This is a genomic window from Aeropyrum camini SY1 = JCM 12091, assembly GCF_000591035.1.
GTDB lineage: Archaea > Thermoproteota > Thermoprotei_A > Sulfolobales > Acidilobaceae > Aeropyrum > Aeropyrum camini.
Genome location: NC_022521.1, coordinates 628,124 through 683,975, shown reverse-complemented (window position 1 = coordinate 683,975; position 55,852 = coordinate 628,124). Strand labels below are relative to the sequence as shown.

The window sequence follows — 55,852 nt, the reverse complement described above, 5'->3', positions numbered from 1 at the left end:
GGGGACTGTGAAGGGGGCTCTCAGGGCGTTCAGGAGCCCGGGGGCGCCGGGGCGGGGCGGCGTCTAGGCTGTGCACCCGGGTATCCTGAGCCTGGAAGCCCCTCCCCGGGACTCGACTACCCTCCTGTAGATCATCCAGTCCCTCCTAAGCCTCCACAGCTCCGCCCTAGGGTGCTCCACCAGCCTGTGCCAGGGCGGGGTGTAGTCGGCCGGCCACTCCCCCAGGCTCCAGTCTAGGCTGACCCCCGCCCTTCTAGCTGCGGCTCTGAAGCTTGAAGGGGTTTGACGGGGCATCCTGGCCCACTCAACAACAACCCTGGCCATCTCCCTCCCGCCCCGGGCGAGGGCGACCTGGACCTCGGCCCACCGGGGGTCGTAGCCCGATACCCGGGCGCCCGCCCTGCGTAGAGCCCTGGAGAGCCTGTTAATCCTCTCCTCCAGCAGCCTCCTGGGGGCCAGGCCTGCCCACTGCATACCCGTGACGGGCTTGGGCATAAACGGGTTTATCGAGACCTTCGCAACACCCCCCGCCTTCCTGACCCTCTCAACAACCCTTATGGCGAGGTCCTGGGTCTGGGCGAGGTCCTCCTCACCCTCCCCGGGGAAGCCTGTTATGAGGTAGAGCTTCACCCCCGGTATGCCCTGGGATAGAAGGTTCTCCACCGCCCAGAGGGTTATGTCCCCTCCTATCGGCTTGAGTATCGCCCTGGCTATGGTGCAGGAGCCGGTCTCCGGGGCTATGGTCACAGTCCTCTGCCCCCCGCGGGCTATGAGCCTGGCCCTCTCCTCGGTTAGGGTCTCGGCCCTCAGGCTCGGCACGCTAGCCTGGAGCCCGAGGTCCTCGACGGCGTGCCTAAGTATCTCGTCGCTGGCCCTGTTGTCGAAGAAGACTAGGCTGTAGAATATAGCCCTCCCGACCCTGTTAACCCTAACCCCCTCCCGGAGCAGGTGCTTGAGGACCTCGAGGCTCCTATCCCTCCTGGGCCTGAATACAGTGCCCTCCATGCAGAACCTGCAGCCCCTCCCGCACCCCCGGCTAGTCTCCAGTATGAAGCCACGGCCCCAAACCGGCTCCACACCCGGGGGGGCACGCTGGTCCAGGGGGTACCAGGCGGCGTCGAGGTCCTCAACATACACCCTCCTCACAGGCCAGTTCTCCAGAGAGGGGACAAGGACCCCGGGGAGGCGTGAGAGGGCCTCAAGCCTAGCCCCCCTACTGGGCTCCTGGAGGGCGTCCACAAGCCCCTCAGCCACAGGCTCCAGCTCCCCCACCAGCACGGCGTCAACCAGGTCCAGCAGGGGGGCGGGGTTAGCGGTCGCCGCAGGCCCCCCCGCGATGACCAGGGGGTCCCCGTCACCCCGGCCCTGGGCCCAGGGGTTGAGGCCCAGCTGCTCTAGCGCCCTCACCATGTCGGCGTACATGATCTCGTAGGGGAGGCTCACCAGCACAGCCCTCGTCTCCCGGGGGTCGAGGGGTTGTCCGGCCTCGAGGACGCCGTCCTCCAGGAAGGCTGTTTTAACCCCCACCCCCAGGCTGGAGAGGAGGCCCCGTATGAGGTGGAATGCGAGGCTGCTGTAGGCCACGCTCCTGGGGCCGGGGTATAGGAGGAGGACCGCGAACCCCCTAGCCACCTCCGCCACCCTCCTCCAGCTGGGAGGACCTCTCGTAAAGCACCGTGGCTATCGCCACCAGGGCGCTGGCGGCGGCGTAGTCCGTGGAGAGGGTTATCCCCGGGGCTATATCCACCACGAGGTCCGCGTACCTGTAGACGCCCAGGGGTATGCCCTCTCTGCTGCCGACGAGAACGTTAACCCTCCTCGACCCCCGGAATAGCTCCCACAGCCTGTCCGCAACCCTCGATATGTGCTCCCCCTCAGGCTCCATCACTATGATGGGCTCCCCCCTCCTATCCCTCACCAGCTGGTGGAGGTCCTGGAGGTAGACGGGCACCCTCCTGGCCCGCCTGTGGTAGCTCTTCCTCTGCACCTCAAACCTGCTCTCAACACCCTCGAACACCCCCTGGAGGAACTCGGCCAGCTGCCTAGCCTCCACCAGCCCCGTGGGGGCAACCACGAGCTCCCTCACCTCGAAGTTCTGCACCTCCCTCCCAATCCTCACCCCCATGTTCCTGCAGGCGTCCAGGGGGCCGAGGTAGGGCATCTGCACCACAGCAACCCTGGAGAGGAGGGGGAGGACGGGGTGCTTCCCCCTCATCTTCCTCCACTCCATGCTCCCGGGGTAGATGGAGATGAGGGCGAGGTCCTGGATAATCTCCACCGCCACAACCTTGTCGGGGCTCCCCAGGTTGACGCAGGCCCCCGTAGCCCTCCTCACAGCATCCCCCACGACGACGTTGACGTCTACGCTCGTGAACCCGTGCCTCCCCCTCCTGGTGGTCCTGACGGCGAAGCACTCTCCACCCCCAATCCTCCCCCGGGCAGCCTCCGCCGCGGCGGCCGCCATCTCCTCCAGGCTCGCCCTAGAGACAGCATGGACCACGAGAACCCTGTCCGCCTCCAAAACCCTATCCAGGATAATCCGGGCGTCGGCCTCGGGATCCCGGCAGCCGTAGACTAGGACGAGGCCCTTGAAGCCGCGGGGGGAGGGGGCTGCCCTGAGGTGGGGCGCCTCCTCCTCGATCCTAGCCGCCGCTATCCTCTCAAAACCCAGGCCAGTCTTAACGAGGAGGCAGGGGGCCTCCCCGCCAGCCGCCGCCGTCCCGGGGCACCCCCTCGGGGCGTTACGTGGCCCTCAGCTGGAGGGGGGAGACGACCACCGCCTTCTCCGGGCCGTTGGGGCCGGGGACCCAGAGTAGCTTGCTCTTCGCGATCTCAACCTTCCTAAGCGGGTATATCTTCCTCGCACTCTCGTCTATCAGGTAGGCCAGGCTCCCCTCGTGGTCGCTGAACACCATGAGCTGTATCAGCTCGTCCAGCGTGGACTCCCTGGCCTTCTGCTCCACAACCTCCTGCATCACCTTCCTAATAGCGCTCTTCTGGCTCGTCTTACAGCGCTGCCTCGTGAACGCCATAGCCGTCACCCTGAGGCCGTAGCCGTCCTTAGTCCACACGTTGAATATACCGGTGACCTTGCTGCTCTTCCTCCTCGTCAACCCCCTGATATAGTCCCTCAGCAGCTCGTGGCCCTTGAACCTGGTGTAGGCCGTGTCACCCTCGACCCTCACAACCTGGAAGTACATCTTCACGTGGACATAGCTGTAGTCGCCAGTGATGTCGAACAGTGTCGTCTCCATAACCCTCCCAATAAGCTTGTCCGGATCATCTGCCGGCGTGGTGCCAAGCACAGTCTCCCCGAACAGCGGAGGAGCCACAACCTTAAACCACTTCTTCAGCCTCCACGTATCCCTAATGCCACCCCTAACCAAGCCTAGCCATCCCCACCTCACAACATGCCCAAGCCGAGGCTATAAAAATATGCCACACAACCGAAACACACAGCACAGCTTGCAATTCTATCTCGAAGATTCCCCTGCCCCAGGTGTGGAGCAAAGATTCAGCGGATATACAGTCTTGCAATTCTATCTCGAAGATTCGGATAGCACAGGCACTAGACCCAACCAATGGCTACTTTAACGACCTTGCAATTCTATCTCGAAGATTCACAGATACAGTAGCACTAAAGTACGTGGAAGCTGTCAGCCGCATCTTGCAATTCTATCTCGAAGATTCCTGCACTTGTTTATGAAGGGTGCTTCCAGGCGCTGGGCTAGCCCTTGCAATTCTATCTCGAAGATTCTAGCTGGACAGCCAGGTTCAGGCGTCAAGCCCAGGCCATGCTTGCAATTCTATCTCGAAGATTCATGTAGTTCGATAACTCCCCGACTTTCATTTCCTCTTTAACAGTGTCTTGCAATTCTATCTCGAAGATTCGGTAACATGCTAGATCTAACTACAGTATTTAATATAATAAACTTGCAATTCTATCTCGAAGATTCGTTAGGAAGGCTGTCGAGGATGGTGAGAAGCCTCTCTCTGAGCTCTACACTTGCAATTCTATCTCGAAGATTCATAGCATAGTGTGTTTAGCAAATTTACGTTTACCCCATGAAACACTTGCAATTCTATCTCGAAGATTCGGAACTCTGCATGCTCACCCTCCACTCCAGCTAGTATAATCTTGATCTTGCAATTCTATCTCGAAGATTCCCGAAGCTAATCCATGCCCTCAACCTCTTGTAGATTTGCTCAAAGTAGCTTGCAATTCTATCTCGAAGATTCTTGACAGACTTTTCGCCGCTCGCGAGCGAGCTCAAAGTGTGCTTCTTGCAATTCTATCTCGAAGATTCCTAGCATATCTGTTATAGCATCCGCCGCGCCCTCCGCCGCTGATAACTTGCAATTCTATCTCGAAGATTCGGCTGTTGGTTCGACGGCGGCTAGATCGAGTGTTATATCGACTTGCAATTCTATCTCGAAGATTCGGCCAAGCTACACGCCGCATATTTCACCGCCCCCGGCTCCTTGCAATTCTATCTCGAAGATTCTGCACATGGTTTTGTTGGTGTGCGTTGTAGTGTCTACAGTCGATACTATATTCTATTTTCCACCCTGCCATCCCGGGGGGCGGGAGGCTAGTCAACTCTATCACATAGATAAACCCCCGGCCCCCGGGGGTTTATTGCACGGCCCCCAGCCCTAGCCCGGGGGCCTCGCCATATGGGGGGTCCACACGGAGCCTAATAACCCTTACCAACGAGATAAAAGTATATACTCCCCCCGCCGGAGGGGAAAACATTGAGATACAAAAACAACCACACACAAAAATATATACAAACAAGAAGGGGGGTCCAACCAAACCTAATAAACATAACCCCAATCTAAACGTATATACAGCCCTACGAAAGTGGGGATTTGTTAAATTTTTGTTTTAATGGTTAATTTAGTGTTTAACGTCTATGGGTATTGTCTCCCAGTGTGGTGTCTAGTTTTTATCTCTGTGTTTGTCCGCGGCTTCTAGGGAGTCGGCGGCTGCTCTGTAGCTTCTCAGCAGGTCGTCCAGGGTGTTCCTTAGGCTGAGTATCCTTCTGGGGCTGTCGCATCCCTCCACCTCCACCCTGCAGACCACAACTTCCCCGGGGGAGGTGCAGGAGACCTTGAGCCAGGGGGGTGTCTGGATGTTGTCGGGCTCGAGGCTCCCCGCTATCTCGGGGCCGCCGGGGATGGTTATCTCTGCAGTGCACTTGTGTCGAGCCATAGCCTGAGCCCCTCCAGCCTGCCCAGCCTCGACTCCACTATCCTCCTCACGCTCCCCACGCCGAGGGCATCCTCAGCCTGTGGTGCGCTGGCGACCGCACCCCCCTCACCATCCTCCACGGCTACAACGCTGTCCCTCTCCACCACCCCGGTTATCTGGAGGGCCCTCCAGAGCAGGTATAGGGGGGCCTCCCGGGCCTCCTGGCCTAGGAGGTATAGCCTGAGCCTGGGGTGGCTCTTCACCCTCCTGGGCTTCAGCCTCGAGAGGAGGTCCTCGAACCTCCGGGCCAGGTCCTCGAGGGCCGCCTCCGCTATCGGGTACTCCCTCTCCAGGTCCATCACAGTGGCCAGCAGCCCCTCCAGCCCCCCGAGCTCCATAGCCATGGTGAGGGCGTCGAGTGCCATCCTCGCGTCAGCAACGGGCGCTCCGGGTGCTGTGGATATGGGGTAGCCGCCCACATACTCCTCCACAAGCTCCTCCCCCTCCAGCCTCTGGGTGTAGCGGGATACGTGGGATAGTATGGTGGAGACGAGCCTGCCGAGCTCGTCCCTGTCGGTGACGCTGTAGAGGCTCCTTGAGGCCAGCCCCTCGAGCCCCTCCCCCCTGAGGACCTCGACACAGTACCCCGGGTCGCCCGTCATCTTGGGGTAGTAGGGGTTGACCGTCCTGGCTATCGCCTCGCAAACCCCGCCCTCCATGGGCTTATACGCCTTCAGGCTGGTGAGGACCTCGAGGCTGTACACCTCTATCCTCCCCAGCTCGTCGAGGAGCATCCTATCCAGCCCGTGGAACCTCCCGTTCCTCTCCACATACCTCCCCGCCATGCAGCCCGCGAGAGCCACCATCACGTCCCAGGAGCCACGGTAGCCGACCACCTCGGAAGAGGCTATGGCCGCCGCCGCGCTCACACTCCCCTCAGCCTCAACCATATGGACGTTCATAACCGGCGTCCCCCGCAGCTCACCCGAGGAGACTGCGAGCACCGGGTGCTCGACCTCCGTGGCCTTGTACTGGAGGCCGTCGTAGCCGAGGAGCACCGTGGGCGAGACAACGGGGGGAGGCTTCACACTCACACCCGCCACAGGCCTCAGCCCGAGGGCCAGGAGCCTCTTGAAGAGGTAGGCCCCCGCCAGCAGGGCGTCCCTAGAGGGGTAGGAGTATATCCTCACAACCCCCCCAGCACCCTCCGCAGCCTCCACCACCCGCCTGAACCCGCTGGACGCCGCCTCAAAACCCTTCTCAAACTCGCCGCCGGGAGAAAGCCTAACCTTAAACACCCCAGGCCCGCACCCAGGGGAAAGTTCTAGAGGTGCGCGGGGAAATAGGGGGGCGCCCCGCCCGGTCTGGAGGCTAGAACGAGGTCGCTCAGGAGGGTGGAAGCCGTAACCCCCAGCCCAGCCCCAGGCCCCTCGAGGTAGATGGTGGAGTCTTCGAGGGAGATGACGGCGGCGTTTAGGCTGCCGGGCAGGCTGTAGAGCCTGCTCCCCACACGGTGGAGGGTTAGGCCAACCACCGCCCTACAGGCCGCCACGTCCACCACTGCCGTGTACCTAACCGCCACTCCAACTCCCCGGAGCCCGGGGGCCCAGCCCGCGGCGTCCCAAACCGTGCCCCGAACCTCCACGTCACCCGGGGCCAGGGGGCAGCCTAGGGTCTGGGATATGATCGAGGCTTTGAGGGCGAGGTCCACTCCGCCAAGGTCGGCAGAGGGGTCGGGCTCAGCTATCCCCAGCCTGGCCGCCGAGTCCACGGCATCCTCCAGCGGCACCCCCTCCATGAGGAGGTTGAGTATATAGTTTGAGGTGCCGTTGAGCACCCCAACAACCCTCAACACCCTCCTCCCCGCCAGGCCAACCCTCAGCAGGTCTATCAGCGGCGTGCCCGCCATGACTGTGGCCTTGTAGAACAGCCCCTGGGGCGGCCCCCCGTGCTCCAGCAGGAGCATCGCCACCGGGGGCTTGTCGGCGGCCACCACCGCCCTCCCACCCTCCAGGGCGGCGCGGGCGTAGCCCAGCCCCGGCTCCCCTGTGGCGGGGCTGCTGGCGGTTGTGAGCACCAGGGCGTCATAATCCACCCCCTCCAGCACACCCGGGCCGCTGCCTGGGGCGCCGCAGGAAACCCCCGAGAGGCCTCCGCGGGGCGTCTTGAGAGCCTCCTCCACGCAGCCCGGGGTGTCGAAGATGGCGTGGCCCCGGGAGTCGAGGGCGGCGGCCAGGCTGAGGCCATAGGCCCCGCCCCTCTCTAGTAGGAGGCTCGCCAGCCTCCTCCCAACACTGCCGAACCCGGCTATGACGACCCTCACATCCACTCGCCCCTCCGCAGCCAAAGCTCCGCCGCCAGCAGGGCGGCCCCGGCGGCCCCCCTTACAAGGTTGTGGCCGAGAACCACCATCCTCAGCCACCCGCCCTCCTTCTCCTCAACCCTGCCCACAGAGACCGTCATACCCCCGCCTGCCATCCTGTCCAGGCGGGGCTGGGGCCTGTCCTCCCTCCTTAGCACCCTCACAGGCCTGGTGGGCGCTGTGGGGAGGCCCAGCTCCTGGGGGATGCCTCTGAACGACTCGAGGACCTCAACAGCCTCCTCAGCCCCCAGGTGGCGGCGGGTCTTGAGGTAGACCACCTCGAGGTGGCCCTCCAGCACCGGGACCCTGGTGGTGGTTGCGGCCACGCTGAAGCCGGCGGGCTCCAGCCTCCCGCCCCGGAGGCTGCCGAGTATCTTGCGGGACTCAGCCTCCACCTTCCCCTCCTCCCCGGGTATGTGGGGGACTATGTTGTCGACTATACCGTAGCCGGGCACCCCCCGCCTCCCGGCGCCGGATATGGCCTGCATCGTCGCCACGTGAACCTCCCTCAGGCCCGCCGCGTCCATGATGGGCTTCAGCGCCAGCGTCAGTATGGCTGTGGTGCAGTTGGGGTTCTTCACCACAACACCCCTCCAACCCCTCTCCCCCTGGGCCTCAGCCAGCGCCAGGTGGCCCGGGTTCACCTCCCCGTTGACCAGGGGGACGTCGGGGTAGAGCCTCATGTTGCTCGAGTTCGAGAAAACCTCCAGCCCCTCCCTGGCGAGAGCAGGCTCCAGCTCAGCGGCGGCCTGGGAGGGGAGGGCTGAGAAGACGAGCTCAACTCCCTCCCTCCTCAGCGCCCCCGGCTCGGGCCTAGACATACTCATCCCCTCCAGATAGCCCGGGGGCCCGCCGGGGAGGATCCAGTCTATGGCTTCAACAGCCTCCAACCCAGCCTTCCCCGGGCTGGAGGCCACCGCCGCCACCTCGAAGTAGGGGTGGCCCTCGAGGAGCCTGAGGAAGACCTGGCCGACCAGGCCTGAGGCCCCCAGTACCGCGGCCCTCACCCTGTCACCCAACTCTCAACCACCCTCCTATGGAGAAGCCTGGCTAGCTCACGGGAGGACCTCCCGGGGGCTAGTATGGAGATGCTGGGGCTCAGCTCCCCCGTGCTGAGCAGCCTGCCGCCCGTCTTCTCCGCGGCAGAGAGAGCCTCGGGTAGCGCCTCCGCGGCGCCCCAGCCCACGAGGCTCACTATCTCCAACCCCCTCTCAACCTCCAGCCTAACACCCGCCGCGCCAGAGCGGGCGCCGAGCTCCTCCACAGCGGCGGGGAGGTCCTCCTCGCCCACCACAACCTCAATAGCGGTCTCGGAGGGCGGCTGCCTTATGGCAAGTATGTTAACACCCCTACCCGCTAGAAGGCCTGCGAGCCTCGAGAGGAACCCCCTCTTCCCCGCCATGCTAGGCCCCCTGACCACGAGCCTGGCGACACCCCCGTTGAGGGAGACTACCTTAAGCGGCGGCCCACCCCTCCCCGGGCCTATCCTGGTGCTCCAGCCCATGAGGTCTGAGACCACCACCTCCACACCCAGCCCCCCGGCTATCAGGGGCTCGAAAGTCCGGGGGTGAAACTTCCTGAGGCCCAGCCTGGCCACCTCCCAGGCCTCCTCATAGCTCATATAACCCACCCGCCTCGGCCCCTCCACAACGCGGGGGTCGCCGCTGAGTATCCCGGGGACGTCTGTGTAGAGGACAACCCTCCCTGCCCCCAGGGCTGAGGCGAGGAGGGTTGCTGTGAGGTCGCTCCCACCCCTACCCAGCAGTGTGGCATCACCCCCCCTGGTGGCGCCGGTGAAGCCGGCGACCACGGGGACAACCCCCCCGTCCAGCAGGGGCTCGAGCCTCTCCCCGATAACTCCCTCCGTGTAGCCGTAGAGGGGGGTCGCGTCGCCGAACTCGCCATCCGTCACTATACCCGCCTCACCACCCCCTAGCCACCTAGCCTCCACACCCAGGCTCCTCAACAGCCCGGCCATGAGGCTGGCGCTCAGCCTCTCACCATAGGAGACCACGAGATCCCTAACCCTAGGCGTCCACTGGCCCAGGACCTCGGCCGCCCAGAGGAGCTTGGAGAGCTCCGCCGCACCGAGGCTGACCTCCCTCGAGGACTCAGCGGGGAGGCCGAGCTCCCTGGCTATCGAGAGATAGATCTTCCCTACAGCACCCCCAACACTCGGATCACGCCTCTCAAAGGAGGAGAGGAGGGCGTCGGTAACACCCTTGACAGCGGAGACAACGACCACAGGCTTGAGACTCGACTCCAGGAGCCCCTGGACGAGGCGGCCCGCAGCCCTATAGCCTGAGGGGCCCCTGAGTATGCTCCCCCCGAACTTGACGACTACCAGATCGTTTGGCGCACAACCCACCACCCACTGCTGAAGCCGGGAATACGAGGGGCTGAAGAGTTATTTAAGCGTTCCACTATCCCCCGGCCGATTACCCACTAAGGAACCCCCTTCACCAGCAGCTGCCTCCTCAACGGTCCCAACGGTTTTAGAGTATTTACGCCAGCGCTCCACAGTTGTTACTATCACATCCACAGGGATGAGTAGCTCCCTCGCCGCTCTCGAGGCTATCCTTGTTGAGAGGATCCTCCTCTCCACTCTACCCACGTTCCCCTTTACAACAACAAGTATATCGTAGTCGCTGTCCTCCCTAGCCTCGCCTCGCGCCCTAGAACCGAACAGCACAATCTCATCTATCTCCACACCCAGTTTCACCGCCTCTTCTAAAACTATCTGTCTGATAATCCGCAACACCGTCTTCTCCAGATCTCCCCTTGAATGCATCAAATCTCTCAATTCTTCCCCATCTACTAGTCTAGTGTTACAGCCTAGCTATGTTATAATTTTTAAAGCGGGAAACCTAGGTTGCAGGGCTCGAATAATAGTTTAGGAGCCAAGTGAAGGCCTGAAGCTGGTCCTGTTGAAACTGGGGCGGCCAGTGGGCTAGCTGTTTGTCCCTAGAGGGGTTAGGAAACCGCCTCCCACGCGTTAAATCCTCTTCCCGCCTGGGGTGTTGGGAGGTGGGTGGCTGTGGGCCGTGGCGGCGTGGAGCTGCTGGCTATGGAGGCCGCCTAGGGGTCATTAGTGGTTTTACGTTGATACCAGGAGTTTGGCCGCCTCGGGGTCGTACTTCCAGTCGGGGGGTAGTACTCCCCTCCTCTTGTAGTATTTGACTAGCCTCCTTATCTTAGACTCGAGGTCTATGAGCCCCTTCTTGGCGTGGTAGTCCTTAGGGTGCTCGTCCAGGTGGCGCCTCAGGTTGACGGCCTTCCTTATTAGCATTAGGAGGTCCTCGGGGAGGGGCGGGTGGAGGCCCTTCTCCCTGAGGACCTCGCTGACCCCCTTGCCCAGTATTGGCTTTACCAGGGGTATGCCATACTGGTCCCTCAGTATTACCCCTATCATGCTCGGCCCGTAGCCCTTCTTAGCCAGCTCGGCTATGAGCAGCTCTATCTCCTCGGGGGTGAACACGAGCCACTGGGGCGGCTGGGGGTGCGGGGGTCTGGTGGAGTGGGACTGGCCCTTCTCCCTCCTCTTGTTCACAGTCTACACACCTCACACTCTACAGACAGCGTCAGCCCGGGCTAGAATAGGGTTTAGCCGAGGGATTATAAAGGATCCCTCCGGGAGAGCCACTCCCCCAGCCTCCTGAAGGCCCTGGCACGGTGGCTTATCCTGTTCTTAACACCCGGCCCCAGCTCGGCGAAGGTCCTGGTGTAGCCTTCGGGGATGAATATCGGGTCGAACCCGAACCCCTGGGAGCCCCGGGGCTCCCTGGCTATGGAGCCGCAGACCTCCCCTGTGAAAACCCTCTCCACCAGGGGGGCTATGTAGGCCACAGCCGCCCTGAAGCACCCCCTCCTATCCGCCGCTCCCTCCAACAGCCTGAGGACGCCGGGTATGCCTATGGTCTTGTAGGCGTAGCTGCTGTAGGGGCCGGGGAACCCGTTTAGAGCGTTTATGAAGAGGCCGGCGTCCTCCACGGCGAGAGGCCTGCGGAGCTGGGCGTAGGCGATCCTGGCGGCCTGGAGCGCTATCTCCTCCAGGCTCTCCGACTGGACCTCCAGCTTCCAGGCCTGGGCCTGCTCAACCTCCACCCCGTACTCCCCGAGGACCTCCCTCGCCTCCTCCAGCTTACCCCTGTTCCCCGTGACGAGGAGGATCCTCCTAGCCAACGCCCCACACGCTCCTCCGCCTCTCCCTCACATACCTCCCCCTCAGCCTGATCTCCTCAGCCCTCCGCAGCACCTCCACACCCCCCTCCCCCACGGCCCTCAGGTAGCCGCGGGTGTAGAGGCTGTAAAGCTCTCCCGCCAGGGGGGCGTGGGTGCTCTCCACAGCCCTCCTGAAGAGGTGGAGGTCAACAGCCCTGTCCTCGACGCTGGAGCTGAACTCCGCCAGCCCGTAGTCTATCAACACGACCCCACCCCCCCTCACAATGTAGTTCGAGGTGGTGGGGTCGCCGTGCACCACGCCAGCCCTGTGGAGGAGGCCTAGGTTGTAGCCCGCCTCCTCCACAAGCCCCCCGGCCTCGAGTCCCCGCCGGTCAATAACCTCCTTGAGTAGGGGGCCCTCCACATGCTCCATCACTATCAACCCCATGCTGGGGAACACCGCCAGGAGGGCTGGGGCGCTGACCCCCGCGGCCCTCGCAGCAGCTATAACCCGGGCCTCCCTCCTGGTCCTCAGCCTGACAAGCCTCTCAGCCAGCCTGGGGTGCATGTAGGGCTTTCTAACCCTGAGCTTGAACACGGCCGGGAGGCCCATGAACTCTCCCAGCCTGATCTCAGCCTCAGCCCCCCTCTTCAGGAGGGGGAGGCCCTCTAGCCCGGCGGCGGGTCTCCAGGGAGCCAGGGGTACCATGGTATGTCCACCTCGTCTATCCTCCACCTCTGCCTTATATACGCCTCCCCCGGGTCTATGGTGACGCCGTGGAGGTAGGCGGCGAGGCCTGTGAGGGCTATCATAACTCCGTTGTCGCCGCTGAGCATAACGTCAACCGGCTTGTAGGCGGCGCCGTGGAGCCGGGCCATGAGGCCCATCTTCTCGTTGAGAAGCCTGTTGGCCGCCACACCCCCCGTCAGGGTGGCCTGCCTCTTGCCGGTGTGGGCGAGGCACCTCTCGGTGACCTCCACCACGCTGGAGAACGCAACCTCCCTGAGTGTGTAGCACACGTCCCGGAGCCTAGCCCCCCCGCGTAGGAGCCTGAGCGCGGCTGTGAGTATGCCGCTGAAGGAGACGTCCTGCCCCTTGACAACGTAGGGTATGCCCTCCACGAACCCGCCCCCCTCGGCGCACCTGTCTACAGCGTGAAGCCCCCCCACAACGTAGGGGGGCGCTATACCAGCCTCCCTGGCGAAGGTGTCGAGGAGGTTCCCCAGGGCTATGTCGAGGGTCTCCCCGAAAGTCCTGTACCTCCCAGCGACGAAGGAGACGACAGTGGTGTTACCGCCTGCAACATAGAGGGCCACGGGGTCGCGGAGGCCAGTGGAGAACCTAGCGGCCTCGACATGGGCGACGGCGTGGTTCACAGGCACCAGGGGCTTCCCGTACTTGGCGGAGAGGGCCCTCGCAACCGTAGCCCCAACCCTAAGCGCGGGCCCCATACCAGGCCCCAGAGCAACGGCCACCGCGTCGATATCACCGATGGAAACCCCAGCCTCCCCCAGGGCCTCCGCAACCGCCTCCCCAGCGTGGAGGCTGAAGAACTCGGCCACCTCCCTAGGGAGTATACCCCCCTCCCTAGGCGTCCACCTCCTCCTAACGTCAGCCCTCACTATGGGGGGCCTGGTGGAGACTATCCCCACCCCGAATGTGTGGGCCGTGGACTCTATGCCCAGGACGAGGACCTCCCCAGCCCCCTTAGGCGGCATCAGAGAACCCCAGACCCTTGGGTATAGCCCCCCCGCCCCCGGGGGGCGGGGCCGGGCTTCTACTTCTTCTTCGTTACGAACTCTGTGTAGCCGCACTTCCCGCAGTGCCACCGCTCAACCGGCTTCATGTGGTGGGCCATTATGCTGCCGCAGCGTGGGCAGCGCCTGTTCTTCAGCCTTATAACCCCCTTCTCGTAGTCGACCTCGTATAGCCTGTGGACGTATGTCTTGAGCTCCTTCTTCTCAGCCACCCGCCGTCACCCCTCAGCCTCCTCGAACGGGTTTACGCCCCCGTTCCTCTCTATCACGTATTTGGGCTCGAAGGAGAGGGCCCTCTCGGGGGTGTCGTAGACGTGGACCCTCACCCTGCTAAGCCCGGCGCCGTACCCCGTCTTTATATTCCTGATGTACACCCTCTTGATGTCCACCCCGAGGACCTCGGCTAGCTTCTGCCTGAGAATGATCCTCATGGGAGTGGGCTTCAGCTCGTGGTGGAGCATCATAACTATCTCCCTCCGCTTCACGAGGGGGTTGTAGAAGTCTACCTGCACCTCCCCCCAGCCCATCTCTCCAAGGTCTATCCTCCTCGCCTCCCTCGCCTGTGGAACGCTCATCACACACCAACCCCCACCTGGTCAATGGGGTATAGGGCTATTAAAGAGTTTAGTAGGTATGGTGCTAGTCCCTGAGGAGGGGGGGCCTCTTCTCCAGGGCCCTCCTCCTAGCCTCCTCCACTATCTCGTCCACCCTATCGAGGAAGTCGTCGGGGAGCTTCTTGAAGAGGGGCTCCACCCTAACTATCCTCGCCCCCCCGGGGAGGGGGCGGTCTAGCCACTCGTCCCACACCGCCTCGTGCACGCTACCGGCGAGGCCGAGCATGCTCCACAGCCTCTCGGCGGCGTCGGGGGTGAAGGGGGCTAGGAGGTGGGCCAGTGTCTTCACAGCGTAGAGGGCTGCTGAGAGGGCCTTCACACCCTCCTCCCTATCCTCGGCCAGGAGCTTCCAGGGCTGCGTCTTGTTCAGGTAGGCGTTCCCCTCCCTGGCTATCTCCAGTATCCCCTCCGTCGCCCTCTTTATCCTAATCTCCTCCAGGTCCTCAGCCACCCTCCAGGCGGCTCTCCTAACCCTATCTACGAACCCCTGGTGCCCGCCGAGGTCCTCGGGCTCGGGGGCGACGCCGCTCATCCTGCTCCTGACGAGGCTCAGCACCCTGTTGACGTAGTTGCCTATATCGTCGTTAAGCTCGGTGTTAACGATCCTGTAGAACTCCTTCCACGTGAAGTTGGTGTCCCTGGCCTCGGGCCTCATCCTCGCCAGGGCCCACCTCCAGTAGTCCGCCGGCGCTATCTCCAGGGCCTCGTCTATCCACACGCCTATCCTCCTGCTCTTGCTGAACTGCTGGCCCTCGTACATCAGGTACTCCGTCGCGCTTATCCTCCAGGGCAGGACGTAGGGGTCGTGGCTCGCAAGGAATAGGGCGGGGAGTATTATGGCGTGGAACGGTATGTTATCCTTCCCTATGAAGTAGACCGTCCTCGTCCCGCTGTCCCACCACCACCTCTTCCACTCCTCCGGGTCCCCCCTCCTCATTATGAACAGCTCCTTCGTCGCGCTCACGTAGCCGAGGAGGGCGTCGAACCACACGTAGATTGTCTTGCCCTCGGCCCCCTTGAACGGCGCGGGCACACCCCAGGAGAGGTCGCGGGTCACGCTCCTGGGCTTAAGCCCCTGGGCCACCCAGTTTATACTATACTTCTTCACACTATCCTGCAGCTCCCCGTGGCCCTCCAGCCACTTGAGGAGCCTGTCCTGAACCCTCCTCAGGTCTATGAACCAGTGTCTGGTAGACTTGTAGACAGGCTTAGAGCCGCATAGGGCGCACCGAGGGTTCTTCAGCTCCGTGGGGTGGAGGAGCCTGCCGCACTCGTCGCACTGGTCTCCGCGGGCCCTCTCGTAGCCGCAGTAGGGGCAGGTGCCCTCGACGAACCTGTCGGGGAGGAACATCTTATCCTTCTCGCAGTAGGGGAGGACCTCCTCCTGGCTGAATATGTAGCCGTTCTCCTCAAGCTTCCTCATAAACTCCATCACAAACTCCTTGTGCACCGGGCTCTCGGTGCGGCTGTAGTTGTCGAAGGATATCCTGTACTCCCTCCACATCTTAACATCGTACTCGTGGACCTGGTCCGTCAGCTCCCTGGGCTCGACCCCCTTCCTCCTGGCCTCAAGCTCTATCGGCGTCCCGTGCTCGTCGCTCCCGCTGACGAAGACGACCTCCCTACCCCGGAGCCTGAGGTAGCGCGCGTAGATGTCGGCGCTGAGCACGCTTCCTATGAGAGTGCCTAGGTGGGGGACGTGGTTGACGTAGGGCCACGCAGAGGTTACCACATACTTAGCCATGACCCGGCATCCCGGGGGGTTATAGTCTGAGTAACCCCCTTATACCCTTACCCCTATCCCTCTTCTCCTCCTCAGGCTTCACCACTATAGCCTTAACAACCCCGGCCTCCCCGTCGCACCCCTCGGCCCGGGCTCCGACGTACTCGCCCTCCCTGAAGGGCCTCCTCACCTCCCTCCCGCCGCAGTCCAGTATGGTTATGAACTCCCTCCTCCTGGAGGCGGCCTCCTCCAGCCTCTTCATCTCCCCCGCCTGCCTGAGCATGAGGAGTATAGTGAGTAGGAGGACGGCCGCCAGTATAAGCGGCTGGAGCCAGGCGAGGGGGGAGTCGTCCATGAAGGGTAGGAGGGGCACTACTGACCCACCCCCACAGTGTTCCCCACTCCCACGACAACCACTATATCGCCGGGCTTCGACTCGCCCCTTATTATCTCCCTCACCCTCTCCACAGCCTTCTCAACGCCCTTCACAATCTTCTCCGTCATCCCCAGTATAGCCTCCTCCAGCCCCATCTTTATAGCCACAGCCCTCAGGGGTATCCCGTACTTGACGGCTATCCTCTCGAACCTAATCTTCTCCGGCCCTATATCGCCTATGGCTGCCCCGACACCGTCGGCCACGCTCCCAGTCTCCTCCCCCTCGAGCTTCAGGGCGGCGTCCACAGTCACCAGGAGCCTGGGCTTCCTCCCCTGGGCCACAAGCTTCTCTATGAGCCTCTCCGTCGCCGACCCGGGCCTCCCCACGCTGCTGCCCGGCCCCTCAGCCTTGACTATGTAGACCTTCCTGCCTTCGACGTCCGCGACGGTGTAGACAGTCTCCTCCTCAATCCTCTCCCACCTGGCGCCCAAGCCCGCGAGCCTCAGGGCTACCATGGGGCCGGCGGAGTCTCCTATGGGGACGCCCTTGAGGAAGTCGTTCAACGCCCTCCTATACGTGTCTGCAATCTTAAGTATCATAGGCATTATGAGCTGGAGCTGCATGATGAGGATCCAGTTCCTCGTCTTCTCCCCCGTGAGGAGGATGTGCCTCACATACTTGTGGATGAAGGAGAGGGCGCTGGCTATCTCCAGCGCCACCTCCGCCTTGCTCCTCGAAACCTCGTCCGCCTCCGGCATGTGCCTGGCGACCTCCTCCTTAAACCTCCTGGACCTGAGGTTCACCAGGTGCTCGAGCCTCCTTATAATGTCCACAGGCTCGATGTCCACCGGCGATATGACGAAGAAGTCCGCCAGCCTCGAGACGAGGGACTCCGCATCCCTAGCCCCCTTAGATACCATATACTCGACCGTCCTCCTCCTAGCGTCGTTAGCGAAGGACTCGAGAATAACCAGCTTAGACCTTATATCCCTGCTCCATAGGTAGACCTGTATCCTCTGGTTAGCCCCGGTGAAGAGGGCGACGAATATCAGGACGAGCAGCAGCTGGCTTATAGCCGAGATCCATTCAGGCAGGGAAGCCAGTTCCAAGACCACCTCAGGTGAACCCCCATAGACTCCTGCAGCACAGACACCTATAACCATACCCTACAGACTTCACGGCCCAGCCAATGTATATAACCAGAGTGGCCACAGCCTTTTATACCCAAATGCAGCCGGGAGGTGCCGCAGGCCAGGGCCCATGTATTAGTGCGCCTGGCGACAATGGAGTCTAGATAGGGTGTGGAAGGTTTGCAGGGGGGCTTGAGGCTGAGGCTCGCTGTGATAGACTACGACACGTGCAAGCCAAAGAAGTGTAGCTACGAGTGTATAGCCGTCTGCCCGGTCAACAAGAGCGGGAGGGGAGTGGCGATAGAGGCGGATACCGCTAGCAGGGGTAAGCCTGTCATATACGAGGACGCCTGCATAGGCTGCGCCCTATGCGTCAAGGCATGCCCCTTCGACGCCATCTACATCGTCAACCTGCCAATGGAGCTTGAGGAGGAGGCGGTCCACAGGTATGGGGTCAACGGGTTCAAGCTCTTCCGCCTCCCCATACCCAGGGACGGCCAGGTCGTGGGCCTCCTCGGGAGGAACGGCACGGGGAAGACTACGGCCCTCAGGATACTGGCGGGGGAGCTCAAGCCCAACCTGGGGAGGGTTGAGGGCGGGGAGCCCGGGTGGGATGAGATACTCAGGAGGTTCCGGGGGAGCGAGCTCCAGACCTACTTCAAGAAGCTCGTAGACGGGAAGCTGAGGATAGCCCATAAGATACAGTACGTCGAGCTCGTGCCTAGGAGGCTGAAGGGGAGGGTTAGAGACCTGCTGCAGAGGGCTGACGAGAGGGGCATCGCCCTGGAGCTGGCCCAGCAGGTCGGCCTGGACAGGGTGCTCGACAGGGACGTCAGGCAGCTCAGCGGCGGCGAGCTACAGAAGATGCTCATCGTAGCCGTTCTGAGCAGGGACGCCAACGTCTACATCTTCGACGAGCCCAGCAGCTACCTGGACATTAGGGAGAGGATGAGGATGGCCAGGCTCATAGCGGGGGCCGCGAAGCCGGGGGCCTATGTGCTGGTGGTGGAGCACGACCTCGCCGTGCTAGACTACGTGAGCGACCTGGTCCACATACTCTACGGCGAGCCCGGGGCATACGGCATAGTGTCGAAGCCCTACTCAACCAAGGAGGGTATAAACGTGTTCCTCCAGGGCTACCTCCCCGCCGAGAACATAAGGCTGAGGAAGGAGCCGATACTCTTCAGGAAGCCCGCCCCCGAGGCAGCCCCCGCCACAGCCCCGGGGGCTGGGAGGGAGGCGTCTAGGAGGAGGATAGTAGGGTGGACCAGCCTCAGGGTAGCCCTAGACGGGTTCACACTAACCTCGGGGGAGGGGGCGCTCCACGGCGGCGAGGTCATAGGGGTCGCAGGGCCTAACGGTATAGGGAAGACGACGTTCGTCAAAACCCTAGCAGGCGTGCTGAAGCCCGCCGAGGGGGCTGTCTACCCGTACGTCGAGGACCTCAGGGTCAGCTACAAGCCCCAGTACATAAGCCCTGAGAGCCTCCCCGACGCCACAGTCGAGCAGGTCCTCAAGGCGGCGAACCCCTCCGCCCTGGCGCCGGGCTCCTGGCTAAACCTGGAGCTTGTTAAGAGGATGAGGCTGGACAAGCTGCTCGACAGGAGGGTGAGGACGCTGAGCGGGGGGGAGATGCAGAAGGTCGCAGTTGCCGCGGCCCTGGCTAGGGAGGCCGACGTCTACCTCCTAGACGAGCCCAGCGCCTACCTTGACGTGGAGGAGAGGGTTGGCGTGGCGAGGGCTATCAGGAGGGTTGTGGAGACGAGGGAGGCAGCCGCCCTCGTAGTGGAGCACGACCTCATGATACTGGACTACGTGAGCGACAGGATAATGCTAGTCTCGGGCGAGCCCGGGGTGAGGGGCCACGTGGACGACCCTAGGCCGGTGAAGGAGGGGATGAACCTCCTCCTCCAGAACCTGGGGGTGACTGTCAGGAAGGACGAGCAGACTGGCAGGCCGAGGCTGAACAAGGAGGGGAGTTACCTTGACAGGATGCAGAGGGCCAGGAAGCTGTACTACGCCGTCTAGAAGCCACCATGTGAAAAGTTGGGGGTTTAGGCTTTGGAGAAGTCGAACTCGTAGCTCTCCCCCGGCTTCAGTATCCTAACCTGCGTGGGCAGGCACTTCTCCTCGACCCTCTTCTTGAACTCCTCTGGGTCTCCGTAGAGGACGGGGAAGGTTCCGTAGTGCATGGGTATAGCCACAAGGGGCCTGAGGAGCTCCACGGCCTTGGCCGCCTCCACCGGGTCCATGGTGAAGTGGCCTCCTATGGGTAGCAGGGCTACGTGGGGCTTGTAGATCTCGCCTATAAGCCTCATGTCCATGGTAACCCCAGTGTCGCCCGCGTGGTAGACCCTGCCCTCCCCGGTTATTATCACCGCGCCGGCCGCCACGCCCACGCTGCTGTGGGTGGCGGGTGTGAACGCCACCTTGAGGCCGAGGTCCTGGAGCACCACAGGCCCCCCGATGTTAGCCCCTATCACCCTGCCGCTGTTGAACAGCTCCTCCTTGCTGGCGCCAGTCTCCTTTGCAATCTCCTCCGCCGCCAGGTCGGCCACCTCGTAGACCGCGAGGACCTTGGCCCCCGGGTTGTTCGCCGCTATCTTACCCACGTCGCCCAGGTGGTCGAAGTGGCTGTGGGTTATGACTATAAGGTCAATCCCCCGGGCCTCCTCAGGCTTCACAGGGCTCTTCGGGTTGGAGAGCCAGGGGTCGATAAGTATCTTCCTCCCACCGGCCTCAAGCTGGAAGGCCGCGTGGCCGAGGTATGTGAGCCTCGCCATGGCACAGCACCGTAGAGTATATTGTTGGGGGCCAGGCGATAATAAGGCTCTCAAACCCCCCGCTGGTCTCTGGGGGGTTGGCGTTGGAGCAGGAGCCGCCTAAGATGCTTCTCGAGGCCGGCAGGATAGCCGCGGAGGTTAGGGAGTACGCCGCGGGGCTTGTGGAGGCCGGGGAGAGCTGTAGGAGGGTGTGCGAGCTGGTTGAGGAGAGAATCAGGAGCCTGGGGGCAGTCCCCGCGTTCCCCTGCAACATATCCCTGAACAGCGTTGCAGCCCACTACACCCCGGGGCTTAGGGACGACTGCACCATAGCCGAGGGGAGTGTTGTGAAGCTCGACGTGGGGGCCGCCGTTGAGGGTTATATAGCCGACACCGCCGTCACCGTCGACCTCGGCGGCGGGCCGAGGGGGCTTGTGGATGCGAGTGTCGAGGGGCTCCAGGCCGCCATGAAGGTTCTCAAGCCGGGTGTGAGGTTCTACGATATAGGCAGGGCGGTTGAGCAGACGGTGAGGAGGAGGGGGTTCAAGGTTGTCAAGAACCTATCGGGCCACACTATAGACAGGTACGTCATACACGCCGGCCTCAGCATACCCAACTACGGCGACAGGACTGCCTGGATACATAGGGTGAAGCCTGGTATGACTTTCGCGATAGAGCCCTTCGCCACCAACGGCAGGGGCCTCGTGAGGGAGGGGTCCACGGTAAACATATACGCCTACACCGGGAGGAGGCCCAGGACGATGCTAGGGGGGCTGGAGGAGAGGATACTCAGGCATGTCGCCGAGAAGTACAAGACCCTGCCCTTCACGCCCAGATGGCTCAAGGGTATGGCGGGCGACGAGGAGGTGGAGAGGGCCGTCAAGCTCCTGGCAAGACTGGGAGCCCTCCACGGCTACCCCGTGCTGATAGAGGCTGGAGGTGGCCTCGTAGCCCAGGCGGAGCACACCTTCTACGCCCTCCGCGGCGGGGTTGTGGTGGTCACGGAGAAGGGGCAGCCCACCATCTAGAGGAGCAGGCCCCTCCTCAGGGGCTCCACTTGGACGCTGCGCCTCGTAACGTTCACCCTCAGTATAGCGTCAACCCTGGCCTCCTGCAGGCCCCCGGGCCTGGGCCGCCTCACAAGGGCGAGGACCTCCCACGCCCCCCCAGCCCCCAGGGGGGTGGGGTCCCCCGAGAGTACCGCCCTCAGCGCGGCCTCGTCGAGGGAGAGGTAGGAGGGTATGGCGACTGTGAAGTAGTCCGCGTACCTCGAGTACCTGGAGGCCTTCGCCACCACCCTCGCCAGCAGGTAGACCTCAGGCCTGTCCAGGGCCCTCGGGTCTATAAACCCCGTCTCAACCTCGACTATCACAGTAGCCCAGGGGCTCTCAGCATAGATATCGGCAACCAGGTCCTCCCCAAGCCTCTCCTCAGGGTACACGTCGAAACCCCTGGAGGAGAGCCACGAAGCCACGGTGCCCTGGATGAGGCTGTGGATACGGGAGCCGTTACCCCTCTTGAGGCGCTGGCGGGCAGCCGACCCTAACACCTCAAGCCCGTACTGATGATTTGGAGGGTGGACGCTGAAAACCATGGCCCCTGGGCGGAGGGGGCTAGAGGCGGCTTACCCGCCTCCCAGGGTAATACGGGTAGACCTGAGGGGGTATTACCGCCGCGGAGGGGGCTGGGGGTGCTGGCTATGGGCGGGTGTTTATGGGGCCTCGCTCCACACTATAGTTTATGGCTTTCTGCGTGCTCGGAGGTGTTGTGTTTTGTCGGAGGCTAGGACCACGACTGTGAGCGTTATAAAGGCGGATATAGGTAGCCTCGCGGGCCACCATAGGGTGCACCCCGACACCATACTAGCGGCCAGCAGGGTTCTCGCGGAGGCTAAGAGGAAGGGGGTTATTAAGAGCTTCTACGTGACCAACGCCGGCGACGACCTACAGCTCATCATGACCCACTTCAAGGGGGTCGACAACCCCGAGGTACACGAGCTAGCATGGACGGCGTTCAGAGAGGCGACCAAGGTTGCCAAGGACCTCGGCCTCTACGCCGCGGGCCAGGACCTGTTGAGCGACGCCTTCAGCGGTAACATACGCGGCCTGGGCCCCGGGGTTGCTGAGATGGAGTTTGTGGAGAGGCCTAGCGAGCCGATAGTGGTCTTCATGGCCGACAAGACGGAGCCGGGCGCCTTCAACCTCCCCCTCTACAAGATATTCGCCGACCCCTTCAACACAGCCGGCCTAGTCATAGACCCGAGGCTCCACGACGGCTTCATATTCGAGGTCCTCGACGTGTTCGAGGGCAAGGCGGTGGAGCTCAGGGCGCCGGAGGAGATCTACGACCTCCTAGCCCTCATCGGGACCCCCAGCAGGTACGTCGTTAAGAGGGTGTACAGGAAGAGCGACAGGGAGATAGCGGCTGTGGTGAGCAGCGAGAGGCTAAGCCTAATAGCGGGGAGGTACGTGGGTAAGGACGACCCGGTTATGATAGTCAGGGCGCAGAGCGGGTTCCCGGCTGTGGGCGAGGTCCTCGAGCCCTTCGCCTTCCCACACCTAGTCGCCGGGTGGATGAGGGGAAGCCACCACGGCCCCCTAATGCCGGTGGGCCTGAAGGACTCTAAGGTCTCCAGGTTCGACGGGCCCCCCAGGGTCATAGCCCTCGGCTTCCAGGTGAAGAACGGCGAGCTCATAGGCCCCGCAGACCTCTTCGACGACCCGGCCTTCGACGAGGCGAGGAGGCAGGCCCAGATGATAGCGGACTACATCAGGAGGCACGGCCCCTTCATGCCACACAGGCTAGGCCCGGAGGAGATGGAGTACACAACCCTGCCCGAGGTCCTCAAGAGGCTGAAGGACAGGTTCAAGCCCGTGGAGATGGGCTACAAGCCGAAGGTCAAGCACGAGGCCGGCGAGGCGGCCGACGTAGACTAACTCCAAACCCACCCCCTCCCCCGGGGGTTTGAAGAGGGGTTTTTACACCCGCCTGGGCTCCACCTCAACCTCGACCCTGTAAACCGCGGCTGAGGGGCTGTACTCGAGAACCCTCCTGCACCACCCCGCCTCCACCCTTCGGCAGCAGGGTGTGCGGGCGAAGGCCTCGATGGCGTCTTCCACAGCCTGGGGGCAGCTCTCAGAGAGCCTGTAGAAGAGCACCCTCGCCCCGCTGCTGCCCGCGAGCCTGCAGGCCTCCCAGGCGAAGGTGTGGGAGGCTGTGGGGTGGTTCATTATTATTGTGGTGAAAACCGGCTGAAGGATGCCTGGTAGGAGGCGGGCGTCGGCCCTGAGGACCGAGACCCTCCCCCGGAGCCTCCTCCTGTTCCTCCTCGCGTTCCTCGCTGCCAGGAGGGCGGCGTGGGGGTTTATGTCCGCCGCTACCACGCTGGCCCTCCTGAGGCTCGCTATGTGTATAGAGAACCCCCCGACGCCCGAGAACATGTCCAGAACCCTCTCCCCCTCCCCCACAGCCTCGGCGGCCCGCCTGTGCTCGCCGGCCAGGCGGGGGTTGAAGTAGGCCCTCGCTATGTCAACCTCGAACTCGAGGCCGAACTCCCTGTGGACGGTCCAGGTCCTCCTCTCCCCCGCCAGGTGTATAAGCTTCTGCACCCTAAGCTCCCCGACGGTGGCCTCCTTCAGGTACACAGCCCTCACCCTCGGCTGCTCCCTCAGGAGCACCTCAGCCGCCCTCCTATACTCCTCAACACCGGGCCCGCCCTCCCTCCTGCTGAACACCGCTATATCCCCCACCAGGCTGTATCCCGAGAGCCCCTCGAACCCCAGCTCCCTCAGCCCCCGGGGCCTCCGCCTCGGCTCGAAGGAGGCGCTGCAGGGCCAGGCCTCGAGGCCCGAGGACCTGAGGATCTCCAGGGCCTCCGCCGTGCTGGCTACAGGCAGCATCAGCCTCCCCCCGCCCCGGGCGGGCTTGAACCCCCTATCCAGCAGCCCGGCCTCCCGGAGGATGCGTATAGCCCTCTCCCCGTCCACAGGCTTGACTGCAACGCACTCCGGCAACCCAGAGGCCCCCGCCACCCGTAGAGCGGGCCGGCTTAACTAGATATATGGTGGCGGGCGTAAAGTATCATGACCGAGGCTCTGGCGCTGGGGGATCATCTTTTGGCCGGTGCTGTGGGGCTCGTGGTTAAGAGGAGGAGCGGGATAGCCGAGGACGTGGCGAGGCTGGTTGTGAAGGAGCTTGCGGAGAGGGGTGTGGAGGTCCTCGTGGACGAGACCGTGGACTACCCCTCCCTCTCGCACCTACCCCGGTTCAGCATATCCAGGGACCCCCCGGGGAGGGTGGTTGTGGTGGGGGGTGACGGCACCCTGCTGAGGACCTTCCTCAGGCTGGGGGAGAGGGAGAGCCCCCTCTTCATGACTATAAAGGCGGGGAAGAAGGGGTTCCTCCTCGACGTTGAGAGGTATGAGGCTGTGGAGAGGCTCAGGGACTTCCTGGATGGGAGGTTCAGGGAGGTTGTGTACCCCCGCTACCGCGTCTACCTTGAGGGGGAGGCCAGGGGGTGTATGTTCAACGACACCGCGGTCACCGCCAACAACGCGAAGATGGCGAGGGTGCACGTGTTCGTGGACGGCGACCTGGCTATGAATATAGATGGCGACGGTGTTGTGGTCTCGACGACGGCGGGGAGCACCGCCTACAGCCTAAGCGGGGGCGGGCCCATCATAGACCCCAGGCTCGACGTGATGGTCCTCACACCCCTAAACCCGGTGCAGCTGTTCCTAAGGAGCATAGTCGTCCCCAGCGGCTCCCGGGTCACCGTGGAGGCTAGCGTCTACAGCAACCCGCTGGTGGTCAACATAGACGGGCAGTACGTGTACGAGCTGGAGCCCGGGGGTATTGTGGATATAGAGAGGTGCGGGAGCGGGGTGAGGATAGCAAGGTTCAGGTGGTGGGAGGACTACTATGAGAGGCTCTACACGAGACTGCTCGCCTACTGGTAGCGAGGCCATAGTGCTCGACACAGGGGCCTTCATAGCGGGCAAGGCAGCCGCCCTGCCCGGGAGGCTAGCCACGCCCCCCAGGGTCCTGGAGGAGGTTAGGGACAGGGGGAGCAGGGCGCTGCTGGAGCTCCTACAGTCCACGGGGAGGCTCGAGGTCCTCCCGCCGAGCCCCCGGGCCGTGGAGAGGGCGAGGGAGGAGGCGAGGAGGGCCGGGGTCCTGGGGAGGCTCAGCGGGGCTGACATCGAGGTCCTCGCCCTCGCCCTGGACCTGGCGTGGAGGGGCTGCAGGGTGTCCCTGGCGACGGACGACTACACCCTCCAGAGGCTCGCCGCGAGGCTGGGGCTGGGGGTTGTGAGGCTCAGGTACAGGGGCGCCGTCTAGGGCTTCTCAAGGAGGGCGAGGAAGAAGCCCGGGGTAGCGTCCCTGTGGGGCTCCCACCTGAAGCCCAGTCGCCCCCGGCGCCCCCTGCTCGGCCTCACCCCCCAGCTCCACGTGAGCCTGAAGCCAAGCTCCTCCGCCCTAGCAGCTATAAGCTCGTTCTCAAGGCTGGAGAGGGTGCATGTGGAGTAGGCAAGAACGCCACCCCTCCTCAGGAGCCTCCAGGCCTCCTCCACGAACATCCACTGGTAGCGGTGGGCGGAGGCGCTGTCCCTCAGCGTCTTCACATCGAAAACCTTGGGTATGACGCCTATGTTGGTGCATGGTGGGTCGACGAGGATAGCGTCAACCCTCCCGGCGAGGCCTGGCAGGAGGCTGGAGGCCCTCCTGCTATCGCCCCCCACAACCCTCACCCAACCCGCCCCCAGCCTCTCCAGGGTCTCCCTCAGCCTCGCCACCTTGCTCGGCCTGTCAATAGCTATTATCCTCGCCCCCCGTCCGGCAAGCTGGGCGACGTGGCTCACCTTCCCCCCGGGGGCGGCGTTCATATCCACCACAGTCCACCCGGGCCTGGGGTCCAGGGCCCTGGCAACGTACATGGAGGTTATGCTCTGGCCGTACACCAGCCCCTCCCTGAACCCCGGCAGCTCCGACACCCTCGGCGCCCTGTAGATCGGCTTCGTAACCCTGACCGCCAGCCCCCGCCCCGACCTCCTCATCTCCCGCCAAGACATGACGGCCACACCACCCCCCACAACCCTGCCGTTGGGCGCCACCACAACCACCTCATCACCCCTCTCAACACCCTTGGCGTGGAGGACGCCCGGGGCGTAGAGGTCGCTCCCCATCAGCACGCTCTCGCTCGCCACCTTATCCGCCACAACCCTCTTACCCCTAAACTCCCAGGAGAGAGGCCCCTCCACCGGATGCCAGATAGCCTCGGGTATGTCCTCGTCAACCCTGAACTCCAGCCCGGCACCCCTAAGCATCTCGAGATACCTGTCAACACCCACCTTCAGCGTGTTAACCCTAACATAAATCCTGGGCGGCGGCCTCTCAAGGCTCGAGAGAAGGCTGCACAGCGGCCCGGAGGAGGCTTCCAGGACCTCGGCGAGGCCGGAGTCGTAGGAGATGCTAGTACCGCAGAGAGGCCGGGGAATGGTCATTCCATTGACCCCACGTCATCCAGCCAGGCGGGAAACCCCAGCCGCACACGGCCGTCGGGCTATGTCGGCCCATTCATCCCAGAGGAAACCCTAGCCTCCGGGGGGTGATAACCCTTCAACAGCGAAGCCAAGAAGGGCGGGGGGCTCGTTAAACCCCGACTTCCACTCATAGCACCCGCCCGCCCGGGGGGCGGGGGGTTTGGGCTCGGACTTGCCGGGTTGCACTCACCGCCCCCCCGGGTTGTAACTGCTGGGGTGCCAACCTATTCAAGTCTGGGGCTCCAATATATTCTGTGGGTGGTGGGGTGTCGGTTTTTGGCGTCTAGCCTGGGGGATGCTGGCGGTGGTGACATGCCTTTCAAGCCTGTGGCCGAGGCTTTCGCCTCTATGGAGAGGATAACATCTAGGACGCAGCTTACCCTCCTCCTCACGAGGCTCTTCAAGTCCACGCCCCCGGGGGCGATAGGCATTGTCGTCTACCTGATCCAGGGGAAGCTGGGGCCAGACTGGAAGGGGCTGCCCGAGCTGGGGGTTGGGGAGAAGCTTCTGGTGAAGGCGATAGCCCTGGCTTACAAGGCTACTGAGGAGAGGGTTGAGAAGCTCTACAAGTCTATAGGCGACCTGGGGAGCGTTGCGGAGAGGCTCTCCCGGGAGTACAGGGCTAGGGCGTCGAGGGCTGTGACCCTGGAGGCCTTCATGGCCGGAGGGGGGGAGGCGCTGACTGTTAGGAGGGTGTACAACACACTCTACAGGATAGCGATGGCCCAGGGGGAGGGTAGCAGGGACATCAAGCTGAGGCTCCTCGCCGGCCTCCTGGCGGACGCGGAGCCTGTGGAGGCCAAGTATATCGTGAGGTTCGTGGAGGGCAGGCTGAGGGTCGGCGTCGGCGACGCCACTATACTCGACGCCCTGGCCATGGCCTTCGGAGGGGGCGCCCACGCCAGGCCGGTTATAGAGAGGGCCTACAACCTCAGGGCCGACCTGGGCTACATCGCGGAGGTTGTGGCGAGGGAGGGGGTTGAGGCGCTGAGGGGCGTGAAGCCCCAGGTGGGGGTTCCGATAAGGCCAATGCTCGCCGAGAGGGGGAGGGACCCGGCTGAGATACTGAGGAAGGTCGGCGGGAGGGCGGTGGTGGAGTACAAGTACGACGGGGAGAGGGCGCAGATCCACAAGAAGGACGGGGAGGTATACATCTACTCGAGGAGGCTGGAGAACATTACGAGGATGTTCCCCGACGTGGTTGAGATGGCCAGGAAGGGGCTTAAGGCGCGGGAGGCGATAGTGGAGGGCGAGATAGTGGCTGTAGACCCGGACAACTACGAGCTACAGCCGTTCCAGGTCCTCATGCAGAGGAAGAGGAAGCACGACATACACAGGGTCATGAGGGAAGTGCCGGTGGCCGTCTTCCTCTTCGACGCCCTCTACGTGGACGGCGAGGACCTCACCAGCAAGCCCCTCCCGGAGAGGCGTAGCAGGCTGAGGGAGATAGTGGTGGAGACGCCCCTATGGAGGCTTGCCGAGTCCATCGAGACCAGCGACCCGGAGGAGCTGTGGACCTTCTTCCTGAAGGCGATAGAGGAGGGGGCCGAGGGGGTTATGGTCAAGGCGGTCCACAGGGACTCCGTCTACACCGCGGGCGTCAGGGGATGGCTCTGGGTTAAGCTCAAGAGGGACTACAAGAGCGAGATGATGGACACCGTCGACCTCGTCGTCGTGGGGGCCTTCTACGGCAGGGGGAAGAGGGGCGGCAAGCTGAGCAGCCTGCTGATGGCGGCCTACGACCCCGAGAGGGACGTGTTCCCCACTGTCTGCAAGGTCGCCACGGGCTTCACAGACGAGGAGCTAGACAGGATGAACGAGATGCTGAAGAAGCACATCATCCCCAGGAAGCACCCGAGGGTGGAGTCGCGGATAGAGCCCGACGTGTGGGTGGAGCCAGCCCTAGTCGCCGAGATACTGGGGGCGGAGCTCACCCTCTCCCCCATGCACACCTGCTGCCTCAACGCTGTGAGGCCCGGGGTGGGGATAAGCATAAGGTTCCCCAGGTTCATAAGGTGGAGGGACGATAAGAGGCCCGAGGACGCCACCACAACCCAGGAGCTGCTCGAGATGTATAAGAGGCAGTTGAGGAGGGTTGAAGAGGAGGCGGCGGAGAAGGTGTAGAGACAGCTATGCCAGGCTTGTGAGGGGGGAGGAGGAGAGGCTGGCCCGCTGGGCCCTGGAGCTGGCCCGCCGGGGCCTGGCGGAGGAGGCTAGGAGGGTCGCCAGCCAGCTCTTCCAGCTGGCGGCCTCGACCAGGGTGAGGCCCCCCAGGACGGTTAAGAGGATGTTCTGCAAGAGCTGCAGGACACCCCTGGTACCGGGTTTGACGGCGAGGGTGAGGCTCAGGAGCGAGGGCGGGCTATCCTACACGGTAGTCACCTGCCTACACTGCGGCTGGATACACAGGTACCCATACAGGAAGGGGCCGCGGGGCGGGGAGGCTATATCCCCGCGGACAGGGGTATACAGTGTTGGGGAGGAGTATAGTGGAGAGCGTGAGGGAGAGGGTCCGCAGGGCCCACCACGGCAGGGCGGACGTGATAATAGGTAAGGCGGGGGTCACCAGGGAGGTTCTCAGGGAGATAGAGGCGAGGCTGGAGAAGAAGGAGGTTGTCAAGGTTAAGATGCTTAAGACCGCCCTCAGGAGGGAGGAGGGCGGTAGGAGGGAGGTGGCCAGGAGGGTGGCCAGCAGCCTCGGCGCCAGGCTCATGGGCGTCAGGGGATACACCTTCATACTCTACAAGCCCAGGAGAGGTAAGGTTAAAAGGCCGAGCGGGAGACTCCTTGGGTCCTGGGTGGAGTAGAGGAAATGGTCGACGCGCTAGAGGTGCCCGCAGACCTCCTGATAAGGAGGGTGGCCCAGAAGCTTAGGGAGAAGTATCCCCAGGTCAAGCCCCCCGCCTGGGCCTACTTCGCCAAGACGGGGCCCCACAAGGAGAGGCCGCCGACCGACAGGGACTGGTGGTATGTGAGGGCCGCAAGCATGCTGAGGAAGCTCTACAAGAGCCCCGAGCCCATAGGGATAGAGGCCTTCCGCACAATATACGGGGGGAGGCAGAACAGGGGCTCGGCGCCAGAGCACTTCAGGAAGGCCGGGGGCAGCGTGCCCCGCAAGATACTCCAGCAGCTCGAGGAGGCCGGGCTGGTGGTGAAGGTGCCGGGCAGGGGTAGAACCCTGTCGCCGGCCGGCAGGAGCCTCCTCGACACAACAGCTAGGGAGATAATGGAGGAGCTGGTCAAGACCAGGCCGGAGCTCGAGAGGTACCTCTAAACCCCCCGGCGATATCCTCATATTAATAGGCCCCTAACCCCACCCACAATCCTGGATGTCACCCTGGAGGTGTAGAGAGGGTTGTCCTACGAGTACGACGAGGAGCTTGAGGAGATAAGGAGGAGGAAGATGCTGGAGCTCCAGCGCAGGCTCGAGGAGGAGAGGAGGAGGGAGGAGGAGCAGGCAAGGCTGAGGGCGCAGAAGGACGCCGTGCTGAGGCGTATACTAACCAGCAAGGCTAGGGAGAGGCTGGCGAACCTCAGGCTTGTGAGGCCCGAGATAGCGGAGGCCGCTGAGAACGCGGTGATACAGCTTGTGCAGGCCGGTAGGCTGGCGCCCCCCGTCGACGACGACACCCTGGTGCAGATACTGCTCGAGCTAGACAGGAGCACGAGGAGAGACTTCGAGATAAGGATAAAGAGGAAGTAGCTGGTCAGAATAAAACCGCTCGACTCCAGGGCTAACCCGGAGGGGGTGGCGCTGTATGGCTAGGAACAAGCCCCTAGGCAGGAAGCTCAGGCTCGCCAGAGCCCTCAAATCCAACAGGGCCATACCAGTCTGGGTCGTCATCAGGACGAGCAGGAGGATCAGGTTCAACCTCCTTAGGAGGCACTGGAGGAGGAGCAAGCTGAAGGCCTAGCCCGGGGGTGGTGAGCGGTGCCAACGGAGGGGACCTGGGTCTACGTAGTCAACCTACGCCGGGTATACTGGGGTAGGAGGACCAGAAGGGCAGTGAGGGCTGTTAGGATGGTCAGGGAGTTCGTTAAGAGGCATACGAAGGCCGACGAGGTCATAATCGACAACGAGCTCAACAACTACATCTGGAGCAGGAGCAGGGAGAAGCCCCCCGCAAGGGTGAAGATCATAGTCTCCATAAGGGAGGAGGAGCCCGAGGAGGGCGAGGGGAAGCTGAGGAAGGCTATAGTCAGGCTCGCCGGAAAGAAGCTCAGGCCCGGGAGGTACAAGGCCTAACCCCCCAGGGCCTGCCCTTCCACGGAAACCCCTGTCCATGGCCCCCCGCCCCGAGCGTGGTGGTGTGGCTGCTGGTGTATAGGTGGTTCGAGGATGGATAGCGGTGGCGGTTTCACTGTGGAGAAGCTGAGCCTCTATGGGAACCCCAATATAGGTGTCTATCTCTCCGCCTCCGACTCCTACGTCCTCGCCCCCGACGACATAGGGGTTGAGGATGTTAGGACGATCTCGGAGGTCCTCAGGGTGGCTGAGGAGAGGGTTGTGAGGCTTAGGGTTCTGGGTATGAGGCTGGTGGGGGTTCTGACCACCGGCAACAGCCGGGGGATCCTGCTGCCGGAGGGTGTCGACAGGGAGGTTGAGCTGGTTAAGAAGGCTCTCGGTGAGGTTGAGATAGGGATTGTTCCCACGAGGAGCAACGCCCTCGGGAACGTTATAGTCTGCAACGATAGGGCCTGCCTCGCCTCCCCGGGGCTGGAGAAGGAGGCTTTGAAGACCGTCTCCGACACTCTCGGGGTCGAGGTTGTGGAGGGCTCGGTGGCGGGGGTTTATACCGTGGGCTCCGCGGTGGTGGTAACCAACCGGGGGGGCCTCGCTCACCCCGATGCTAGTGAGGAGGAGCTCAAGTTACTCTCCGACGTTTTTAAGGTCCCCTTCGAGGCAGGGACCATAAACTTCGGGGTCGAGTTCGTGAGGACAGGCCTCGTGGCGAACAGTTATGGGGCCCTGGTTGGAGAGGATACAACGGGCCCCGAGATAGCGCGCATACAGGTGGCCCTTGGAGGTGGGGTGAAGTGAGCGAGGTTAAGGTGTATAGGGTTAAGGGGGAGATGCTCATATCCCACGACAGGTTCCCCGAGTGGAGGAAGTTCGAGGTCTACGTCAGGGCTCTTAAGAGGGAGCACGCTCTAGAGAAGGTCTACTCCGACCTGGGCAGCAGGCACAAGCTGAGGAGGAAGCACATAAGGGTGAGGAGCGTCGAGGAGGTGGACCCGAGCGAGGTGGAGGACCTCAACATAATAAGGCTGGCGTCGCTGGAGCGGTTCGTGAAGACAGGGTGATGGCTGGTGTCGCAGCAAATGCCGAGCCCCGAGGAGATAGCCGCCCAGCTCCAGATGATAAGGGACCAGATAGCCGAGCTGCAGGGGGTGCTGGCCCAGCTGGAGCTGAGGCTCAGGAGCGTCCAGGCGGCTAAGGAGACTGTGGAGAAGGCGGCTGGCCACGATGGAGAAACCCTCTTCCCGGGCGACCCGGAGCTCAACACAATACTGAAGGCGAGGCTCCTAGAGCCCGGCAAGGCGATAGTACACCTAGGGCTAAATGTCTACGCGAAACTCGACACGGCAAAAGCCGCTGAGATACTGGCGAAGAAGGAGGACGCCCTCAAGAAGAGCCTGGAGACGCTGAAGCAGGAGCTGGACAAGCTCGCGAAAACACACGACCAGTACCTACAGCTCCTCCAAGCCCTCACAGCAGGCCAGGCCGCCCAGCAGGCGGGCGGGGAGAAGAAGAGCTCCCAAACCGGGGCCTAACACCCTCTCCACAGGCTAGGCGTATCCACACCTGGGCTCACACCCCGTCCAGCCCGGCTCCTCTGGAGGTGTACCCGAAGGGTTGTTCGGGAGGCTAAGGGAGGCCCTGAACAGGGCCTCCGAGCATATAGCCAGGGGGATAATAGACACCCTGGCCTACAGGGAGATCAAGCCCGAGGACCTCCAGCCCCTGCTTGACGACATCCTCCTAGACCTTGTAGAGTCCGACGTCGCCCTGGAGGCTGCGGAGGCCATAGTCGCGGGGGTTAGGGAGGAGCTCGTGGGGTCGAGGATAAGGCGGGGAGAGCCTGTGGAGAGGGTTGTGAGGGAGGCTCTCAGGAAGGCTCTCCTAGCCCTCCTCGACCCGGGGCCGAGGCCCGACCTAGCGGGGGAGGCCCGGGCCCGCTGCGGCGGAAGGCCCCTCGTGATACTATTCCTAGGGGTGAACGGGACGGGGAAGACGACGACTATAGCAAAGGTCGCCTACATGCTCAGGAAGGCCGGTGTCACGCCTGTGATAGCGGCGGCCGACACCTTCAGGGCGGGCGCTCAGGAGCAACTGGCCGCCCACGCCGAGAAGATCGGCGTGCCCATCGTCCGCGGCCGCTACGGCGCAGACCCTGCCAGCGTGGCGTATGACGCCATAAAACACGCCCAGTCCAGGGGGTTCTGCGCGGTCCTCGTCGACACCGCGGGCAGGATGCACGTCGACAGCAACCTCGTGGAGGAGCTGAGGAAGATAGTGAGGGTTTCAAACCCCGACTACAAGATACTAGTAGTAGACTCCCTCACCGGCAACGACGCGGTCGAACAGGCGAGGCTCTTCAACGAGGCTGTCGGGGTAGACGGCGTCATAGTAACCAAGGTCGACGCAGACCCGAAGGGCGGGACACTAGTCTCAGTAGCCCACGCCATAAGAAAACCCATACTCTACCTGGGAACAGGCCAGGGCTACGAGGACCTAGAGCCCTTCGACCCCCAGAAGACTGTAAACCGCCTCCTAGAATAGAGAGCCCCCGGGGGAGGCCGCCGTACACACAGAACCCCCGCCGGGGCGGGGCTCCCTGGGCGGCTCAGGCTTGGAGAGCGTTATAACTCGGCCACCCCGGTTAATATTATCCTGGGCTCCCCGGGGATCCTGGATACAGCGGGTGTATAGCCCGGCGGGCAGGATGATGTCTTTGCCGAGTGCAGCATCCCCCAGGGGCTCTGGAGCCCTTGGGGGGATGGCGAGTGGTGACCTCACTGACGCCGCCTCAACCCCCCAGGGACTTCTATAGCCCTATCTCGAGTATGGCCTCGGCTCTTGGGTGGGCCCTCCTCCAGTCTCCCCCCACCCCCACCATCAGGTAGACTCCCTTCACCTCGATGCCGTGGCTCTCGAGGGCTTCGACGAACCCTGAGATGGTGGCCCCTTTCACGCCGAAGTCGTCCACTATTATAGCCGTGCTAACCCCCTCTAGATAGTCCAGGTTTAGGTAGTAGTAGTCCACCGTCGCTGGGTCCCTGTAGACAGGTATCTCTGCAAACCTCTCCCACCCCATCCTAATCCTCCTCGCTATTGCCAGAGGCTTTCTCGAGACCATTGCAACGGCGGTGGCGAACGTCACCCCCCCTACCTCTGGGGCTACTATCGCGTCGAAGAGGCCTCTGGACCTCATGCAAACATACTCCCCCACAAGGTGGAGGACGTCGGGGTCCCCTGCGGCGGAGGTTATGTCGTAGACTGTGGCCTCCCTGCCAGCCCTCGAGGCTGTTATCCTCTTCATGAGTATACTGGAGAGGACCTGTTTGGAGAGCACCCCCTCTATAATCCTCAGGGCGCTCTCCACGCTGGGGAGGAGCCTCAGGTTCGAGTACCTCGAGACGGCTGAGAGGGGGAGCCCGAGGACCTCTGAGAGCTCCCTAAGCGTCATAAACCTCCTGGCAGACCTCAGTATGAGAGCGGCCCTATACCTGGCCTCTCCATGAGGAGCCTCCCCCGGGGGGCAGGAGGCCGAGCCCCTAGACGGCGTAATTATGCTACACCCCATGAGACAATCACGAGAACCCCCGGGGATATAAGGGGTGGAGGGCCCAACCCTTAACAACCCCGGAAGCCCAAGAAAATTCTAGAGGAGGCGAGTTGAACCGGGGGCCCGGCGATGAGGCGAGTGTTAAGCGGCGACCCGCCGCCGGCGGGGCTGAGCTAGAACCCACGCATCAAGCCGGGCCCTGCGTGGAGGACGGCCTCCCCCTGGTGGAGGCTGGGGAGGAGGAGCTCCACGCCGCGGTAGCTGCCTTGGAGAGGACGGGCCTGGACGAGGCCCTCCTACGCCTCTCAAGCACAGGCGGCCTCCACATCTACTACCACGTCTCCTGGAGCATGGAGCAGGAGTGCTACACCGCGGCCGCCCTAGTCGTCAGGGGCTGCGGCGACGAGTGGGGGCCTAGGCTCCTCAAGGCTGCTGACTGGCCTGAGGTGGCGAAGGTGGCTCTCGATAGGGGGTGCGTTGAGATAGTAATACCGCTAGACCCGCCATATAGGGTTAAGAAGGCGCTCGAGAAGCTCGGCCTCACACCGGCTGGGTGGAGGATAGAGGGGCTGGAGCCCGCGCCGCCATCGCCACAGGGGTGAAGGAGGGGTGGAGAGGGGGCTGGAGCCCTGGAGCCTCACATTCAGGGTGAAGGGGTGGCTGGGCGACGAGGCTTTCAAAGAGGTCTCGCGCTTCGCCCGCTACCTGGGTAGGGACAGGGGCTACGGCCTGTTTAGAATAGACCCCGTGAGGCTGAGGGAAAACGGCCTGAGCCTGTGGGACGCTATAGCCTCCCTCGAGGACCTGGGGGTGGTTGTGGAGGAGGATCTCGAGGCCCTCAGGAGGGCGGCCGAGGAGGCCCTGAGGGTTGTGATGGAGCTGCGGGGCGGCTGGATATATATACGGAGCAGGGTCATGCTGAAGCCCATACTCGAGGAGGAGGGCCTCAGCCTCCCCTACGACAGGGGGGAGAGAGCGTACAGGGCGCCCCCCCTACTGTACCCCCGCCTCAGAGAGGCTTTCGAGGGCAGGGGGCTCAAGGTGGAGGACAGGGTGTTTCCCCCATCCTCACACAGGCTCCCCCGCCCCATACGCTTCACAGGGAAGCTCAGGGACTACCAGGAGGAGGCTCTCCAGGCCTGGAGGAAGGCCAGGGGGAGGGGGGTTATAGTGCTGCCCACCGGGGCTGGCAAGACTGTGGTGGCCATAGCCGCCGTCGCGGAGGCGGGGGTGTGGAGCCTCATAGTAGTGTATACGAGGGACCATGTCCGCCAGTGGATAGAGGCTTTCAGGAGGTTCACCGACGCCCACGGCCTGGTGGGGGCGTACTATGGCGAGGAGAAGAGGCTAGCACCTATAACGGTAACAACGTACCAGACGGCCTACCGCCACATAGACAGGCTAGCCCCCCTCTTCCCCCTCCTAGTGTTCGACGAGGCCCACCACATCCCAGCCGAGAAGTTCAAGAGGATAGCCTCGGCCAGCCCAGCGCCCTACAGGATGGGCCTCTCCGCCACGATAGAGAGGGAGGACGGGAGGCACGAGGAGGTATACAGCCTCGTGGGCGGGGTGGTGTATAGCAGCAGCCCCGGCGAGCTGACCAGGAAGGGATACCTAGCCCCCTTCATCATAAGGCGGGTGAAGGTTGAGCTGGAGGGGGAGGAGAAGAGGGTCTACGAGGACCTCAAGAGGAAGTACAGGCTCCTAGCCCGGGGGAGGAGCTTCGAGAAGATACTGGAGGACGCCAGGAGGGGGGACCCCACCGCGGTTGAGGCGATAAGGGTGAACACGAGGATGAAGGAGATTGTGCAGCTTAGCGAGTCGAAGATAAGGGCTGTGGAGAAGCTGGTGAGGGAAGAGCTGTCACGGGGGTCCAAGATAATAGTGTTCACTCAGTACCGGAGGCAGGCCGAGGAGATTGCTAGGCGCACTGGAGCCCTCCTCCTCCACGGGGGTCTGGAGAGGAGGCTGAGGGAGGCGACACTGGCCAAGTTCAGGGCTATGGAGTCTGGGGTGCTTGTTGTGACGACGGTGGGGGATGAGGGGCTCGACATACCCGACGCCAACGTAGGTATTCTAGTGTCGGGTACGGGGAGCAGGAGGCAGTTCATACAGAGGCTCGGCCGCCTCCTCAGGCCCGGGGAGGGGAAGAGGGCTGTGCTCTACGAGGTTATAGCAAAGGGTACGGGGGAGGAGCTGCAGAGTAGGAGGAGAAGGGGGAGGGGGTAGGCGGGTGAGGACCTCGGCATCCCGCTACCTCCTCAGGGCCCTCCTCACCAGGTCTGGCACCTCGAAGGGCGTCTCCGCCACCTCCACGCCGGCCTCCCTAAGCGCCTTCACCTTCCCCTCGTAGGTTCCCGCGCCCATCATTATTATCGCCCCAGCGTGGCCCATCCTCTTCTCCGGCGGCGCCGTCCTGCCGGCTATGTAGGCGACGACGGGCTTTGTGAACTCACCCTTCTTGATCATCTCTGCAGCCCTCTCCTCCATGTCCCCGCCTATCTCGCCTATAAGCACGAGCGCCTCGGTCTGGGGGTCCTGCTGGAAGAGCCTGAGCGCCTCGGTGAAGCTCAGGCCCACTATAGGGTCTCCCCCTATCCCCACCACCGTGGACTGGCCTATACCCTGCCTGGTGAGCATGTAGCTTATCTCGTACGTCAGGGTGCCGCTCCTGCTGACAACGGCCACGCCACCCTCCCTGAAAATGTGGCCCGGCATTATCCCGACCTTGGCCTGGCCGGGCGTTATGACGCCGGGGCAGTTGGGCCCTATGACCGTGGCCCCCTTCTGTCTGGCGTAGTTGACGAACCTCATAGTGTCGTGGACGGGTATGCCCTCCGTTATCACGACGACCAGCTTTATACCCGCGTCCACAGCCTCGTAGACCGCGTCGGGGGCGAAGGGGGCTGGGACGAATATTATGCTGGTGTTTATCTCGGGGTGCTCCGCCACAGCCTCCTTAACGCTGTCGTAAACCGGGACGCCGTGGACCTCGCTGCCGCCCTTCCCGGGCGTCACCCCCGCCACCACCTTGGTGCCGTAGTCTAGCATGGCCTTCGCGTGGAACGAGCCCTCCCTACCAGTTATACCCTGGACCAGGACCCTCGTGCCGCTGTCCACCAGAACCGCCATCACACACCACCCCACACGGCCCTAGAGAGATACAACTTTCTTTACAGCCTCCACCGGGTCGGTATAGGCGTAGATGCTGGCGTCCTCAAGTATCCTCCTCCCCTCCTCCTCCCTGGTGCCGCTTAGCCTCACAACCAGCGGCTTGCTGGAGCCGGACTCCCTAACGGCAGCCACTATACCGCGGGCAACCTCGTCGCCCCTGGTTATGCCGCCGAACACGTTTATGAATATCTTGGACGCCTTGGGGAACTCGAGGAGGAAGGAGACGGCCTTCTTAACCAGCTCGGCCCTGGCGCCGCCGCCTATGTCGAGGAAGTTCGCGGGCCTACCGCCGAAGTGGTAGACGAGGTCCATAGTGGCCATCGTGAGGCCGGCCCCGTTGCCTATGATCCCTATGTCGCCGTCGAGCTCGACGAAGGGGAGGCCCTGGCTCCTCGCCTTGACCTCCCACTCGGTGTACTCTCCCCTCTGCTCCACCCTCCTCCTCTCCACCAGCTCCTTATGCCTGAAGAGGCTGTTGTCATCCACTATTATCCTGGCGTCGAGGGGGACCACCTTGTCCCCCACTATGGCCAGGGGGTTGCTCTCCACCAGCTCTGCCTCCAGGGCTGTGAACACCCTGTAGAGGACCTGGAGGAAGGAGGCGTAGGAGTTTAGGAGCCTGCCTGAGAGGCCTATCTCCTTGCCCACCATCCTAGCCTCATAACCCCTCAGCCCTAGGAAGGGGTCTACATAGTATCTAACGATGCTTTCTGGCTTCTCCCTAGCTATCTCCTCAATATCCATACCCCCATACCTGCTGGCCAGGACCACCGGCCTCCTCTCGCTCCTATCTATAATTATAGACGTGTAGAGCTCCGCCTCATGGGGCACAGCCCTCTCCACGAGGAGAGCCCCCGGGAGGATCCCCTTTATAGGTTTTCGCCAGAGCTCCTCAGCAACCCTAACAGCCTCCTCAACACTCTCAACCAGCTTAATACCCCCAGCCTTCCCCCTACCAGCTACAAGAACCTGGCTCTTCACCACGAGCGGCGGCTCCAAGCCAGCCTCCCTAACCTTAGCCGCAACATCATCCCCCGGCATAACCAGGACAGACAGGGGAGTCTCAACCCCATACATCCTCAATATCTCCTTAGCCTCAAACTCGTACAGCTTCAACGCGTCCACACCCACCGGCAAGGAGTTCCAAGCGGAGGCTGTTGAGGCGTGAGGCTAATTAGCGTTAGACCCAACATGGACACACAAGGCGGAGAGCCCACCGCTCCCCGGGGGCTATGGGCGCCCATGTAAGGGGCGAGCACCCAGCTGGAGCCTGGGTGCGGGTGAGCGGAAACCAGGCTGGCGAGCCGCCGGGGGGTGTTGCGGGGGTGTGTGGTGGTTGCCGAGGTTTGACAGGGGATCCTATGTTGTAGACGTGTCTTGGATGCTGGCCAGCCCTGGGGAGGCCGCCGCCCTTGTTGAGTGGGCTCTATCCTCTGGAGACGCCTGGGTTGTCACCAGCCCCACCGTGGTTTCCCTCTCCCTAGGCCCGGCCTCGACCCTCCTCGTCGCCCTGGGTGTTGGTAGCATCATATCCCCCGTGGAGCCTCCGGCTGGCCTGTACCACACCCTCTCCAGGCCCGAGTGGGTGGAGGCTTGTAGGCCGGGGGAGCCTAGGATGGAGTTCCTCGGGGGGGCGGCTGGGGATGTTGAGGGTGTTGCAGTGGCCTACGCCTACCGCGACCCCCTGGCGCTGCTCGTGAACGGTGTCGAGGGTGTGCACCGGATTGTGGACCCCGGGGGGGTGGAGGGGGGTTTGGAGGTGTATGTTGGGGTTGAGGGGAGGCCCCTCCTGCTTGGAGGTCCTGGGGGTTATGTGGCGGCGGCCGTAGGTGGGCCCGTGTTCGAGAGGCTCAGGCTCCTGGGCCCCCTCCTCTCGGGGTGCAGCTGAATATCAGCCTCGGAGGCCCAAACACTATTATAGACTGGGGCGATGACTGGGCTACCCTACACCGACGCCCCGCCCGCCTCAGGCTCAGGGGAGTGGGGATCACCGACCATGAGAGGAGGAGAGCCCCCCAGGCTGGCTAGGATGCCAGGGAAGAGGGAGGTGGCGGCCCTCTACATCCTATACAGCCTCGGGCCCACGCTGAACTATGGAGAGGCCGTGGAAGCCCTAAGGGAGAGGCTGTGCGTCACAAAGAGGACGGCCCGGGGGATCGTGAAGAGGCTTAGGAGGATAGGGGCGGCCGCCATCGAGGTTAGGGGTGGAGAGGCGGTGGTTACTGTCGAGAGCCCTGAGGAGCTGCTCAGACGGGTGGCGGAGGCCTACGTGGAGGGGAGGCGGAGGAGGTGTAGGCTGCCGCCTTCAAGCCCGGGGGAGGCGGGGGAGGCTCGGGGTGCTGGATAGTCAAGGATTTGGGCCGCCATGGATAATAGTGTGGTGATTAGGTGCATCACAATGCCGCTAAGGCTCTCAGCCGTGAGGGCGCCCAGAGTGCCCAAGGGGGAGGAGTACGACACGGTCATAGTAGGTGCGGGGCCAGCCGGGCTCTCGGCGGCTATATACACGACGAGGTTCCTCATGTCGACCCTCATAGTCTCCATGGACGTGGGGGGCCAGCTGAACCTAACGAACTGGATAGACGACTACCCGGGTATGGGGGGTCTGGAGGCCTCTAAACTGGTGGAGAGTTTCAGGAGCCACGCGGAGATGTTCGGCGCGAAGATTGTAACGGGTGTGCAGGTGAAGTCGGTGCAGAGGCTCGACGACCAGTGGTTCCTGGTGAGGGGGTCTAGGGGGCTTGAGGTTAAGGCCCACACAGTCATACTAGCGGTCGGCAGCAGGAGGAGGAAGCTCGGCGTCCCCGGGGAGGAGGAGCTCGCCGGGAGGGGGGTGAGCTACTGCAGCGTCTGCGACGCCCCCCTCTTCAAGGGTAAGAATGCTGTGGTTGTGGTGGGGGCGGGGACTCCGCCCTGGAAGGCGCCCTCCTCCTCAGCGGCTACGTCAAGAAGGTCTACCTAGTCCACAGGAGGCAGGGGTTCAGGGCGAAGCCCTTCTACGTGGAGGAGACTAGGAAGAAGCCTAACATAGAGTTCATACTCGACAGCATAGTCACCGAGATAAGAGGCCGGGACCGGGTGGAGTCTGTGGTCGTGAAGAATAAGGTGACTGGCGAGGAGAAGGAGCTCAAGGTGGACGGTATCTTCATAGAGATAGGTTCCGAGCCCCCTAGGGAGCTGTTCGAGGCCATAGGGCTGGAGACCGATAGCATGGGCAACGTGGTGGTGGACGAGTGGATGAGGACAAGCATGCCAGGGATATTCGCGGCGGGAGACTGCACCAGCATGTGGCCGGGCTTCAGGCAGGTAGTCACGGCCGCGGCCATGGGCGCGGTGGCCGCCTACAGCGCCTACACCTACCTGCAGGAGAAGGGGCTATACAAGCCGAAGCCTTTAACTGGGTTAAAGTAATACCATGTTTCTTGAGGGTGTTGAGGGATTCCCAGGAGGAACATACTTAAAAACATACCCCAGGGGATGCCGGAGAAGTGGCTGCCCCTAGCCGAGGTTATGGTCAAGCAGAAGTACCACTTCGCCGGCAGGCACACCGTGGTTAAGAAGTGCTACTGGACCCACAAGGCCCTCACCGAGGACAGACACTGCTACAAGTGCAAGTTCTACGGGATAGAGAGCCACAGGGATATACAGATGAGCCCCGCAGCCTTCTGGTGCTGGAACGCCTGCCTCCACTGCTGGAGGATAAGGCCCCAGGACCTGGGCGTCGACCTCGACGAGACCAAGCTGACCATAGTCGACGACCCCAAGTGGCTGGTGGACGAGCTCATCAGGATACACCGGAGGCTGATAAGCGGCTACAAGGGCCACCCGAAGGTGGACCCGAAGAAGTTCTGGGAGGCCTGGAACCCCGTCCACGTGACCCTAAGCCTCACCGGCGAGCCCACCCTCTACCCGATGTTAAGCGACCTGCTGAAGGAGGTGCACAGGAGGGGTATGACTAGCTTCCTCGTAACCAGGGGCGTCAGGCCAGACATACTGGCGAACCTCGAGGAGGAGCCGAGCCAGCTCTACGTGAGCCTTGAGGCGTGGGATAAGAAGAGCTACAACTACTTCACCAGGCCCCTCGTGCCCAGGGCCTGGGAGCTCACGCTGGAGACCCTGGAGATGATGCCCAGCTTCACCAGCCCCACAGTGATCAGGATAACCCTGGTATCCGGGTTCAACGACACCGACGAGGCCCTCAAGGGCTTCGCAAAGCTCATAAACCTCGCCCAGCCAACCTACGTAGAGATAAAGAGCTACATGTGGGTGGGCGCCAGCAGGATGAGGCTCAGCAAGGCCAACATGGCTGAGCACGAGTACGTCAGGAAGGTTAGCGAGAGGCTCTCCGAGCTCACAGGCTACCCAATACTCGGCGAGAGCAGGGCCAGCAGAGTGGTGCTGCTGAGCAGGCTAGAAAAACCCATAAGACTGGGCAAGGGATGCCCAGAAGGCCTCAACACGCCGGAGCCGGAGGAGGGAGAGTACGACGCCCCCTACGACCCAGACATAATGCCATAAAACCCGGAGGGGGCAACGAACCTAAAACAGGAGCCTGTGACGACCAACCTCGTCACCGAAAGCCCAGCCCCCAGGGGGCTGGGCGAGGAGGAGTGCGCCGGAATCCGAGGCACCTCCACCTCTAAACCCCCTCCTCCAGTCTTTAGCCCCCACCATCCTAGAGTAGATACTAGGGGGGTCGGAGGGTTGGTTGGGGGAGTTAGGATAGAGCGGGCTGAAGGTGCTCCAGTCGAGCCGGAGGAGCTTGACGACGCTGACGGGGAGGCCCTGGTGAGGATTGCCAGGAGGGCGGTGGAGGAGTGGGTGGAGCATGGTAGGAGGCTGAGAGTGGAAGCTAGGGGGAAGCTTGGGAGGCCGGGGGCCGCCTTCGTAACCCTGGAGAAGAGGGGCGGGGAGGGGTGGGAGCTTAGGGGGTGTATAGGGGTTGTAAGGCCTGTAATCCCCCTAGCCGAGGCGGTGGTTACAGCCGCTGTCGACGCAGCCTCCAGCGACCCCCGGTTCGAGCCTCTGAGGCGGGAAGAGCTCGGTATGGTGAGAATCGAGGTCACGGTGCTCGGCAGCATGGAGCCCCTCCCCAGGAAGCCCCATCTGAGGCCCGCCCATGTCAAGGTAGGGGTTCACGGCCTCTACGTCGAGAAACTCCCCTACGCGGGCCTGCTGCTCCCCCAAGTGGCTGTCGACGAGGGCTGGGACCCCATAATGTTCCTCACATGGGCCTGCATAAAGGCAGGGCTCCCAGGGACGTGCTGGCTGAGGGAGGACGTCGAGATCTACAGGTTCAAAGCGGCCATATGGAGGGAGGCCGAGCCCAGAGGCCCCATAGCAAGGAGAGACCTGGCCCGGGAGGCGGCCGTGAAAGGAGTAGGCACTAGGGTCAGTTGAGACAGGTGTCCCCACCTCCCGGGGAGCCCCCCGGGGGGCGTCGGAACCCGTGGAGTCCTCATCCCCAGTTCTCTATAGCCCCCCGCGGGGGTAAAGTGTGGCCGTGTTCTAGGGCCTGTAGTAGCGTGGAATTGTGAGGCCGTCCAGCCTGTCCGCCGGGATTCCGTAGACCTCCTCTATAGTCTCTGGGGTCACCACAGCCCCGGGCGGCCCCTGGGCGTGGAGTAGCCCCTCCCTCAGCATTACCACCGTGTCGGCGGCCATAGCCGCTAGGGGGTCGTGGGTGGTGTAGACCACTGTTGCCCTGCCCCTGAGGGAGCGGAGCACCAGTGTCACTCTCCTCATGTTGGATACGTCGAGGAAGGAGTGGGGCTCGTCTAGGAGGGCCAGGGCGGGCCTCCTAGCCAGAACCCCCGCCAGGATTACCAGCCTCCTCTGGCCGCTGCTAAGCTCCCCCCACCTCCTCCAAGCCAGCTCCTCGACGCCCATCTCCCTGAGGGCGGACAGGACCTCCTCCCAGTCCCTCCTACTCCAGGCTACGCCCTCCGAAACCCCGTACCTGTAGAGGAGGGCCACCTCCACGGCCCTCAGCCTGGGGTCCACCTCCGGGGTTGCGGGGGCGTAGCCGAGCATCCGCCTCACCCTACCCGGGGGGCGGCCGCAGACCTCCACCCTCCCCCTGCTCGGCTTGAGTATGCCAGCGAGGAGCCTGAGGAGTGTTGTCTTGCCGCTGCCGTTCGGGCCTAGGAGGGCCACCAGCGAGCCGGGGTCGATGCTGAAGCTCAAATCCCTCAGAACGGGGGGTGCAGCGGCGTAGCCAGCCTCAACACCCTCCAGCCTGACGCTACAGGGCCTCAACACCCCTCCACCTCTCCACAGCGGCGTAGACTAGGATGGGCACTCCTATGAGGCTGGCTATAGGTGTTAGAGGCAGCTCGGCGGGGCTCGCGAGCGTGCGGGCCAGGATGTCTGAGGCGAGAGCCAGCCCCGCGCCCAGTGGGGCCGAGGCGAGGAGGACTTGCTGGAAGCGCGAGGCTCCCAGAAGCCTAGCTATCCACGGGGCAGTCAACCCTATGAACCCCACGGGGCCGGCCAGGGCTACGGAGGCGGCCACGGCTACGATACTGGCTGTGGCGACCCAGGCTCTAAGCCTTTCAACCGCTATGCCCAGGCCCCGGGCGGCCTCCTCACCCAGGCTCAACGCCTCCAGGGCCTTCGAGGATGCAGCGAGGTATATTGCGGCGAGGCCTAGCCCCCCCGCTGCTGTAGCCAGAATCCCCCTGTCCACGTAGGCTACGGAGCCGAATATCCAGTAGAGAGCCCCCGTCAGCCTGTCGGGGAAGCTGAGGACGAGGAGAGTGGTCAGGCTCCCGAAGAGGTAGGAGTAGGCGACCCCCACTATTATCAAGCCAGAGCCCGTCATGCCTGCAAGCCTGGCTGTGACTAGTACTAGGAGGAAGGCCGCCAGGCCGCCGGCGAGGGCCGCGGAGCCTATGCCCAGGGGCCCCGCCAGCCCCAGGAGAAGGCTTAGGGCTACGGCGAGGGAGGCGCCCGTGGAGATGCCGAGGAGGTAGGGGTCTACCAGGGGGTTCCGCAGGGCCTGCTGGAGGGAGGCACCGCTTACGGCGAGGGAGGCGCCCACCACTATTGAGGCCGAGGTCCTCAGCAGCCTGTACAGCTCCACCCCGCCCAGCCCGTCTATATAGTCCAGGGGGCTCTTCACCCCCGCGGGGCCTAGGGCGAGGCTCGCGAGGGTTAGCATTGAAAACACGGTTATGGAGGAGGCTAGCAGAATTGAGGTCCTCAACCTAGAGCCCCACCTAGGAACTCCAACACCTCCCCAGGCAACCTACCCTCAAGCAGTGCTAGTATATCGAGGGTCCCGGGGGACACCTCGCTCGGCAGGCTATCGGGCTGCATGTCGAAGGCCTCTGGATGGATTACCGCGGCCATCACGAACATGGATAGAACCGTCCTGGGGCTGGGCCTGGCGAAGCTGTCGTTGTACTCATCCAGCAGTATGTAGATCCTACCAGAGGCGACGGCGTCTATCTCCCAGGCCGCATCGCCCAGCTGGCTCTCAAGCGCCTCCATAAACCCTTCAACGGTGACTCCACCCTCTCCGTGGTCGCCCATCAGTATTATCACGTCGGGGTCCTTCTCGAGGAGTGACTCGTAGGACACCTGCGGCCAGCCCTGTGTGTCGCCGTATACGTTAACCCCGCCAGCCGCCTCAATAATCTCGTGCTCCCACGTCCCGCCGCCCACCACGAACAACGGGTTTGGCCATACAATAACCGCTGTCTCCACAGGCTCGAGGCCCTCCAGCAGAATCCCGGCTGCGGCCACGGCCATGTCGAACTCCACCGCAGCCTTATACGCGCTAACAACCTCGCCAGTAGCCTTGCCAGCCATTATTAGGGACTCCCTTATATCCTCGAGGCTGCTGTAAGGGAGCAGTATGACCGGTATCCCGTAGGCCGCGAGGACCTTCCTCGCCTGGATGTGGCTCGGCACCGAGGAAACGCCCACCACGAGGTCGGGCTCGAGGCTAAGTATAGCCTCTATACTCGGGTTCCAGTATCCCCCTATCACCGCCACATCCCCCGCCTCCTTCGCCTCGTTCAGCTCGGGCGGGAAGTCGCTGTACTGGTCGACCCCCACCACCCTGTCTAGGGCTCCTATGTAGTAGAGGGCCTCTGTTGCGCTGGGCGCCATGCTGACTATCCTCTCAGGCCTCTCCAGTATGACGACAGGGGTCCCCGTACCGTCCACCACTGTGACGGGGAAGTAGAGGGATGAGTAGACCTCGTCAACCCTCTCCTCCAGCGATGCAAGCCTGGCCTGGAGGTCCTGGAGGGCCATGGCCAGCTGGTCCAGCCTCTCCCCCCTCTCGGCACCGCTCTCCTCTAGAGCCTGGATCCTGGCCTGGAGGTCCTCGAGCTGCTGGGAGAGGGATGCAAGCTCCCTGGCCACAGCATCCAGGTCGCTCTGGGTGGCCGTAGAGCCCAGCCTCTCCTCAATACTGGATACCCTGTCCTGTATAGACTCGAGGGAGGAGGCTATCGACTCTATATCCCCCCTGCTCGACTCGAAGGCGCCCTGCACGTTCTCCAGGCTCTCGCTTATCTCCTCGTACCTGGTGTTAAGACCCTCCACCTGGCTCCTCAGGCTGGCGAGCTCCTGGTATATGGCGTAGAAGCCCGCCCCGAGTACTATGAGGGCGACCACAGCTATGCCAGCGGCTATGTGGGCTAGGGAGTAGCCGCCCTGCAAACTGGACACCGTATCCAAACTCTGTCGTCCCAAGCCCTTTATACATCACCCCCCAGGACCTCCTCCAGGAAAAGCCTCCTATACAGCCTCAGAGGCTCCACCCCAGCCCTCCCTCCACCCAGCTCCGTCGCAATATGGCTAACAAGCCGGAGAGGCACAGGCTCGAAAACCGGATACTCGACGTCGCCCCACCCCTCCACCCTGTAGCCCCGGGTCTCAACCCCCTCCCAGCCGCAGGCCCTCGGGACTATCTTGTAGGACTCAAAAACAGCGACAACCTCCACACCAAGGGCGCCAGCGGAAGTCGCCAGGGGGAGGGTGCCTAGCTTGTTCCTCAAACACCCGTCCAGCCCCGCGGCGTCCGCCCCAAAAACCACCGCGCCCGACCTGGAGACGGCCAGGCCCACGGCCGAGTCCGGCAAGACAACAGTGTTCACCCCCGACTGCCTCAGGTGCCTGGCCATCGCCACACCCTCTCCGCCGGGCCTCGACTCCAGCACGTACACTAGCGGGGGCCTCGCGGCTAGAATTGTAAGCTGCACAGCCCTGCTGAAGCTCACTGTCGAAACCGCCCCAGCCCCACTGAGGAGCTCGGCGGCACGCTCCGCCGCCTCCCTCCCAGCCTCCTCAACATAGTCCATGAGCCTCCTCAGCGCCTCGGCCAGCTCCCCGGGACGGCTGCATAGCCTCTCAACAACCTCTGCGAGGACCTCCAGGCTCCCCATGCCGGGTAGCGTGGTCCTGAGGACCTGGGAGGTCCTGGGGCATTCAAGGGTGCGGCCCGACTCCAGCTCCTCTAGAAGGCCTCGGGCGAGGGTTGAGAGGGCCCAGCTGGCGCCCCGGACCCTCTCCCTGGAAACCTCCCTAACGGCCTCCTCGAACCCTGCTGGCAAGGCTACGCCACCAACGTATATACAGTGGGCAAAAAGCGTTTAGCCTCCCGGGATATATATGGAGTATCCCATATGGCGGGAGGAGCCTATAGGCTGGGTTAGATCGGGTGAGGGAGTGGCGGATGCTGGAGTTCATATTCGCCTGGTGGTGGCTGGGCCTGGTAGAGTCGCTGATACTAGCCGGGGTCATAGCCCTTGTAGCCCTCAACGCCCACAGGATAGTGGGGGACGCGCCCCAGAGCCTAACAGCCCTGAAGGCAAGCATGGGGCTCACAGTCCTCGCCCTCATAGGCGGCTACATCGTCGTGCTAGGCGTTGCGGCCTGGGCCCTAGACGCCTTCACAGGCCTCTCGGGCACCGGGGTAGCTATCATGCTATCCCTCCTCGCCCTCGGCATGGTGCTGGTGCAGTGGCTCTTCTCACCCTACATCATAAACATGGTGTACAGGACCCGGGAGCCGTTGCCGGGCGAGGAGTGGCTTGTGGCTGAGGTGGAGCAGCTCGCCAGGAGGAGCGGGCTGAAGCCGCCTAAGGTTGTGGTGAGCGAGATGAGCATGCCCAACGCCTTCGCCTACGGGAGCCCCATAGCCGGCAGCTACGTCGCCGTAACCCGCGGCCTCCTCAGGCTCCTGCCCAGGGACGAGGTTAGGGCTGTGCTGGCCCACGAGGTTGGACACCTGAAGCACCGGGACGTTACAGTCATACTCGCCCTAAGCCTCATACCCGTGGCCGCCTTCCTCATAGGCAGGGCGCTTGTCTGGGCCGGCATACTGGGCGGGGGAGGAGGCGAGAGGCGGGGCAACCCCATGGCCCTGGTTGCGGTGGGCGCGGCACTCCTAGCCGCGGGCATGGTCTTCCAGCTGATAGTGGCCCACTTCAACAGGCTGAGGGAGTACTATGCCGACGCCCACAGCGCCCTGGTTACGGGGAGCCCCAGGAGCCTCCAGAGGGCCCTGGCTAGGATCCACGCCGCCTACGAGCACAACCCCTACCTGGTGGAGGAGGCTAGGAGCAACGAGATGGCCAGCATGCTCTTCATAGTCGCCCCCCTAACCAGCCTGGCGGCCTCGACCCTGGTTGACGTGGACTACCTTGTCGAGAGGCTGAAGGAGCAGGAGGCGAACCCCCTGGTGGAGCTGTTCAGCACCCACCCGCCCGTCTCGAAGAGGCTGAGGTTCCTGGACAGGCTGGCCATGAGGATCGGGGGTATAGAGAGCTACTAGCCGCCGCGGCTACACCTCGAACCCCCGCCGCCTCAGCAGCCTCCACATCTCCTCGCTCCTGGTCTCGAAGTAGCCGCCGACGGCGACGTAGCGCTTCAGTATCCTGAGCCAGTCCCTCCTCCTGCTGTAGGAGGCCATGGCCTCGTAGGCCCTAGCCAGGTCCTCACTACTGTACCTCCTGTACCTGTCGGTGTGGAACAGCAGGTCCGCCGGTAGCCTGGGCCTGAGCGGCGGATCCTCAGCGGGGTAGCCTATGGTGAGGCCGAAGAGGGGGTAGGTCTTCTCGGGGAGGTCTAGGAGGTCTATGATGAGCTCTGCGGCGTTCTGGACCCCGCCTATGAAGCAGGTCCCGTAGCCGAGGGCCTCAGCCATCACCGCCATGTTCTCCGCCGCCAGCCCCGCGTCTATGGCTGAGAACACGAGGAGAGCCCTGTCAACCCTGCCCAGCTCCTCGCCCCGGTGCTCGAGCAGCCTCTTGAGCCTGTAGAAGTCAGCCAGGAACACGAAGAACTCGCCAGCCTCATACACGTGCTCCTGCCCTATCGCCGTGGCCAGCCTCCTCCTCACACCATCATCAACAACCCTGACAGCGCTCCAGAGGTGGAGGGTCGCGTCTGTAGGGGCCCTCCTAGCAGCCTCCATGAGGAGGTTTACATGCTCCTCCGGCAGAGGCTTCTTAACATACTTCCTTATAGACCTGTGCCTGGAGAATACCTCGTAGACAACCCTAGCCGCCTCAGCAACGCCCGCAGTCTCCATAAGCCCACCTTCAAATGTTAAACAGTTGGGAGCAGAGAAGGCTTAATATAAAGCCGGGCGGCTAGGGGACCAGCATACACCTATTGGTCTAAATGTTTTAGATTATTGTGCTACATGTTTCCTTGTATCCTCCCCCTAATAACCTGTTTTGGGTATTTCAAATCTAATTAGTATATTTTTAGTATATTCAAAATGTTATAGTGTAGTTAAAGGCGCGAGGCCTAGGTTAATAACAACCCCAACATATATAATGGTAATGGAGGCCCCGAGGTGTAGGCGTCTTGAAGAGGATACTCGTCCTAGGCGGGGGGCCCGGAGGCCTGGTCGCCGCCTACAACCTGGCCAAGCTGCTGAGGGGGAAGGCTGAGATTACGCTGGTGGACAAGACGGGATACCACCTCTTCCCCCCCAGCCTCCTCTGGGTGATGGTTGGGCAGAGGGAGCCCGAGGATATTATGAGGCCCTTGTCCAGGCTTGAGAAGCACGGGGTAAAGATTGTTACCGCCAGCGTGGAGTCGATAGACCCGGACAACAACAAGGTCGCCACCTCAGGCGGTGAGTTCGAGTACGACTTCCTCGTGGTGAGCCTAGGCAGCATACCCCGGCCGGAGCTCATGAAGACGGACGACACAGTCTGCAGCCCCTGGACGGTGGAGGGGGCTCTAGACTGTAGGAGGAAGCTGGCGGGCTTCAAGAGCGGCAGGGTTGTTGTGGGTGCTTGGAGCTGGCCGTACAAGTGCCCGCCCGCCCCCTTCGAGGCGGCGTTCCTAGTCAAATACCTCGTAGAGCAGAGGGGAGGCGACGCCCAGGTCACGGTGGTCCACTTCTGGAAGAAGCCTATGGAGCCCTTCGGCCCCACGATGGCCGAGGCCTTCCAGAGCTTCCTAGACATGTATGGAGTGGGCTTCAAAGGCGGTGTGGAGCCGGTTGAGGCCAGGGAGGGCAGGCTGGTCGCGGGCAGCGGGGAGGAGATAGAGTACGACCTAGCCGTCTTCGCCCCTCCCCACGAGCCGCCCAAGCCGGTGGCCGAGTCGCCCCTGGGCGACGAGAGCCTCGGAGGGTATATGAGGGTTGACAAGAGGACCCTGAGGAGCCCCAGGTACGGCAACGTCTTCGGCGTGGGAGACATTATCGCCCCCAGCCTGGGCCTCGGCATGGCGGGAATATTCGCCCACTTCCAGGCTGAGTACGTGGCGAGCCAGATAGCCGACGAGATACTGGGGACCTACATGGGTGAGCACTACAACATGAGCGGCGTCTGTGTTATGGACCTCGGCTACGCGGGGGCAGCCGTGTACTGCGACTTCTCTAAGAAGGTTATGGGTGAGGCGGATTATCCTGACTGCGTCATACTCGGGGGTATGAGGGCTTTCAGGCCGCTTAAATACGCCTTCGAGAGGTACTGGCTTGAGAAGTGGTTCGCATAGTATGGGGGTGATGGTGTATGGAGCATGGAGCCCAGGTCGGGGATGAGAAGATCCTCAAACTGCTTGAGCTTGTCGAGGAGAACTACGATGCCCTAGCCACGGCGATAGAGCTGGTCGCTGCGCTGAAGAAGTCGGGAACCCTCGACGCCCTCCTACAGCTAGCGGAGATGGGGGACGAGATATTCAACTCCCTAGCCAGGCCAGAGGTCATGAAGATGATCGGAAACCTCATGATGATGGGCTACATACTCTCCCAGATAGACCAGCCCCTCCTCATGAAGGCGGCGGAGAAGATGCCCCTCTGCATGAACACAGCCCTACAGGAGGCAGCCTCAACAGAGAAGGGCATGGGTATAAGGGAGCTGCTGAAAACCATGACAAGCCCCGAGATGGCCGCCCTCCTAAAGGCGCTCGTCGCGGGCGTGGGCTGCGCGAGAGGCAAGAAAGCCTAGAGCCCAGCCGGAGGAGACACCACCCAACACACCCCTCTTTTTACCAGGTTGAAACTATTGAAACCCCTCCTCCAACCAAAGCAGTTATAGCCAGGCTCAGGTAGCCCCCGGCCAGCAGGCTCGCCAGGAGCCTTGGGTCTCTTATCCCCAGCAGTGCCGCCGCCAGGGCGCCGCTGTACATGCCAGTGGCGGGTAGCGGTATGGCTATGAAGAGTATTAGCCCCGCCCAGCCATACCTCTCAACATAACCCCCCGCACGGCGGGCCGCCGAGGACCTGAGGGCTAGGTAGAGGCACCCCGGGTTGGCCCGGCTGCCCCTCCTGCGGCAGAGGGCCTCCATAAGCCCGTCCACCGTGCCTATCGCGGTGTAGAGCAGGAGGGCTAGCACAAGGACGCCGGCCGCTGAGAGGGCTAGGGTCTCCGGCAGGCCTAGGCCCAGGCCTAGGCCTATAAGCAGGGCGTACCTCGGCTCCAGGCCCGGGGTTAGGGAGGCGAGGGCCACCGCCGCCACCGGGTTCTCGGGAAGCAGCTCGGGTATCAAAAGGAGCCTACACCCCCCTCTCAAGCCTCCTCAGCATCCTGTAGAACTTCCTGCGGGTGTAGGAGCTGTAGGCGGCTGCGGCGAAGCCTAGGACGGCGGAGTAGAGGGCCATGAGGGTGCTGTACATGTCTATGACTGGCCTGTAGGCTGTGGCCAGGGCTAGGGAGGCCCCTGTTGAGACGGCGAGGAGGTATAGGGAGTAGTGGGTTGAGGCTGCCAGGAGGGAGGCGAGGGCGAAGGAGGCGAGTGCCAGGGTGGTGACGGCCGCGGGGGTTGAGGGGGCCTGGAGGCCCTCCACGCCTATGTACGCCGCGGCGGCGAGGAATATGATGGAGGCGAGCACCCTGGCCGCGGTGCCGGTAGCGAGGGAGTACTCTCCAGCCAGGCCAGCGGGGAGGAGGCTCTCGGATATGCTCCTCACCCTCTCTATAGCTCCCCCCTTGTCCCCCTCCTCAACACTCCTCAGGACCTCGAGCAGCCTGGGGGAGAGCCAGAAGGGCTTGGATAGGCCGTGCCTAGAGGCCAGCTCGTATATCCTCTCCACCCTCCTCGCAAGCTCCTCCACAGCCTGGGCAACAACCCTCCAGCTGCTATCCCCCTCCTCAGCCGCCCTCCTCCGGGCTATCTGCACCGCCTTGTAGAGGGGGGCCCTAGGGTCTAGGGGCGCCCTGCTCAACCCTCATCCACACCCACTAGATGTTGGGCCGCGGGGGTGCTTAAACACAGAGGCCACCCAGGGTGCAGCCTCAGCCCCGCCCCTCCCCCAGCCTGAAGGCCATCGGAAGCAGCTGGGAGAGCCTTGCGTACCTCACCCTCCCAGAGCGGGATACCATGTAGACCGGGGGGTCTCCCCTGGCGTGCTCGCTCAGCACCTGGAGGCAGGCGCCGCAGGGTGGCACGGGCTCGTCGCTGTCGGCCGCGTAGACCACAATCTCCTCCACACCCGCCGACCCCTCGGAGACAGCCTTGAACACCGCCGTCCTCTCGGCGCAGACTGTGAGGCCGTAGCTAGAATTCTCCACGTTGCAGCCACCGTAGACCCGGCCGTCCGAGGTCTTCACAGCGGCCCCAACCCTGAAGCGGGAGTAGGGGGCGTAGGCCCTGGCCGAGTACTCGACAGCAACCCCCACGAGGTCCTCAGGCGGCTCCACAGCCCTCCACCAAGCCTCTATATAACTGTTTACGGGCCTGTTTGTTTGTAAGAAAGCGTTTAAAGAGGCCCCGCCTATGGGTTTAATGTGGGTGTGAAACTCCAGGGTGGTCCCTGAAGGGGGTTCTATGGGAAGGGGTTCCAGTGCTATGGACTTTAGGACGGCCTCAGGCCTCGCCCGAAAGTTCCTCCAGGAGCTTGAGAAGCCATTCGTGGGCAGGCATGAGCAGGCGCTCATGCTGACCCTAGCCCTGGTAAGCGGCGAGCACGTGGTCATGATAGGGGAGCCTGGCACCGCCAAGAGCGCCCTCGCCAGGAGGGCTGCGGAGCTGCTGAACGCAAGGTTCTTCAAGTACCTTCTAACCAGGTTCACCGAGCCCAGCGAGCTCTTCGGCCCCCTGGACCTCAGGTCTCTGAGGGAGGGGAGGTACGTTAGGATAACCCGGGGGAAGCTGCCGGAGGCTGAGATCGCGTTTCTCGACGAGGTTTTCAACGCGAACAGCGCCGTGCTGAACACCCTCCTCAGCCTCATGCAGGAGAGGATAGTGTACGACGGGTACAGCGAGATCAGGGTGCCGATATGGAGTATAATAGGGGCGAGCAACAGGGTTCCCGAGGAGCCGGAGCTCGAGGCCCTCTACGACAGGTTCGTCTACAGGGACTACGTCAAGCCGCTGGACCAGGACCACTGGGACAAGCTGCTAGACGCGGCCTGGAGCCTCGAGAAGGGGGAGTACGAGGCGGCCAAGCCCATAATGAGCATGGAGGAGCTTAAGGAGATAAACAAGCATGTGATGAGCGTCGACGTCTCCCCGGTGAAGCCGAGCCTGATAAGGCTCTTCGTCCTGCTGGAGGAGAAGGGCCTCCACGTGACCGACAGGAGGAAGGGCAAGATCCTGAAGGCCGTCGCGGCCCACGCCCTCCTCAACGGGAGGTCCAGCGCCGAGGAGAGCGACCTCATAGTGCTCAAGTACACGGTCCCCAAGGACCCGGAGGACTTCGACAAGATCAACATCATACTGATGGAGGAGCTTAAGACGAAGGACAGGGTCCTCAGGGAGCTCGAGGAGATAAGGAAGAACGTCGAGAACGCCCAGTCAGTGATAACCAGGATGCAGAGCTTCGACCCAAGGCTCACCGACTACTTCAGAAGCCTCAAAGCCACGAGAAACAGGGTGGCGCACCTTGTCAAGGACCTCGACGACCCCGAGGTGCAGAGGATGGCGGACGAGATAATTATAGCGGTGGACCTCCTCCTCGAGGAGATAATGGCCAAGCTCAACATGTAAACCCCCAGAGCCCCGGGGGGTTGGGGTGGCTGGCTTCTTGACCGAGGATAGGTCTGGAGAGGGGTCTGACGCTGGGAGGGAGAGGAGGAGCCTGATAAAGGGAGTGGGGGTTATAGACGATCTCAAGCTTTACAGGGGCCAGAAGATACTGTCCACCGCGAGGAAGCTCAACATCTCGGGGATCCCCGATATAATATCCCCCGAGCTCGCGGTGGACGTCTTCTACACCTTCTACTACCCCGTCCCCGCGCTGGAGGAGCAGCCGCCTCTGGAGTGGGGTGAGGAGGCGGTCTTCAGGAGGAGGGTTCTAGAGAGCCTTCTCATGAGCCCCAACCTCTGGAGGGCCAAGCCATACACCACCGCGGACAGCCTGACGAGCGTTGTGGCGGCGGCTAGCTTTGTGGAGAGGCTTGCCAGGCTCCTCTCGAGGCTGCAGAGGCCCCAGAGGGGGAGGAGTAGGGATAGGGAGGAGAAGGAGGGGGAGAACCAGGGTGGCCAGGGCGAGGGGGAGCCTGGGGGTGAGTTTGAGGAGGAGAAGCTGAGGGAGATGGTGGAGAAGGCTCTGGAGTCTGTGGAGAAGGATGCCAGGGCGGCTAAGAACGTGAAGCAGCTCCTCTCTATGATGGGGGCGGGGGATACTAGTGTTCTAGCGTTCGACGAGAACATAGAGTTCATACTCAGGATAGCCCGGGAGACCGACGTCAGCAGGGTGCTGGAGAACGTCCAGGGTATAAGGGAGATAATGAAGAGGAGGAGCAGGAGGGAGACTAGGAGCCCCAAGGGCTGGTTCGACGGGCTGGAGTATGGGAGCGACCTGGAGAGGATACACTACTCCCAGCTAATACTCCCGGACGAGTACTTCTGGGCGAGCTACTCCAGCTCGAAGCTCCTCCTCTACAGGAAGGTCCTCGACTCGAGCAGGGGGCCGATATACGTGCTCCTGGACAAGAGCGGGAGCATGGTGGGGGCAAAGATAGACTGGGCTAGGGCTGTGGCGGTAGCCCTCTTCAGGAGGAGCCTCGCCGAGAACCGGAGGTTCTCAGCCCGTTTCTTCGACAGCGTAACCTACCCGGCGATACACCTGAGGCCGAGGAGCAAGCCGAGGGACTTCCTGGAGCTGGTCAAGTACCTGGCCGCCGTCAAGGCCGGGGGTGGCACTGACATAACGGCGGCGATAAAGACTGCGGCGGACGACATCCTCAGGACGCCCCGTGGGGAGCAGAGGATAAGCGATATAGTGTTGATAACGGACGGGGAGGACAGGCTAAACATAGACGTCGTCGAGGACAGCCTGAAGAGGTCGGACGCCAGGCTCCACACCGTCGTCATACAGGGCCACAACCCCTACCTCAAGAGGATAAGCTACAGGTACATGAGCGTGAGGAGGCTGGAGGGGAGGGAGGCGGTCAAGGTGGTCGACTTCGACTAGGAGAGCTGGCGGGAGAGGCTGTAGCCCACCAGGGTGAAGAGGAGGGCCGCCGCCGCGAGAGCTGCCCACCACCCCCCCGGAGGCTCGAGCCCGGCCCCAAGGTCGGCGAGGGGCCTGGAGGCCACCCTCATGTAGGGGGCCGAGACGACAGCCAGTACCGTGGGAGTCAGGAGGGCCTGGTTCCTGCTGTAGGAGAGCATAGCCGAAGAGAGGCTGGCAACGCCCCCCAGCAGGAGGGAGGAGAGGAGTATCCACCCCCCCAGCATGAGGTAGCCCCAGAGGGGTATCGGGGGGGAGGCGAGCACGGCGTACACCGGGAGGAACGCCAGGGTCGTCAGGAATATGGAGGCCGCGGAGTAGAGGGTCTTCGCCAGATAGACCAGCCCAGGGTCGACGGGCGAGGTCCTCAGTGCCTCAAGAGTACCCC

Annotated in this window: 62 protein-coding genes, 1 pseudogene and 1 CRISPR repeat array (2 of these 64 cut by a window edge); of the genes and pseudogenes, 29 read left to right on the top strand and 34 right to left on the bottom strand. The window is 62.8% G+C overall.

Annotated elements, in window-relative coordinates; genetic code table 11:
• Positions 1-67 carry the 3' portion of an Rpp14/Pop5 family protein gene (locus tag ACAM_RS03760; protein ID WP_148706392.1) on the top strand. It extends 455 nt beyond the left edge of the window, so the window shows 67 of its 522 coding nt (coding positions 456-522); its start codon lies beyond the left edge, outside the window; the stop codon is at positions 65-67.
• Here ACAM_RS03760 and ACAM_RS03755 read toward each other — a convergent pair.
• The 18 genes from ACAM_RS03755 to ACAM_RS03670 all read right to left on the bottom strand — a co-directional run bounded on the left by ACAM_RS03755 (position 64) and on the right by ACAM_RS03670 (position 17,303).
• Entirely contained in the window at positions 64-1,632 is a 1,569-nt protein-coding gene (locus ACAM_RS03755; protein WP_022541477.1) for a B12-binding domain-containing radical SAM protein, read from the bottom strand. The genes ACAM_RS03760 and ACAM_RS03755 overlap by 4 nt on opposite strands.
• On the bottom strand, positions 1,625-2,521 hold the full coding sequence (locus ACAM_RS03750; RefSeq protein WP_022541476.1) for an SPOUT family RNA methylase: 897 nt from the start codon (positions 2,519-2,521) through the stop codon (positions 1,625-1,627). Before ACAM_RS03750 ends, ACAM_RS03755 begins: the two co-directional genes overlap by 8 nt.
• 220 nt (positions 2,522-2,741) lie before the next feature.
• Complete coding sequence (locus ACAM_RS03745; protein ID WP_022541475.1) at positions 2,742-3,386, bottom strand: 30S ribosomal protein S3ae; 645 nt, start codon at positions 3,384-3,386, stop codon at positions 2,742-2,744.
• Between the two features lie 78 nt (positions 3,387-3,464).
• A CRISPR array of direct repeats spans positions 3,465-4,505; the repeat unit is 24 nt; unit sequence CTTGCAATTCTATCTCGAAGATTC.
• A 437-nt stretch (positions 4,506-4,942) separates the two neighbouring features.
• The gene (locus ACAM_RS03740) at positions 4,943-5,215 is read right to left on the bottom strand and encodes a KEOPS complex subunit Pcc1 (RefSeq protein ID WP_022541474.1); all 273 of its coding nucleotides are present in this window, start codon (positions 5,213-5,215) and stop codon (positions 4,943-4,945) included.
• Positions 5,185-6,492 carry a hypothetical protein gene (locus ACAM_RS03735; protein ID WP_022541473.1) on the bottom strand — a complete coding sequence of 436 codons (1,308 nt, stop codon included), beginning with the start codon at positions 6,490-6,492 and terminating at the stop codon, positions 5,185-5,187. Before ACAM_RS03735 ends, ACAM_RS03740 begins: the two co-directional genes overlap by 31 nt.
• Before the next feature lie 26 nt (positions 6,493-6,518).
• On the bottom strand, positions 6,519-7,541 hold the full coding sequence (locus ACAM_RS03730; protein ID WP_148706391.1) for a homoserine dehydrogenase: 1,023 nt from the start codon (positions 7,539-7,541) through the stop codon (positions 6,519-6,521).
• Positions 7,514-8,575 carry an aspartate-semialdehyde dehydrogenase gene (asd, locus tag ACAM_RS03725; protein ID WP_022541471.1) on the bottom strand — a complete coding sequence of 354 codons (1,062 nt, stop codon included), beginning with the start codon at positions 8,573-8,575 and terminating at the stop codon, positions 7,514-7,516. Before asd ends, ACAM_RS03730 begins: the two co-directional genes overlap by 28 nt.
• Entirely contained in the window at positions 8,560-9,924 is a 1,365-nt protein-coding gene (locus tag ACAM_RS03720) for an aspartate kinase, monofunctional class (protein WP_022541470.1), read from the bottom strand. Before ACAM_RS03720 ends, asd begins: the two co-directional genes overlap by 16 nt.
• Positions 9,925-9,963: 39 nt before the next feature.
• Positions 9,964-10,347 (bottom strand): nucleotidyltransferase domain-containing protein, encoded by a 384-nt coding sequence (locus ACAM_RS03715; RefSeq protein ID WP_232502325.1) that lies wholly within the window; start codon positions 10,345-10,347, stop codon positions 9,964-9,966.
• Positions 10,348-10,653: 306 nt separating this feature from the next.
• A complete protein-coding gene (locus tag ACAM_RS03710; protein WP_022541468.1) occupies positions 10,654-11,106 on the bottom strand; it encodes a 30S ribosomal protein S15 in 453 nt (150 codons plus the stop codon).
• Positions 11,107-11,171: 65 nt separating this feature from the next.
• Positions 11,172-11,738, bottom strand: coding sequence for an XTP/dITP diphosphatase (locus ACAM_RS03705; protein ID WP_022541467.1), 567 nt, complete (start codon positions 11,736-11,738; stop codon positions 11,172-11,174).
• A complete protein-coding gene (locus ACAM_RS03700) occupies positions 11,731-12,426 on the bottom strand; it encodes a Kae1-associated kinase Bud32 (RefSeq protein ID WP_022541466.1) in 696 nt (231 codons plus the stop codon). The genes ACAM_RS03705 and ACAM_RS03700 overlap by 8 nt, the downstream gene beginning before the upstream one ends.
• Positions 12,387-13,436 carry a KEOPS complex N(6)-L-threonylcarbamoyladenine synthase Kae1 gene (gene kae1, locus ACAM_RS03695; RefSeq protein WP_022541465.1) on the bottom strand — a complete coding sequence of 350 codons (1,050 nt, stop codon included), beginning with the start codon at positions 13,434-13,436 and terminating at the stop codon, positions 12,387-12,389. The genes ACAM_RS03700 and kae1 overlap by 40 nt, the downstream gene beginning before the upstream one ends.
• Before the next feature lie 59 nt (positions 13,437-13,495).
• Positions 13,496-13,687: a 30S ribosomal protein S27ae gene (locus ACAM_RS03690; RefSeq protein ID WP_022541464.1), complete on the bottom strand. Its 192-nt coding sequence runs from the start codon at positions 13,685-13,687 to the stop codon at positions 13,496-13,498.
• Positions 13,688-13,693: 6 nt separating this feature from the next.
• Positions 13,694-14,050 (bottom strand): 30S ribosomal protein S24e, encoded by a 357-nt coding sequence (locus ACAM_RS03685; protein ID WP_022541463.1) that lies wholly within the window; start codon positions 14,048-14,050, stop codon positions 13,694-13,696.
• A 64-nt stretch (positions 14,051-14,114) separates the two neighbouring features.
• Positions 14,115-15,833 (bottom strand): methionine--tRNA ligase, encoded by a 1,719-nt coding sequence (gene metG / locus ACAM_RS03680; RefSeq protein WP_022541462.1) that lies wholly within the window; start codon positions 15,831-15,833, stop codon positions 14,115-14,117.
• Between the two features lie 19 nt (positions 15,834-15,852).
• A complete protein-coding gene (locus ACAM_RS03675; RefSeq protein ID WP_022541461.1) occupies positions 15,853-16,185 on the bottom strand; it encodes a hypothetical protein in 333 nt (110 codons plus the stop codon).
• On the bottom strand, positions 16,185-17,303 hold the full coding sequence (locus ACAM_RS03670) for a DUF1512 domain-containing protein (protein ID WP_022541460.1): 1,119 nt from the start codon (positions 17,301-17,303) through the stop codon (positions 16,185-16,187). Before ACAM_RS03670 ends, ACAM_RS03675 begins: the two co-directional genes overlap by 1 nt.
• Positions 17,304-17,498: 195 nt before the next feature.
• Between ACAM_RS03670 and ACAM_RS03665 the strand changes: the two genes are divergently transcribed.
• A complete protein-coding gene (locus tag ACAM_RS03665) occupies positions 17,499-19,346 on the top strand; it encodes a ribosome biogenesis/translation initiation ATPase RLI (protein WP_022541459.1) in 1,848 nt (615 codons plus the stop codon).
• Positions 19,347-19,372: 26 nt separating this feature from the next.
• Here the strand turns inward: ACAM_RS03665 and ACAM_RS03660 are convergent, their stop codons facing one another.
• Positions 19,373-20,101, bottom strand: coding sequence for a metal-dependent hydrolase (locus tag ACAM_RS03660; RefSeq protein ID WP_022541458.1), 729 nt, complete (start codon positions 20,099-20,101; stop codon positions 19,373-19,375).
• Between the two features lie 77 nt (positions 20,102-20,178).
• On the opposite strand from ACAM_RS03660, the gene map reads away from it, so the two are divergent.
• Positions 20,179-21,108: a type II methionyl aminopeptidase gene (gene map / locus ACAM_RS03655; RefSeq protein WP_232502309.1), complete on the top strand. Its 930-nt coding sequence runs from the start codon at positions 20,179-20,181 to the stop codon at positions 21,106-21,108.
• On the opposite strand, the gene ACAM_RS03650 is transcribed toward map, so the two are convergent.
• Positions 21,105-21,674, bottom strand: a complete 570-nt coding sequence (locus ACAM_RS03650) for a hypothetical protein (protein WP_148706389.1) — start codon at positions 21,672-21,674, stop codon at positions 21,105-21,107. The two genes, map and ACAM_RS03650, sit on opposite strands and share 4 nt — an antisense overlap.
• A 178-nt stretch (positions 21,675-21,852) precedes the next feature.
• On the opposite strand from ACAM_RS03650, the gene fbp reads away from it, so the two are divergent.
• Positions 21,853-23,016 carry a fructose-1,6-bisphosphate aldolase/phosphatase gene (gene fbp, locus ACAM_RS03645; protein WP_022541455.1) on the top strand — a complete coding sequence of 388 codons (1,164 nt, stop codon included), beginning with the start codon at positions 21,853-21,855 and terminating at the stop codon, positions 23,014-23,016.
• Positions 23,017-23,058: 42 nt separating this feature from the next.
• On the opposite strand, the gene ACAM_RS03640 is transcribed toward fbp, so the two are convergent.
• The gene (locus ACAM_RS03640; RefSeq protein ID WP_022541454.1) at positions 23,059-24,093 is read right to left on the bottom strand and encodes a class I SAM-dependent methyltransferase; all 1,035 of its coding nucleotides are present in this window, start codon (positions 24,091-24,093) and stop codon (positions 23,059-23,061) included.
• A gap of 102 nt (positions 24,094-24,195) precedes the next feature.
• Between ACAM_RS03640 and ACAM_RS03635 the strand changes: the two genes are divergently transcribed.
• Positions 24,196-25,038 carry an NAD(+)/NADH kinase gene (locus tag ACAM_RS03635; RefSeq protein WP_158318591.1) on the top strand — a complete coding sequence of 281 codons (843 nt, stop codon included), beginning with the start codon at positions 24,196-24,198 and terminating at the stop codon, positions 25,036-25,038.
• Complete coding sequence (locus ACAM_RS03630) at positions 25,001-25,420, top strand: NOB1 family endonuclease (RefSeq protein WP_022541452.1); 420 nt, start codon at positions 25,001-25,003, stop codon at positions 25,418-25,420. The genes ACAM_RS03635 and ACAM_RS03630 overlap by 38 nt, the downstream gene beginning before the upstream one ends.
• On the opposite strand, the gene ACAM_RS03625 is transcribed toward ACAM_RS03630, so the two are convergent.
• Positions 25,417-26,583 (bottom strand): RsmB/NOP family class I SAM-dependent RNA methyltransferase, encoded by a 1,167-nt coding sequence (locus ACAM_RS03625; protein WP_022541451.1) that lies wholly within the window; start codon positions 26,581-26,583, stop codon positions 25,417-25,419. The genes ACAM_RS03630 and ACAM_RS03625 overlap by 4 nt on opposite strands.
• A gap of 351 nt (positions 26,584-26,934) precedes the next feature.
• Between ACAM_RS03625 and ACAM_RS03620 the strand changes: the two genes are divergently transcribed.
• From ACAM_RS03620 to ftsY, 11 genes are all read left to right on the top strand, one after another.
• The gene (locus tag ACAM_RS03620) at positions 26,935-28,746 is read left to right on the top strand and encodes an ATP-dependent DNA ligase (RefSeq protein WP_022541450.1); all 1,812 of its coding nucleotides are present in this window, start codon (positions 26,935-26,937) and stop codon (positions 28,744-28,746) included.
• A complete protein-coding gene (locus ACAM_RS03615) occupies positions 28,718-29,176 on the top strand; it encodes a ribonuclease P protein component 4 (protein ID WP_022541449.1) in 459 nt (152 codons plus the stop codon). The genes ACAM_RS03620 and ACAM_RS03615 overlap by 29 nt, the downstream gene beginning before the upstream one ends.
• Positions 29,112-29,429, top strand: a complete 318-nt coding sequence (locus ACAM_RS03610) for a YhbY family RNA-binding protein (protein WP_022541448.1) — start codon at positions 29,112-29,114, stop codon at positions 29,427-29,429. The genes ACAM_RS03615 and ACAM_RS03610 overlap by 65 nt, the downstream gene beginning before the upstream one ends.
• A 5-nt stretch (positions 29,430-29,434) precedes the next feature.
• A complete protein-coding gene (locus ACAM_RS03605) occupies positions 29,435-29,896 on the top strand; it encodes a 30S ribosomal protein S19e (protein ID WP_022541447.1) in 462 nt (153 codons plus the stop codon).
• An 81-nt stretch (positions 29,897-29,977) separates the two neighbouring features.
• Positions 29,978-30,325, top strand: a complete 348-nt coding sequence (locus ACAM_RS03600; protein WP_022541446.1) for a DNA-binding protein — start codon at positions 29,978-29,980, stop codon at positions 30,323-30,325.
• A 55-nt stretch (positions 30,326-30,380) separates the two neighbouring features.
• Complete coding sequence (locus tag ACAM_RS03595) at positions 30,381-30,536, top strand: 50S ribosomal protein L39e (protein WP_022541445.1); 156 nt, start codon at positions 30,381-30,383, stop codon at positions 30,534-30,536.
• Between the two features lie 17 nt (positions 30,537-30,553).
• Complete coding sequence (locus ACAM_RS03590) at positions 30,554-30,868, top strand: 50S ribosomal protein L31e (protein ID WP_022541444.1); 315 nt, start codon at positions 30,554-30,556, stop codon at positions 30,866-30,868.
• Between the two features lie 93 nt (positions 30,869-30,961).
• Complete coding sequence (locus ACAM_RS03585; protein WP_022541443.1) at positions 30,962-31,663, top strand: translation initiation factor IF-6; 702 nt, start codon at positions 30,962-30,964, stop codon at positions 31,661-31,663.
• Positions 31,660-31,926 (top strand): 50S ribosomal protein L18Ae, encoded by a 267-nt coding sequence (gene rpl18a / locus ACAM_RS03580; protein ID WP_022541442.1) that lies wholly within the window; start codon positions 31,660-31,662, stop codon positions 31,924-31,926. The genes ACAM_RS03585 and rpl18a overlap by 4 nt, the downstream gene beginning before the upstream one ends.
• Before the next feature lie 6 nt (positions 31,927-31,932).
• Positions 31,933-32,397 carry a prefoldin subunit alpha gene (pfdA, locus tag ACAM_RS03575; protein ID WP_022541441.1) on the top strand — a complete coding sequence of 155 codons (465 nt, stop codon included), beginning with the start codon at positions 31,933-31,935 and terminating at the stop codon, positions 32,395-32,397.
• 82 nt (positions 32,398-32,479) lie between these two features.
• The gene (gene ftsY, locus ACAM_RS03570; RefSeq protein ID WP_022541440.1) at positions 32,480-33,406 is read left to right on the top strand and encodes a signal recognition particle-docking protein FtsY; all 927 of its coding nucleotides are present in this window, start codon (positions 32,480-32,482) and stop codon (positions 33,404-33,406) included.
• Between the two features lie 265 nt (positions 33,407-33,671).
• Here ftsY and ACAM_RS03565 read toward each other — a convergent pair whose 3' ends face one another.
• On the bottom strand, positions 33,672-34,430 hold the full coding sequence (locus tag ACAM_RS03565; protein ID WP_062662795.1) for a phosphoribosyltransferase family protein: 759 nt from the start codon (positions 34,428-34,430) through the stop codon (positions 33,672-33,674).
• A 185-nt stretch (positions 34,431-34,615) separates the two neighbouring features.
• On the opposite strand from ACAM_RS03565, the gene ACAM_RS03560 reads away from it, so the two are divergent.
• A complete protein-coding gene (locus ACAM_RS03560; protein ID WP_062662797.1) occupies positions 34,616-35,014 on the top strand; it encodes a hypothetical protein in 399 nt (132 codons plus the stop codon).
• Between the two features lie 7 nt (positions 35,015-35,021).
• Positions 35,022-36,641 (top strand): DEAD/DEAH box helicase, encoded by a 1,620-nt coding sequence (locus tag ACAM_RS03555; protein ID WP_022541437.1) that lies wholly within the window; start codon positions 35,022-35,024, stop codon positions 36,639-36,641.
• 24 nt (positions 36,642-36,665) lie between these two features.
• Here the strand turns inward: ACAM_RS03555 and sucD are convergent, their stop codons facing one another.
• Positions 36,666-37,544: a succinate--CoA ligase subunit alpha gene (gene sucD, locus ACAM_RS03550; RefSeq protein WP_022541436.1), complete on the bottom strand. Its 879-nt coding sequence runs from the start codon at positions 37,542-37,544 to the stop codon at positions 36,666-36,668.
• Between the two features lie 21 nt (positions 37,545-37,565).
• Positions 37,566-38,702 (bottom strand): ADP-forming succinate--CoA ligase subunit beta, encoded by a 1,137-nt coding sequence (gene sucC, locus ACAM_RS03545; protein ID WP_022541435.1) that lies wholly within the window; start codon positions 38,700-38,702, stop codon positions 37,566-37,568.
• 220 nt (positions 38,703-38,922) lie between these two features.
• Here sucC and ACAM_RS03540 point away from each other — a divergent pair, with 220 nt between their 5' ends.
• From ACAM_RS03540 to ACAM_RS03520, 5 genes and pseudogenes are all read left to right on the top strand, one after another.
• Positions 38,923-39,474, top strand: a complete 552-nt coding sequence (locus tag ACAM_RS03540) for a hypothetical protein (protein ID WP_022541434.1) — start codon at positions 38,923-38,925, stop codon at positions 39,472-39,474.
• A gap of 42 nt (positions 39,475-39,516) precedes the next feature.
• Positions 39,517-39,933: a hypothetical protein gene (locus ACAM_RS03535; protein WP_148706388.1), complete on the top strand. Its 417-nt coding sequence runs from the start codon at positions 39,517-39,519 to the stop codon at positions 39,931-39,933.
• A gap of 51 nt (positions 39,934-39,984) precedes the next feature.
• Positions 39,985-40,997: pseudogene (trxB, locus tag ACAM_RS08550) on the top strand (thioredoxin-disulfide reductase).
• 66 nt (positions 40,998-41,063) lie between these two features.
• The gene (twy1, locus tag ACAM_RS03525; protein ID WP_022541430.1) at positions 41,064-42,104 is read left to right on the top strand and encodes a 4-demethylwyosine synthase TYW1; all 1,041 of its coding nucleotides are present in this window, start codon (positions 41,064-41,066) and stop codon (positions 42,102-42,104) included.
• 186 nt (positions 42,105-42,290) lie between these two features.
• Entirely contained in the window at positions 42,291-42,986 is a 696-nt protein-coding gene (locus tag ACAM_RS03520; protein ID WP_022541429.1) for a TIGR00296 family protein, read from the top strand.
• Between the two features lie 108 nt (positions 42,987-43,094).
• Here ACAM_RS03520 and ACAM_RS03515 read toward each other — a convergent pair whose 3' ends face one another.
• Genes ACAM_RS03515 through ACAM_RS03500 form a run of 4 tightly spaced genes read right to left on the bottom strand, consistent with a single transcriptional unit; the run spans position 43,095 to position 47,155 of the window.
• Positions 43,095-43,844 (bottom strand): ABC transporter ATP-binding protein, encoded by a 750-nt coding sequence (locus ACAM_RS03515; protein ID WP_022541428.1) that lies wholly within the window; start codon positions 43,842-43,844, stop codon positions 43,095-43,097.
• Positions 43,831-44,793: a FecCD family ABC transporter permease gene (locus tag ACAM_RS03510; protein ID WP_022541427.1), complete on the bottom strand. Its 963-nt coding sequence runs from the start codon at positions 44,791-44,793 to the stop codon at positions 43,831-43,833. Before ACAM_RS03510 ends, ACAM_RS03515 begins: the two co-directional genes overlap by 14 nt.
• Positions 44,790-46,262 carry an ABC transporter substrate-binding protein gene (locus ACAM_RS03505; protein ID WP_022541426.1) on the bottom strand — a complete coding sequence of 491 codons (1,473 nt, stop codon included), beginning with the start codon at positions 46,260-46,262 and terminating at the stop codon, positions 44,790-44,792. Before ACAM_RS03505 ends, ACAM_RS03510 begins: the two co-directional genes overlap by 4 nt.
• Before the next feature lie 38 nt (positions 46,263-46,300).
• Positions 46,301-47,155, bottom strand: coding sequence for an eIF2B alpha/beta/delta subunit family protein (locus ACAM_RS03500; RefSeq protein ID WP_022541425.1), 855 nt, complete (start codon positions 47,153-47,155; stop codon positions 46,301-46,303).
• Positions 47,156-47,262: 107 nt separating this feature from the next.
• Between ACAM_RS03500 and htpX the strand changes: the two genes are divergently transcribed.
• Positions 47,263-48,378 (top strand): zinc metalloprotease HtpX, encoded by a 1,116-nt coding sequence (htpX, locus tag ACAM_RS03495; RefSeq protein ID WP_062662808.1) that lies wholly within the window; start codon positions 47,263-47,265, stop codon positions 48,376-48,378.
• 9 nt (positions 48,379-48,387) lie between these two features.
• Here the strand turns inward: htpX and ACAM_RS03490 are convergent, their stop codons facing one another.
• The gene (locus tag ACAM_RS03490) at positions 48,388-49,137 is read right to left on the bottom strand and encodes a nitroreductase family protein (protein ID WP_022541423.1); all 750 of its coding nucleotides are present in this window, start codon (positions 49,135-49,137) and stop codon (positions 48,388-48,390) included.
• Between the two features lie 281 nt (positions 49,138-49,418).
• Here ACAM_RS03490 and ACAM_RS03485 point away from each other — a divergent pair, with 281 nt between their 5' ends.
• Both ACAM_RS03485 and ACAM_RS03480 read left to right on the top strand, forming a co-directional pair.
• A complete protein-coding gene (locus ACAM_RS03485) occupies positions 49,419-50,564 on the top strand; it encodes an NAD(P)/FAD-dependent oxidoreductase (RefSeq protein ID WP_022541422.1) in 1,146 nt (381 codons plus the stop codon).
• A gap of 17 nt (positions 50,565-50,581) precedes the next feature.
• Positions 50,582-51,016 (top strand): helical membrane plugin domain-containing protein, encoded by a 435-nt coding sequence (locus ACAM_RS03480; RefSeq protein WP_022541421.1) that lies wholly within the window; start codon positions 50,582-50,584, stop codon positions 51,014-51,016.
• Between the two features lie 40 nt (positions 51,017-51,056).
• Here ACAM_RS03480 and ACAM_RS03475 read toward each other — a convergent pair whose 3' ends face one another.
• The 3 genes from ACAM_RS03475 to cdd form a co-directional block, all read right to left on the bottom strand.
• Entirely contained in the window at positions 51,057-51,557 is a 501-nt protein-coding gene (locus ACAM_RS03475; RefSeq protein ID WP_022541420.1) for a COG2426 family protein, read from the bottom strand.
• A gap of 7 nt (positions 51,558-51,564) precedes the next feature.
• The gene (locus tag ACAM_RS03470; protein WP_022541419.1) at positions 51,565-52,233 is read right to left on the bottom strand and encodes a hypothetical protein; all 669 of its coding nucleotides are present in this window, start codon (positions 52,231-52,233) and stop codon (positions 51,565-51,567) included.
• 70 nt (positions 52,234-52,303) lie between these two features.
• Entirely contained in the window at positions 52,304-52,708 is a 405-nt protein-coding gene (cdd, locus tag ACAM_RS03465) for a cytidine deaminase (RefSeq protein WP_022541418.1), read from the bottom strand.
• A 148-nt stretch (positions 52,709-52,856) separates the two neighbouring features.
• Between cdd and ACAM_RS03460 the strand changes: the two genes are divergently transcribed.
• Entirely contained in the window at positions 52,857-53,996 is a 1,140-nt protein-coding gene (locus ACAM_RS03460; protein WP_022541417.1) for an AAA family ATPase, read from the top strand.
• A gap of 37 nt (positions 53,997-54,033) precedes the next feature.
• Positions 54,034-55,425: a vWA domain-containing protein gene (locus ACAM_RS03455; protein WP_148706386.1), complete on the top strand. Its 1,392-nt coding sequence runs from the start codon at positions 54,034-54,036 to the stop codon at positions 55,423-55,425.
• Here ACAM_RS03455 and ACAM_RS03450 read toward each other — a convergent pair.
• A protein-coding gene (locus ACAM_RS03450) for an ABC transporter permease (protein WP_022541415.1) crosses the window boundary here: on the bottom strand, positions 55,422-55,852 show its 3' portion. 241 nt of this gene lie beyond the right edge of the window; 431 of the gene's 672 nt are visible here — the last part of the coding sequence; the start codon falls outside the window, past its right edge; it ends in the stop codon at positions 55,422-55,424. The two genes, ACAM_RS03455 and ACAM_RS03450, sit on opposite strands and share 4 nt — an antisense overlap.

Excerpts from the sequence above, each read along its gene's own strand:
- ACAM_RS03595 (WP_022541445.1), top strand. The coding sequence starts at position 30,381 with ATGGCTAGGAACAAGCCCCTAGGCAGGAAGCTCAGGCTCGCCAGAGCC.
- ACAM_RS03700 (WP_022541466.1), bottom strand. The coding sequence starts at position 12,426 with ATGGTACCCCTGGCTCCCTGGAGACCCGCCGCCGGGCTAGAGGGCCTC.
- ACAM_RS03625 (WP_022541451.1), bottom strand. The coding sequence starts at position 26,583 with ATGACCATTCCCCGGCCTCTCTGCGGTACTAGCATCTCCTACGACTCC.
- metG (WP_022541462.1), bottom strand. The coding sequence starts at position 15,833 with ATGGCTAAGTATGTGGTAACCTCTGCGTGGCCCTACGTCAACCACGTC.
- sucD (WP_022541436.1), bottom strand. The coding sequence starts at position 37,544 with ATGGCGGTTCTGGTGGACAGCGGCACGAGGGTCCTGGTCCAGGGTATA.
- ACAM_RS03480 (WP_022541421.1), top strand. The coding sequence starts at position 50,582 with ATGGAGCATGGAGCCCAGGTCGGGGATGAGAAGATCCTCAAACTGCTT.
- twy1 (WP_022541430.1), top strand. The coding sequence starts at position 41,064 with ATGCCGGAGAAGTGGCTGCCCCTAGCCGAGGTTATGGTCAAGCAGAAG.
- ACAM_RS03605 (WP_022541447.1), top strand. The coding sequence starts at position 29,435 with ATGGTCGACGCGCTAGAGGTGCCCGCAGACCTCCTGATAAGGAGGGTG.
- ACAM_RS03585 (WP_022541443.1), top strand. The coding sequence starts at position 30,962 with ATGGATAGCGGTGGCGGTTTCACTGTGGAGAAGCTGAGCCTCTATGGG.
- ACAM_RS03685 (WP_022541463.1), bottom strand. The coding sequence starts at position 14,050 with ATGAGCGTTCCACAGGCGAGGGAGGCGAGGAGGATAGACCTTGGAGAG.
- ACAM_RS03715 (WP_232502325.1), bottom strand. The coding sequence starts at position 10,347 with ATGCATTCAAGGGGAGATCTGGAGAAGACGGTGTTGCGGATTATCAGA.
- ACAM_RS03565 (WP_062662795.1), bottom strand. The coding sequence starts at position 34,430 with ATGGGGTGTAGCATAATTACGCCGTCTAGGGGCTCGGCCTCCTGCCCC.
- kae1 (WP_022541465.1), bottom strand. The coding sequence starts at position 13,436 with ATGCCGCCTAAGGGGGCTGGGGAGGTCCTCGTCCTGGGCATAGAGTCC.
- ACAM_RS03660 (WP_022541458.1), bottom strand. The coding sequence starts at position 20,101 with ATGGCGAGGCTCACATACCTCGGCCACGCGGCCTTCCAGCTTGAGGCC.
- ACAM_RS03490 (WP_022541423.1), bottom strand. The coding sequence starts at position 49,137 with ATGGAGACTGCGGGCGTTGCTGAGGCGGCTAGGGTTGTCTACGAGGTA.
- ACAM_RS03535 (WP_148706388.1), top strand. The coding sequence starts at position 39,517 with ATGACTGGGCTACCCTACACCGACGCCCCGCCCGCCTCAGGCTCAGGG.
- ACAM_RS03460 (WP_022541417.1), top strand. The coding sequence starts at position 52,857 with ATGGACTTTAGGACGGCCTCAGGCCTCGCCCGAAAGTTCCTCCAGGAG.
- ACAM_RS03740 (WP_022541474.1), bottom strand. The coding sequence starts at position 5,215 with ATGGCTCGACACAAGTGCACTGCAGAGATAACCATCCCCGGCGGCCCC.
- ACAM_RS03650 (WP_148706389.1), bottom strand. The coding sequence starts at position 21,674 with ATGGTTTTCAGCGTCCACCCTCCAAATCATCAGTACGGGCTTGAGGTG.
- ACAM_RS03620 (WP_022541450.1), top strand. The coding sequence starts at position 26,935 with ATGCCTTTCAAGCCTGTGGCCGAGGCTTTCGCCTCTATGGAGAGGATA.
- ACAM_RS03630 (WP_022541452.1), top strand. The coding sequence starts at position 25,001 with ATGAGAGGCTCTACACGAGACTGCTCGCCTACTGGTAGCGAGGCCATA.